General features: G+C 37.1%; 60 protein-coding genes and 1 pseudogene (1 of these 61 running past the window's edge). 2 read left to right on the top strand and 59 right to left on the bottom strand.

The genetic code is table 11. The features are described from left to right. From E7276_RS00305 to E7276_RS00085, 45 genes are all read right to left on the bottom strand, one after another. On the bottom strand, positions 1–120 hold the start of the coding sequence (locus tag E7276_RS00305) for a ParB N-terminal domain-containing protein (protein WP_294212316.1). The gene continues 768 nt to the left of window position 1, outside the view; the window shows 120 of its 888 coding nt (coding positions 1–120); its start codon is at positions 118–120; its stop codon lies beyond the left edge, outside the window. A 31-nt stretch (positions 121–151) separates the two neighbouring features. After that, positions 152–562 carry an ATP-binding protein gene (locus E7276_RS00300; protein WP_294212315.1) on the bottom strand — a complete coding sequence of 137 codons (411 nt, stop codon included), beginning with the start codon at positions 560–562 and terminating at the stop codon, positions 152–154. Positions 563–632: 70 nt separating this feature from the next. Next, positions 633–932: an STAS domain-containing protein gene (locus tag E7276_RS00295; protein ID WP_294212314.1), complete on the bottom strand. Its 300-nt coding sequence runs from the start codon at positions 930–932 to the stop codon at positions 633–635. Positions 933–953: 21 nt separating this feature from the next. Next, the gene (locus E7276_RS00290; RefSeq protein ID WP_294212312.1) at positions 954–1,484 is read right to left on the bottom strand and encodes a hypothetical protein; all 531 of its coding nucleotides are present in this window, start codon (positions 1,482–1,484) and stop codon (positions 954–956) included. Between the two features lie 108 nt (positions 1,485–1,592). Continuing rightward, entirely contained in the window at positions 1,593–2,240 is a 648-nt protein-coding gene (locus E7276_RS00285) for a hypothetical protein (protein ID WP_294212311.1), read from the bottom strand. A 62-nt stretch (positions 2,241–2,302) separates the two neighbouring features. Then, positions 2,303–3,577, bottom strand: a complete 1,275-nt coding sequence (locus E7276_RS00280) for an adenylosuccinate synthase (RefSeq protein ID WP_294212309.1) — start codon at positions 3,575–3,577, stop codon at positions 2,303–2,305. Positions 3,578–3,618: 41 nt separating this feature from the next. Further along, entirely contained in the window at positions 3,619–4,491 is an 873-nt protein-coding gene (locus tag E7276_RS00275) for a DegV family protein (RefSeq protein WP_294212307.1), read from the bottom strand. 93 nt (positions 4,492–4,584) lie between these two features. After that, a complete protein-coding gene (gene groL, locus E7276_RS00270; protein ID WP_294212305.1) occupies positions 4,585–6,219 on the bottom strand; it encodes a chaperonin GroEL in 1,635 nt (544 codons plus the stop codon). Between the two features lie 47 nt (positions 6,220–6,266). After that, the gene (gene groES / locus E7276_RS00265) at positions 6,267–6,551 is read right to left on the bottom strand and encodes a co-chaperone GroES (RefSeq protein WP_028243785.1); all 285 of its coding nucleotides are present in this window, start codon (positions 6,549–6,551) and stop codon (positions 6,267–6,269) included. A gap of 158 nt (positions 6,552–6,709) precedes the next feature. Continuing rightward, a complete protein-coding gene (locus E7276_RS00260; protein WP_294212302.1) occupies positions 6,710–7,861 on the bottom strand; it encodes an Mbeg1-like protein in 1,152 nt (383 codons plus the stop codon). 6 nt (positions 7,862–7,867) lie between these two features. Further along, positions 7,868–8,605 carry a DUF308 domain-containing protein gene (locus tag E7276_RS00255; protein ID WP_294212301.1) on the bottom strand — a complete coding sequence of 246 codons (738 nt, stop codon included), beginning with the start codon at positions 8,603–8,605 and terminating at the stop codon, positions 7,868–7,870. 15 nt (positions 8,606–8,620) lie between these two features. Next, positions 8,621–9,088 carry a methylglyoxal synthase gene (locus E7276_RS00250; RefSeq protein ID WP_294212299.1) on the bottom strand — a complete coding sequence of 156 codons (468 nt, stop codon included), beginning with the start codon at positions 9,086–9,088 and terminating at the stop codon, positions 8,621–8,623. Positions 9,089–9,102: 14 nt separating this feature from the next. Beyond that, positions 9,103–9,678 (bottom strand): CPBP family intramembrane glutamic endopeptidase, encoded by a 576-nt coding sequence (locus E7276_RS00245; protein ID WP_294212297.1) that lies wholly within the window; start codon positions 9,676–9,678, stop codon positions 9,103–9,105. Positions 9,679–9,752: 74 nt separating this feature from the next. Beyond that, positions 9,753–11,993: a DNA gyrase/topoisomerase IV subunit A gene (locus tag E7276_RS00240; RefSeq protein ID WP_294212295.1), complete on the bottom strand. Its 2,241-nt coding sequence runs from the start codon at positions 11,991–11,993 to the stop codon at positions 9,753–9,755. Positions 11,994–12,082: 89 nt separating this feature from the next. Next, a complete protein-coding gene (locus E7276_RS00235) occupies positions 12,083–14,008 on the bottom strand; it encodes a DNA gyrase/topoisomerase IV subunit B (protein ID WP_294212293.1) in 1,926 nt (641 codons plus the stop codon). 77 nt (positions 14,009–14,085) lie between these two features. Beyond that, on the bottom strand, positions 14,086–14,523 hold the full coding sequence (gene dut / locus E7276_RS00230) for a dUTP diphosphatase (RefSeq protein ID WP_294212291.1): 438 nt from the start codon (positions 14,521–14,523) through the stop codon (positions 14,086–14,088). A 19-nt stretch (positions 14,524–14,542) separates the two neighbouring features. Continuing rightward, positions 14,543–15,034 (bottom strand): anaerobic ribonucleoside-triphosphate reductase activating protein, encoded by a 492-nt coding sequence (nrdG, locus tag E7276_RS00225; protein WP_294212290.1) that lies wholly within the window; start codon positions 15,032–15,034, stop codon positions 14,543–14,545. Beyond that, entirely contained in the window at positions 15,035–17,158 is a 2,124-nt protein-coding gene (gene nrdD / locus E7276_RS00220) for an anaerobic ribonucleoside-triphosphate reductase (protein WP_294212288.1), read from the bottom strand. A gap of 191 nt (positions 17,159–17,349) precedes the next feature. Next, complete coding sequence (locus E7276_RS00215) at positions 17,350–18,357, bottom strand: NAD(P)H-dependent glycerol-3-phosphate dehydrogenase (RefSeq protein ID WP_294212287.1); 1,008 nt, start codon at positions 18,355–18,357, stop codon at positions 17,350–17,352. A gap of 129 nt (positions 18,358–18,486) precedes the next feature. Beyond that, positions 18,487–19,146, bottom strand: a complete 660-nt coding sequence (gene plsY, locus E7276_RS00210) for a glycerol-3-phosphate 1-O-acyltransferase PlsY (RefSeq protein ID WP_294212285.1) — start codon at positions 19,144–19,146, stop codon at positions 18,487–18,489. Continuing rightward, the gene (der, locus tag E7276_RS00205) at positions 19,146–20,471 is read right to left on the bottom strand and encodes a ribosome biogenesis GTPase Der (protein ID WP_294212283.1); all 1,326 of its coding nucleotides are present in this window, start codon (positions 20,469–20,471) and stop codon (positions 19,146–19,148) included. The genes plsY and der overlap by 1 nt, the downstream gene beginning before the upstream one ends. Positions 20,472–20,627: 156 nt before the next feature. Further along, positions 20,628–21,947 carry a DUF512 domain-containing protein gene (locus E7276_RS00200; RefSeq protein ID WP_294212282.1) on the bottom strand — a complete coding sequence of 440 codons (1,320 nt, stop codon included), beginning with the start codon at positions 21,945–21,947 and terminating at the stop codon, positions 20,628–20,630. Next, positions 21,941–22,300: a YraN family protein gene (locus tag E7276_RS00195; RefSeq protein ID WP_294212281.1), complete on the bottom strand. Its 360-nt coding sequence runs from the start codon at positions 22,298–22,300 to the stop codon at positions 21,941–21,943. Before E7276_RS00195 ends, E7276_RS00200 begins: the two co-directional genes overlap by 7 nt. Before the next feature lie 9 nt (positions 22,301–22,309). Beyond that, positions 22,310–22,597: an EscU/YscU/HrcU family type III secretion system export apparatus switch protein gene (locus tag E7276_RS00190; RefSeq protein ID WP_294212280.1), complete on the bottom strand. Its 288-nt coding sequence runs from the start codon at positions 22,595–22,597 to the stop codon at positions 22,310–22,312. Between the two features lie 2 nt (positions 22,598–22,599). Continuing rightward, positions 22,600–24,480 (bottom strand): flagellar hook-length control protein FliK, encoded by a 1,881-nt coding sequence (fliK, locus tag E7276_RS00185; RefSeq protein ID WP_294212279.1) that lies wholly within the window; start codon positions 24,478–24,480, stop codon positions 22,600–22,602. A gap of 16 nt (positions 24,481–24,496) precedes the next feature. Then, a complete protein-coding gene (locus E7276_RS00180; RefSeq protein WP_294212278.1) occupies positions 24,497–25,261 on the bottom strand; it encodes a ribonuclease HII in 765 nt (254 codons plus the stop codon). Positions 25,262–25,264: 3 nt separating this feature from the next. Continuing rightward, on the bottom strand, positions 25,265–25,792 hold the full coding sequence (gene lepB / locus E7276_RS00175; protein ID WP_294212836.1) for a signal peptidase I: 528 nt from the start codon (positions 25,790–25,792) through the stop codon (positions 25,265–25,267). Between the two features lie 154 nt (positions 25,793–25,946). Next, entirely contained in the window at positions 25,947–26,789 is an 843-nt protein-coding gene (gene ylqF, locus E7276_RS00170; protein ID WP_294212277.1) for a ribosome biogenesis GTPase YlqF, read from the bottom strand. Between the two features lie 9 nt (positions 26,790–26,798). Continuing rightward, complete coding sequence (lepB, locus tag E7276_RS00165; protein ID WP_294212276.1) at positions 26,799–27,395, bottom strand: signal peptidase I; 597 nt, start codon at positions 27,393–27,395, stop codon at positions 26,799–26,801. A 103-nt stretch (positions 27,396–27,498) separates the two neighbouring features. Then, positions 27,499–27,849, bottom strand: a complete 351-nt coding sequence (rplS, locus tag E7276_RS00160) for a 50S ribosomal protein L19 (RefSeq protein ID WP_294212275.1) — start codon at positions 27,847–27,849, stop codon at positions 27,499–27,501. 125 nt (positions 27,850–27,974) lie between these two features. Further along, positions 27,975–28,685: a tRNA (guanosine(37)-N1)-methyltransferase TrmD gene (trmD, locus tag E7276_RS00155; protein WP_294212273.1), complete on the bottom strand. Its 711-nt coding sequence runs from the start codon at positions 28,683–28,685 to the stop codon at positions 27,975–27,977. Positions 28,686–28,687: 2 nt separating this feature from the next. Further along, positions 28,688–29,206 carry a ribosome maturation factor RimM gene (gene rimM / locus E7276_RS00150; protein WP_294212271.1) on the bottom strand — a complete coding sequence of 173 codons (519 nt, stop codon included), beginning with the start codon at positions 29,204–29,206 and terminating at the stop codon, positions 28,688–28,690. 52 nt (positions 29,207–29,258) lie between these two features. After that, a complete protein-coding gene (locus E7276_RS00145) occupies positions 29,259–29,495 on the bottom strand; it encodes a KH domain-containing protein (RefSeq protein WP_294212269.1) in 237 nt (78 codons plus the stop codon). Positions 29,496–29,528: 33 nt separating this feature from the next. After that, positions 29,529–29,771, bottom strand: a complete 243-nt coding sequence (rpsP, locus tag E7276_RS00140) for a 30S ribosomal protein S16 (protein WP_015549838.1) — start codon at positions 29,769–29,771, stop codon at positions 29,529–29,531. 55 nt (positions 29,772–29,826) lie between these two features. Next, on the bottom strand, positions 29,827–31,167 hold the full coding sequence (gene ffh / locus E7276_RS00135; protein ID WP_294212268.1) for a signal recognition particle protein: 1,341 nt from the start codon (positions 31,165–31,167) through the stop codon (positions 29,827–29,829). Between the two features lie 3 nt (positions 31,168–31,170). Next, positions 31,171–31,506 (bottom strand): YlxM family DNA-binding protein, encoded by a 336-nt coding sequence (gene ylxM / locus E7276_RS00130; RefSeq protein ID WP_294212266.1) that lies wholly within the window; start codon positions 31,504–31,506, stop codon positions 31,171–31,173. A gap of 78 nt (positions 31,507–31,584) precedes the next feature. After that, on the bottom strand, positions 31,585–32,796 hold the full coding sequence (gene ilvA, locus E7276_RS00125) for a threonine ammonia-lyase (protein WP_294212264.1): 1,212 nt from the start codon (positions 32,794–32,796) through the stop codon (positions 31,585–31,587). A gap of 18 nt (positions 32,797–32,814) precedes the next feature. Continuing rightward, positions 32,815–33,741 carry a signal recognition particle-docking protein FtsY gene (ftsY, locus tag E7276_RS00120; RefSeq protein ID WP_294212263.1) on the bottom strand — a complete coding sequence of 309 codons (927 nt, stop codon included), beginning with the start codon at positions 33,739–33,741 and terminating at the stop codon, positions 32,815–32,817. Positions 33,742–33,754: 13 nt separating this feature from the next. Beyond that, a complete protein-coding gene (smc, locus tag E7276_RS00115) occupies positions 33,755–37,315 on the bottom strand; it encodes a chromosome segregation protein SMC (RefSeq protein ID WP_294212261.1) in 3,561 nt (1,186 codons plus the stop codon). A 127-nt stretch (positions 37,316–37,442) separates the two neighbouring features. After that, complete coding sequence (rnc, locus tag E7276_RS00110; protein WP_294212260.1) at positions 37,443–38,144, bottom strand: ribonuclease III; 702 nt, start codon at positions 38,142–38,144, stop codon at positions 37,443–37,445. A 93-nt stretch (positions 38,145–38,237) separates the two neighbouring features. Further along, entirely contained in the window at positions 38,238–38,474 is a 237-nt protein-coding gene (gene acpP / locus E7276_RS00105; RefSeq protein ID WP_294212259.1) for an acyl carrier protein, read from the bottom strand. A 3-nt stretch (positions 38,475–38,477) separates the two neighbouring features. Beyond that, positions 38,478–39,500, bottom strand: coding sequence for a phosphate acyltransferase PlsX (plsX, locus tag E7276_RS00100; protein ID WP_294212258.1), 1,023 nt, complete (start codon positions 39,498–39,500; stop codon positions 38,478–38,480). A gap of 97 nt (positions 39,501–39,597) precedes the next feature. Continuing rightward, positions 39,598–39,777, bottom strand: coding sequence for a 50S ribosomal protein L32 (gene rpmF, locus E7276_RS00095; protein WP_028246978.1), 180 nt, complete (start codon positions 39,775–39,777; stop codon positions 39,598–39,600). A gap of 1 nt (position 39,778) precedes the next feature. Then, the gene (locus E7276_RS00090) at positions 39,779–40,309 is read right to left on the bottom strand and encodes a YceD family protein (protein ID WP_294212256.1); all 531 of its coding nucleotides are present in this window, start codon (positions 40,307–40,309) and stop codon (positions 39,779–39,781) included. Between the two features lie 90 nt (positions 40,310–40,399). Then, the gene (locus E7276_RS00085) at positions 40,400–41,596 is read right to left on the bottom strand and encodes an acetate/propionate family kinase (protein WP_294212254.1); all 1,197 of its coding nucleotides are present in this window, start codon (positions 41,594–41,596) and stop codon (positions 40,400–40,402) included. A gap of 142 nt (positions 41,597–41,738) precedes the next feature. Here E7276_RS00085 and E7276_RS00080 point away from each other — a divergent pair, with 142 nt between their 5' ends. Both E7276_RS00080 and E7276_RS00075 read left to right on the top strand, forming a co-directional pair. Next, positions 41,739–42,932 (top strand): tRNA(Met) cytidine acetate ligase, encoded by a 1,194-nt coding sequence (locus tag E7276_RS00080; RefSeq protein ID WP_294212253.1) that lies wholly within the window; start codon positions 41,739–41,741, stop codon positions 42,930–42,932. A 129-nt stretch (positions 42,933–43,061) separates the two neighbouring features. Then, positions 43,062–43,391, top strand: coding sequence for a PepSY domain-containing protein (locus E7276_RS00075; protein ID WP_294212251.1), 330 nt, complete (start codon positions 43,062–43,064; stop codon positions 43,389–43,391). Between the two features lie 69 nt (positions 43,392–43,460). On the opposite strand, the gene E7276_RS00070 is transcribed toward E7276_RS00075, so the two are convergent. The 14 genes and pseudogenes from E7276_RS00070 to E7276_RS00005 all read right to left on the bottom strand — a co-directional run. Continuing rightward, positions 43,461–44,639, bottom strand: a complete 1,179-nt coding sequence (locus E7276_RS00070; RefSeq protein ID WP_294212249.1) for a phosphoribosylaminoimidazolecarboxamide formyltransferase — start codon at positions 44,637–44,639, stop codon at positions 43,461–43,463. Between the two features lie 180 nt (positions 44,640–44,819). After that, positions 44,820–45,533 (bottom strand): IMP cyclohydrolase, encoded by a 714-nt coding sequence (locus tag E7276_RS00065; protein WP_294212247.1) that lies wholly within the window; start codon positions 45,531–45,533, stop codon positions 44,820–44,822. A gap of 217 nt (positions 45,534–45,750) precedes the next feature. Next, entirely contained in the window at positions 45,751–46,527 is a 777-nt protein-coding gene (locus E7276_RS00060; protein WP_294212246.1) for a hypothetical protein, read from the bottom strand. Between the two features lie 140 nt (positions 46,528–46,667). After that, positions 46,668–48,062: a tetratricopeptide repeat protein gene (locus E7276_RS00055; RefSeq protein ID WP_294212244.1), complete on the bottom strand. Its 1,395-nt coding sequence runs from the start codon at positions 48,060–48,062 to the stop codon at positions 46,668–46,670. A gap of 141 nt (positions 48,063–48,203) precedes the next feature. Further along, complete coding sequence (locus E7276_RS00050) at positions 48,204–49,295, bottom strand: tetratricopeptide repeat protein (RefSeq protein ID WP_294212243.1); 1,092 nt, start codon at positions 49,293–49,295, stop codon at positions 48,204–48,206. Positions 49,296–49,344: 49 nt separating this feature from the next. Then, positions 49,345–49,875: a hypothetical protein gene (locus tag E7276_RS00045; protein WP_294212242.1), complete on the bottom strand. Its 531-nt coding sequence runs from the start codon at positions 49,873–49,875 to the stop codon at positions 49,345–49,347. A 157-nt stretch (positions 49,876–50,032) separates the two neighbouring features. Next, positions 50,033–50,794 (bottom strand): imidazole glycerol phosphate synthase subunit HisF, encoded by a 762-nt coding sequence (gene hisF / locus E7276_RS00040; RefSeq protein WP_294212241.1) that lies wholly within the window; start codon positions 50,792–50,794, stop codon positions 50,033–50,035. A gap of 44 nt (positions 50,795–50,838) precedes the next feature. Next, positions 50,839–51,444, bottom strand: coding sequence for an imidazole glycerol phosphate synthase subunit HisH (gene hisH / locus E7276_RS00035; protein ID WP_294212240.1), 606 nt, complete (start codon positions 51,442–51,444; stop codon positions 50,839–50,841). Beyond that, positions 51,441–53,306, bottom strand: coding sequence for a hypothetical protein (locus E7276_RS00030; protein WP_294212239.1), 1,866 nt, complete (start codon positions 53,304–53,306; stop codon positions 51,441–51,443). Before E7276_RS00030 ends, hisH begins: the two co-directional genes overlap by 4 nt. Positions 53,307–53,379: 73 nt before the next feature. Then, complete coding sequence (locus tag E7276_RS00025; RefSeq protein WP_294212237.1) at positions 53,380–54,303, bottom strand: chemotaxis protein; 924 nt, start codon at positions 54,301–54,303, stop codon at positions 53,380–53,382. Positions 54,304–54,337: 34 nt separating this feature from the next. Next, complete coding sequence (locus tag E7276_RS00020) at positions 54,338–55,093, bottom strand: hypothetical protein (protein WP_294212235.1); 756 nt, start codon at positions 55,091–55,093, stop codon at positions 54,338–54,340. 83 nt (positions 55,094–55,176) lie between these two features. Continuing rightward, positions 55,177–56,544 (bottom strand): sensor histidine kinase, encoded by a 1,368-nt coding sequence (locus tag E7276_RS00015; RefSeq protein WP_294212234.1) that lies wholly within the window; start codon positions 56,542–56,544, stop codon positions 55,177–55,179. Positions 56,545–56,665: 121 nt separating this feature from the next. Further along, positions 56,666–57,355, bottom strand: a complete 690-nt coding sequence (locus E7276_RS00010; RefSeq protein ID WP_294212232.1) for a response regulator transcription factor — start codon at positions 57,353–57,355, stop codon at positions 56,666–56,668. 44 nt (positions 57,356–57,399) lie between these two features. Continuing rightward, positions 57,400–57,671, bottom strand: a pseudogene (locus E7276_RS00005) (hypothetical protein); the annotation flags it as partial.

Raw genomic sequence — 57,671 nt, 5'->3', positions numbered from 1 at the left:
TTCCTTTCTTATCAGCATCCGATTTAAAAGGCCTGCCTTTAACGGCATCGCTATACCAGAATATTTTTCAATTTCCTCAGCTATATAATTATCAAACTGCCTGTTAGTGAAATTAGCCATATAGAAACACTCCCACTATTAACTCCCACTATTAACTCCAACAATAAGAAATAGTTAAAATATTTTTGCCCTCTTGGTTTTTATATTCTACGGAATCCATACTTTTCTTTACGATAAAAATTCCCAACCCACCAATTTGTCTTTCATCTGCAGAAAGGGTTGTATCAGGATCATCTTTTTCTAAAGGATTATATGGAATTCCTTCATCAACAAAGGTAATAGTAGCCTTAGTATTAGAATCATTGATATCTAAAATAATTTCAGCATTTCCAACTTCATTTCCATATGCATAGCTTGCAATGTTAATGAAAATTTCTTCTACAGCCACATCAATTTTCATTTGAGCTTTCATAGGGCATTGAATAGCTTCTAATTTGGCGTCAATAAATGAAAGCACTTTGTTGAGATTATCTTTCGTACTCTCTACTATCAATTTATCCAAAGAATATTCCTCTCTTCCTTAAATAAAGAACAAGGGAGCGGTAACATTCCGCCCCCTTTATATTTTACTTTTATTGAATAGTAAAAATGTCAGAGAAACCAGTAACCTCAAAAATTTCCTGAACCTCTTCAGAAACATTCTTTACAATCATTTCGCCCTGCTTATTCATAGTTTTTTGAGATGATAATAGAACTCTAAGTCCTGCACTTGAAATGTACTCCAGCTTAGCCAAATCAAATGTAAGCTGTGTAACACCTCCTAATTGCTCACTCATATTTTCTTCTAATTGAGGAGATGTGGTAGTATCAAGTCTTCCTTCCAATTCTACAATCAATTTGTCCCCATCCTTAGCATTTGTAATGTTTAGCATAATTGCATCCTCCTCCTAAAATTAATCAAGTTTTTTAGTTATATCCATAACTACAATTCCATCTTTTACTTGAACTACAATATCATTTGCCAAATTAGCAATAACGGAACGTTCTAAGTTATCCCATGAATCCTGGGCATATTTGTCCTGCTGCTTCTTCTCATTGAGTTCCCTTGTATATTCCGCCAATGACCATGTAGCCTTTTGTGGCTTAACAAAGAATCGCTTCAACTCATCAAAAAATGTTTTATCAGAACTATTAGTTCCTGATGATGAAATGGATACAAATTCTTCTTCTTTATTAGCATCGAATGTACCTTTTATTCTCAAATAAATATGAGAAACCTTGTCATCACCTTCAAACCAAATTTCTATTCCGCTGTCATCCTCCACAATGGAGCGTGCGAGTCTAAGTGCCTCTTCCGATAAAAGCGTAAATCTAAGATCGTTTTTTCCAGTGATGCCGATTCTGAAAAGATAATTATCTAGAATATCTTCTACTCTATCGAAGTTATCTTTGATGTTACCAATCAAAACATGCTCAGATTCCATCTGTTTACCCCCTATTTAATTGTTTGAAATCTTATTAATTATTATACTCTATCTGTTTTTTCGGTACAATGAATTGAAAATGTTTCACAATTTTTTCATAAATGTCCATTACTCAATCAATTCTTCAATATAATATTTGCAAACATTTGATAGCTTGCCGCTGTTTTTAAACACTTGTGTATAGTCATAGTTTAGCGCAAAATATATACCGCCATCGCTTTCATCTACATCCCCTAAACAAACATATACATCATTGCCACCAGAGTCCTCAACCACAAAAATATCAGAATCAGCTGTTAGACCATATTCGCTTCCATCTTCAGAAATATATGATTCTACAAACCTAACATCACATATGTAATTTAAAATCTTATCTACTCTTTCCTCATTTAAATCCAAGGATTCTTCATCAGTGCAAATCCATTGATCACCATCTCGTTGAAACTCAAGAAGTATTCCATTTGCATCGGTCAAAGAAAATTTTTGAACATCAGATTTCTCAATAAAAAAGATTTGTTGTCCTTCATCTTCGGTTTCGCTAGCTGCATCTAATGTTTCTGCATGACTAGGCTCACCAGAATCCTCCTCTTCGTCTGCTTGTGGCAAATCAGCCGTAGCATTTGATTGTTTTTTTGCATTTTGAATGTTGCTTGGATTATTCGTTTTGATAAAGCTAAATACAATTACAAGAATTAGAATTAAAACCACTAGAAATGATGCGATTAAATAAAGCTTATTTTTAAATAAATTTTTCATATTCACCCCACTAATGTAAAAAAAATGCTTTACAATAAATATTGTAAAGCATTTTAATTTCTTTATCTATAGATAATATCATCTCGTCCAGGTCCATTAGAAACCATTGTGATAGGGAATCCAATTTCCTTTTCGATAAATTCAATATAATTTCTGCAATTTTCAGGAAGATCCTCGTATTTCTTAATACCGCGAATATCGCATTTCCATCCTGGAAGAGTCTTGAGCACTGGTTTTGCCTTCTCCAATTTGCTTGTAACAGGGAAATCTGTTGTAACTTCTCCGTCGATTTCATAGCCAACACAAACTGGAATTTCATCAAGATATCCAAGTACATCAACTACTGTAAAGGCAACATCAGTTGTACCCTGCATTCTACAGCCATACTTAGATGCAACGCAATCGAACCAACCCATACGGCGAGGACGACCTGTAGTAGCACCGAACTCACCACCATCACCGCCGCGACGTCTAAGCTCATCTGCCTCATCTCCAAAAATCTCAGAGACAAAAGCACCAGCTCCAACAGCTGAAGAATAAGCCTTGCATACTGTAACAACCTGCTTCAATTCCTGAGCAGGAATACCAGCACCAACGCAACCGTAAGCTGCAAGTGTAGATGATGAAGTTACCATTGGGTAAATTCCGTGATCAGGATCCTTTAATGTACCTAACTGACCTTCAAGAAGGATAGTTTTATTTTCCTTGAGTGCATTCCAAAGGTATGCAGATGTATCACAAACATAAGGAGCAATCATATCTCTATATTCATGAAGTGTATTAAGTAACTCATCAGGATTAATAAGTGGCTTGTGATATAAATGTTCAAGTAAAACATTCTTTTGGTCACATGTACGCTGAACCTTTTCCTTGAGTAACTCATCGTCAAAGAGTTCCTGTACCTGATAACCAACCTTTGCATATTTATCTGAATAGAAAGGAGCAATTCCGCTCTTTGTAGATCCGAAGGAAGCTTTTCCTAATCTCTCCTCTTCGTACTGATCAAAAAGAATATGGTAAGGCATTACAATCTGAGCTCTATCTGAAACCAAGATGTGTGGTGCAGGAACGCCTTTTTCCTCAATTGACTTAATCTCCTTCATAAGTACAGGGATATTAAGAGCAACACCATTTCCAATAATGCTTGTGGTGTGATTATAGAATACACCTGAAGGTAAAGTATGAAGTGCAAATTTTCCGTAATTGTTTACAATGGTATGTCCTGCATTTGCTCCTCCTTGGAATCTCACAATAATGTCTGCATCAGCAGCCATCATGTCTGTGATTTTACCTTTTCCTTCATCGCCCCAATTGGCTCCAACAACCGCTTTTACCATAATTATCCTCCTAGAAAGCATCTGATTTATTTAATAAATCATTAATCTATATCAATCAATTTCTTTGTCACAGTGCAAGCTAATGCGCCTGGACCGATATGACATGAAACTGAAAGCGATAACGGATCAATCCATATTTCTTTAACCGGGAATTCCTTAAGAAGCTCAGTTCTGAATGCCTCTGCTGCCTCCTGATTCTGGGTATGAGCAACCGAAATAATGACATCATCAAAGTTGTCTGTATGTAATCTTTCTTTCATATCCTTTTTCAAGGCTTCTATCATTGTTTGCTTTGCAGCCTTCATGGTACGAGCCATACTATATTTATCAAGCTTTTCACCATAGATTGAAAGAACTGGTTTAATCTTAAGTAATGAACCTATAGCAGCAACAGCTGGAGTTAAACGTCCACCCTTTTTAAGATATTCCAATGTGTCCACTGTAATATAAATAGTAGACTCTGATTTATTGCTCATAAGTGCATCGCAAATTTCCTGTGCACTCTTTCCTAAATCAGCTAATTTCTTTGCCTCTAATGCAGAAAGCTTCTGTGTAACAGAAATACGCTGATTATCTACAACAACAACACGACCTTCATAATCTTCTGCAAGCATTTTAGCTGTAGCACATGAAGAAGAAAGCCCTGATGACATAGGAATGTATACAACTTCATCATAATCCTTGAGAAGGCCTTCCCAAGAATCCATAAGATTGCCAGTAATTGGCATCGAAGTAGTAATCTCTCCACCCTCAGTAAGCTTCTTGTAAAACTCCTCCTGAGTAAGATCTATATCCTCATAATAAAGTTGTCCATCAATATAGAATGGCATTGGTTCAACAAAAATACCAAGTTTCTTTGACTCTGCCTGTGTAATGCCACTATTACTATCTGTAAGTATCGCAACTTTGCTCATAAATCACCTCAAAATAATAGGTTTAAAATAAAAAAAACACCGCTGATTATATTACCATAACCAGCGGTGAATGTGAACCGATTTATGGAAAAATTAGTACATTCCACCCATTCCACCTGCGGCAGCAGCTGCAGCAGCGGCGTCAGCAGCAGGTTCCTTAATATCAGCAACTACAGACTCTGTTGTAAGGAGTGTAGAAGCAACTGAAGCGGCATTCTGAAGAGCTGTTCTTGTAACCTTAACTGGATCAAGGATACCAGCCTTAACCATATTTACATACTCCTCATTGTAAGCATCAAATCCGATTGCATCCTCAGAATCACGAACCTTGTTAATGATTACAGATCCTTCAAGACCTGCATTTGCAGCAATGTAGAAAAGTGGTGCCTCAAGAGCCTTAACGATTACGTTAGCACCTGTTTTCTCATCACCTGTAAGTGTCTCAGCAAGCTCTGCAACCTTCTTCTGAACATGAATGTAAGCAGAACCACCACCTGAGATGATACCTTCCTCAACAGCTGCACGTGTAGCATTAAGAGCATCTTCCATACGAAGCTTAGCTTCCTTCATCTCTGTTTCTGTAGCAGCACCTACGCGGATAACTGCAACACCACCAGCGAGCTTAGCAAGTCTTTCCTGAAGCTTCTCTTTATCAAATTCAGATGTTGTTTCCTCAATCTGACCTCTAATCTGAGCAACTCTAGCTTCGATAGCATCCTTGTCACCCAAACCATCAACGATTGTTGTGTTCTCTTTGTTAACCTTAACAGACTTAGCACGACCAAGCTGCTCAAGAGTTGTATCCTTAAGCTCAAGACCAACTTCCTCAGAAATAACCTGTCCACCTGTAAGAATAGCGATATCCTGAAGCATCTCTTTTCTTCTATCACCATAGCCTGGTGCCTTAACAGCAACTACATTGAATGTACCACGAAGCTTGTTAAGGATAAGTGTTGTAAGAGCCTCGCCCTCAATATCCTCAGCGATAATAAGAAGTCTAGCACCAGATTGAACAATCTGCTCAAGAACTGGAAGTAGATCCTGAATGTTAGAAATCTTTTTGTCTGTGATAAGGATATATGGATCATCAAGGTTTGCTTCCATCTTGTCCATATCTGTGCACATATATGCTGAGATATATCCTCTATCGAACTGCATACCTTCTACAAGGTCAAGCTCTGTCTGCATTGTCTTAGATTCCTCGATTGTGATAACACCATCGTTAGAAACCTTTTCCATAGCGTCAGCTACCATCTGACCTACTTCATCATCACCAGCAGAAATAGCAGCAACTCTTGCAATCTGCTCCTTGCCATCTACAGCCTTAGACATGCCAACGATTGCTTCTGTAGCGCATTCTACAGCCTTCTTCATACCCTTTCTAAGAACGATTGGGTTAGCACCTGCAGCAAGGTTCTTCATACCTTCCTTAACCATTGCCTGAGCAAGTACTGTAGCTGTTGTAGTACCGTCACCTGCAACATCATTTGTCTTTGTAGCAACTTCCTTCACAAGCTGAGCCCCCATGTTCTCGAATGGATCATCAAGCTCAACATCCTTTGCGATAGTAACACCATCGTTTGTGATAAGTGGAGCACCGTAAGACTTTGCAAGAACTACGTTACGTCCCTTAGGTCCGATTGTTACTCTAACTGTATTTGCTAATTTATCTACACCAGCTTCAAGAGCCTGTCTAGCTTCTGCGCCATATTTGATTTCTTTTGCCATGATTTTTACCTCACTTTCAATTATTAGGATTCAAGATTAATCAAAAATTATTCTACTACTGCAAGAATATCGTTCTGACGAACAATGATATATTCTTCGCCTTCAAGCTTTACTTCTGTACCAGCATATTTAGAATAAATAACCTTCTGGCCTTCTTTTACCTGCATTGTAATTTCTTTACCATCTACAACCCCGCCAGGACCAACTGCGATTACCATAGCCTCCTGTGGTTTCTCCTGTGCAGCTGAAGCTAAAATAATACCAGACTTTGTAGTCTCTTCTGCTTCACACTGTTTTAATACAACTCTGTCAGTTAATGGAACTAATTTCATTTTATATTACCTCCTAAATTATATTATCAATTTTATTTATTAGCACTCATCATCATCGAGTGCTAACCACAAAAAGTATAATAGGATTGTATTGAAATACTTGCAAACAAAGCCCGTTATCGTATTTCTACACAATCCTATTTAATACTCTTTATTTCTCACTTTTTCTCTTCTTTTCTCACTTTTTCATTTTTAGTAAACTTAGAAATGATAGAATTTTTAAAGCTTTCTCCCCCTGCTAATGCAAGCCCTTTTATTACATCCATAATCAAGACCTGATTCTGTTCATCAAGGGATTGAACTTCTTTTGTTAACGATGCAATAGATTTAATTTTTTTGCTGGAAAGCTCGGATAAATTAGATGCACCTGATGAAGTAAGCAACGAAGCAAAAAACACTTCTCCAAATAGCTCTCTAGTCTCATAGTCAAACTGTCCGGCCCACTTTTTTATTGTTTTATCAATTGTTACAGAATTAGTAGAAAGACTATCTTCGTAAATCAAATGATTTCGCTCAACCTTCCAATTCATTATATTATGTTGATATATTCCCTTTTCTTCAGAACTAACAATTTTAGTTTTGGCTTTGGAATGCATTAGCATACCAATTATGGATTCCTTTGGAATAAATTTATGTGTTCTTTTAATAATTGATTTATATTTAGGCTCCTCAAGAATTTCCTCTATAAAGCCTGGCCCGTCAAAATTAAATATCTCTATAAGATTATCCTTGATATGTGGTTTCGAAAAAGCACAGCTGTATACAGCAAAATTACCACCTTTTGAATGGCCTCCTACCCTAATAGGACGCATTGTTCGAGCCAGATAATTGTTCAAATACTCTACCGCTTTTAATTGTCCACCTGTACCACTAGAAAAACATAAGTTAAAGTCTTCTTTCCATCCAACTAAAGTGTCATCAGTGCCTCTAAAAGCTACAAAAACTGTTCCATCCTTTAAATAAAAGCAACAGCAAGAAAATTGACTCTGACGTTCAATATCAATGTCATTTACAAAGCCAGTGAGCTTTGTTCCACCAAATCGATTTGTATTTATCATTTTTCGCATCAAAAAAGGAGCAACTCTCGTAGACGCAGTTGTACTCAAGAGTTCCTCCTCGTTATATTTTTCAAAAAATGACTGGCAAACTTCTTCTATTGATAATTTAACCTTGTGTCCTGGTCCCGGAACGATACCATCAAATGGAGAATAAACAAGCTCACACAAAATTAGTGCATCCACTTCATTAAATGGGTCCACTGAAAATGGAACATCCGCTCTCCAAGTTAAATAATCTTCAATATTTGCCATAAATAACTATTCCTCAAAAAAGGCATCTGAACCTACTGGTGGAACTTCATCATCTGGAAGATCGATAACTTGTACCACAGGCTCATCCTCAAAAATAGAATCATCAAGTGTATCTTCTTTTTCGTTTACAGAGGCTTTCTTTTTATTTGGTTTTTCCTTCAAATCCTTGTTATGGTCTCTTAATCCAATAACCATAAGAAGTAAAGAAAATAGTGAAACTCCTCCAACAGCAATCATATAAACAGTATTTAAAAATACACCGTTGAAGAATTTCGCATTATTCAAAAGCATGTATACACTAGCAGCTATTGTTGCAGCTCCAAACAAAAGAGTGATTATCCAAGTTCCTCTTTGCATGTGAAATAAAGCAAATGTCTGTTGAAGCATAATAGCTCCAAATAAGCCGCCTATAATACAAACTATAACGTCTATAAATCCTGAAATGTAGTTAGCCTTAAAAATAAATGCTGAACCAATAATTACAAGTATTACACCCATGGTAAAACCATAGTTAGATACTCTTGTGTATTCATGATTAAAGAAATATTTGAGCATATAATATGCACCGAAGCATATAAATAAAATGCCACCAGCTAATACTGAACAAGAATATGCAAGCCTTGAAATTAAACTTACATCCAAAGTCAAAAGGCAAACGCCAATAGCAATATAGGCAATTGAACCAATAATATGTGCTACTATGCCAGCTTTTGAATTTTTAATCTCTTCACTTTTTTTAGACATATAAATCCTCCTAGTTTAAAGAGTATTTGCTCTATCCGCTATATTTTTTTGGAAATTTATTACATCATGATCATATGACTCATTCATAAACTCAGACTTAATCATGAAATCTGCAGATGCCTTATTAAGAGCAATTGGAATATCGTATACCTGAGCTATTCTTGTAAGTGCTTTTACATCTGGATCATGTGGCTGAGCTGTAAGTGGATCAGAAAAGAAAATTATCAAATCAATTCTGCCTTCAACAACCTTTGCGCCAATTTGCTGGTCTCCGCCAAGTGGACCTGAATTGTATCCTCTAACAGGAAGACCTGTTTTATCAGAAATCATCCTAGCTGTAGTACCAGTTCCACAAAGAAAATGTTTTTTAAGAATTTCTTTATTATCCTCGCACCACTGAATTAAAGTTGGCTTTTTGCCATCATGAGCAATAAGCGCAATGTTTTTCTGCTTCCCAATAGTAAGTGTAATCTTCTCTTCCATTATATTCCTCCCAATTAAAGATTAGTAATAATAATAACAAAAAAATTGATAAGAGCATGGGCAATAATACAAAGAGATAGTCTTTTAGTATTAATATACATAAATCCAAGTGCAATACCAATAATTAATGCATAAATGAATTGTACTATATTATTGTGTAAAATTCCAAAAAAAATCGAAGAAATAGCTACAGCAAAAAGGGGATTTTGCCATATTGCTAATTGCCCAGCAATAATCCCCCTTACAAGTATTTCCTCTAAAAGTGGAACAGCTACAACATTGCACATAATCTTTATAACAAAAGTACCATCCGTTAGAGTATTTGAAGCTCTTTTAAACCCATTAGACGTATTTACCAGGCCACTATGTGTCAAAACAATGTTCACTAAAAGTCCAAGAATTACAATTCCAACAATCCAGCAAACATATTTGATTATGTCTTTCTTAGTAATCTCTGGATTTGGTATCAAGTGTGGTACAGCACGATAAATAATGGTAATAGGGATCAAGCATATAATTGCTGCAATTAATAAGCAGGCAAGTGAGCCATATTTCCCACCTATTAGCGAAAATATAACACCATATCCCATTTGATACACTACCAGATAAACAATTATCGGATATAGAATTTGAAGTACATGATTGAATTTAATGGGCTTCAATTTTATTTCTTAACTCCTTTAGTGTCACGAGAACCAACGTGAAGTCGATTTAAAGCAACTGCTTTGCCTTTTACTTTAACGTCCTTTGCTTCTCCATCTGTAAGAACATGAATATCTATAAGCTCATCCCCAGATGAAAGCTTCATTCCGCGAACACCAACTGCTGTCTTCTTTTTCTCTGGAATAGAAGCTGCTTCAATTCTTAAGAACATGTCTTTTGAAGACTGCATAACAACAGTATCAGTTTCATTTAGGATTTTAACACAAATAACCTCATCCTTGTCTGCAAGCTTTGTTGCTGCAATAAGCTTTCTAGATACATCAAACTCGCTACCATCTACAACTTTTATCATTGCCTGCTTTGTACCAAATAAAAGCTTTTTAGTAATGATGTTTGACATAGAATCTGCTAGAAGAAGGTTTTCCTTTGTAAGATCGATTTTTGATCCCTTTTCAGCAGTATCAATTGGTTGCCCTTTGTCTCTAAATTTACCAAATGGAAGGCTCAGCACCTTAATGGTATGCATATCTCCCTTTTCAGTGAAAAGACATATTTTATCAATATTTTTACAGAAAATAATCTTTTTAGATTCTTGCTCTGCAGCCTCTTTATTTCTCTCGAATGTAGGCATATCAACTACTCTTGCATATGCAAATCTGTCAATAAGAACAGCTACATCAATAACCTCAATTGGTTTTTCCTCAACAACAGCTTCTTCTACATTATCAATTAATGTGCGACGCTCTCTAGCATATTCCTTTTTAATTGCCTGAAGATCCTTAATGATAACCTTTGCCATTTCACCACGAGAACCAAGTATTTTGGTGTACTGGGCAATCTTTTTCAAAGTCTCATCATAATCTGCACGAAGTGCCTCGATTTCCAAGCCAATCAATCTATGAAGTCTCATATCAAGGATTGCCTGAGCCTGACGATCTGTAAATCTAAGCTGTTCTGCATCTCTCTTAGATTGCTCTGATTTGAATTTGATACCAGCTGTAATACCATCAACCAAACAAGCCTTTGCTTGTTTAACATCCTTTGAACCTCGAAGGATTTCAATAATCAAATCAATAACATCACAGGCCTTTATTAAACCTTCTTGGATTTCTTTTTTGTCGTTTTCTTTATCAAGAAGGTGTGTGTACTTACGAGTGCAAAGCTCATATTGGAAATTAACATGATGTCTGATAATCGGAACTATTCCAAGTGTTTCAGGCTTTCCATCAGCAACAGCTAGCATGTTAACGCCGAAAGTATCCTCGAGTCTTGTTTTCTTATATAACAGATTAAGAACATTTTGAGCATCAGCACCTTTTCTCAGTTCAACAACGATTTTCATCTGCTCGCCCTTAGACTGATTTGAAATATCGGTAATATCGTTAGTCTTTTTAGTCTCAACAAGGTTGTAAATATCATTAAGGAATTTACCAATATTAGCACCAATCATTGGATAAGGAATCTCGCTAATTACAATTTGTTCCTTGCCACCCTTAATCTTTTCAATCTCTGCCTTACCACGAATCTTGATTTTTCCAATACCAGTAGAATATATCTCAAGTAAATCGTCCTTATTAGTAACAATTCCACCTGTTGGAAAATCTGGTCCTGGAATTATCTCAAGCATTTCCTTTGTATTGATATCAGGGTTTTTCATGTAGGCAATAACGCCATCAACAACCTCGCCAAGGTTGTGCTGTGGAATAGATGTAACCATACCTACAGCGATACCATCTGAGCCATTAATAAGAATGTTAGGAACTCTTACAGGAAGAACCTCTGGCTCCTTTTCTGTCTCATCATAGTTTGGTACGAAATCTACTACATTTTTGTCAAGGTCTCCAAGATAAACCTCCTGAGCAACCTTTGCTAAACGCGCCTCGGTGTAACGCATTGCAGCAGCGCCATCTCCTTCGATAGAACCAAAGTTACCATGACCATCTACAAGAGGAAGTGATTTTTTGAAATCCTGACTCATTACAACAAGTGCTTCGTAAATAGAGCTGTCACCATGTGGATGATATTTACCCATGGTATCACCAACTATACGAGCAGATTTCTTATATGGTTTATTATAATCAACCTTCAACTCATACATATCGTACAATGTACGACGCTGTACAGGCTTTAGACCATCTCTAACATCAGGCACTGCACGTGCAAGAATTACTGACATAGAATAGTCTATGAAGGATTTTTGCATTATTTCCGAATATTCTGTTCTAATTATTTCTTGTGCCATAAAATAAATTGCCCTTTCTAGAAACTATATGGGAAAACACGCCATTTGTAATTGGCATTTAAAAGGCGTGTTTTAGAAGACTAAATTGATTAAATATCAATTTCAGCCTCCCTTGCATGCTTATAGATAAATTCCTTACGAGGTGCAACATCAGAACCCATTAAAAGCTCTGTAACCTCAGATGCCATAAGAGCGTCTTCAATTTCAACTAGTTTAAGCTTTCTGCGCTCTGGGTCAAGTGTTGTTTCCCAAAGCTGCTCTGCATCCATCTCTCCTAAACCTTTGTATCTTTGAAGAGTAAATGTTTTGCCATTCATCTTTTTACGATACTTTTCCAGAGCTACATCATCATATAAGTATTCTTCCTCTCCCTTTGAAGGAATTGCCTTGTAGAGAGGTGGCATAGCAATATATACGTGACCTTCTCTAATAAGTTCTGGCATAAATCTATAAAAGAAGGTTAACAAAAGTGTGCTGATATGAGCACCATCCACGTCGGCATCGGCCATAATAACAATTTTGTCATATCGTAGCTTTGAAATATCAAAATCATTTCCATAGCCTTCTGAAAAGCCACATCCAAATGCATTTATTAAGGTTTTGATTTCTGCATTAGCAAGAACCTTGTCCATTGATGCCTTTTCAACATTGAGGATTTTACCTCTGATAGGCATAATAGCCTGATACATACGGTTTCTCGCCTTTTTGGCTGAACCGCCGGCAGAATCTCCCTCTACGATAAATATTTCACATTTCTCTGAATCTCTAGATTCACAGTTCGCCAATTTACCATTTTGATCAAAAGAAAACTTTTGCTTTGTAAGAAGATTTGTTTTTGCCTTTTCTTCTGATTTTCTAATCTTGGCACTCTTTTCAGCGCAAGCAATAATAGCCTTTAATGTATCTAAGTTTCTGTCGAAGAATAAAACGAACTCATCTTGGCAAACCTTTTGAGTTGCCTTTGAAGCATCAGGGTTATCAAGCTTTGTTTTTGTCTGTCCTTCGAATCTAGGATCTGGATGCTTTATTGAAACAATTGCTGTAATACCGTTTCTAACATCAGCGCCTGTAAAGTTTGCATCCTTTTCCTTTAAAATTCCTAATTCTCTAGCGTAATTATTGATTACAGTAGTCAAAACTGTTTTGAATCCAGTAATATGTGTGCCGCCCTCAGAATTGTAAATATTGTTACAGAATCCAAGTATATTTTCTTTGAATTCATTGCAATACTGGAAGGCAATCTCTACTTCAATGCCGTCAGCCTCACCCTTGAAATAAACTACATCATGAAGAGTCTCTGCAGTTTTGTTTATTTCTTTTACAAAGCCCTTAATTCCTTCTGGCTCGTGGAAAGTAAGATACTCAGGCTGCTCTCCTCGTAAGTCAGCATAGTTAATAGTAAGACCTGGGTTGAGGTAAGCTGTCTCATGAAGTCTAGACTTTACCTCATCTTCTTTAAAATATGTTTTCTCAAAGATTTCTGGGTCAGGAAGGAAATTGATTTTAGTACCATGCTTTGTTGTTTTGGAAATCTTTGGTAAAAGTCCATCTACCAATTTCTCTGTAGGCACACCGCGCTCATATCTATCGTGGTGCACATATCCTTCTCTGGAAATATCTACTACCATATATTCAGAAAGTGCGTTAACTACGGAAGAACCGACACCATGTAGACCTCCGGAGGTTTTGTAAACACTATCATCAAATTTACCACCTGCATGAAGTGTAGAAAATACCAAACGTGCAGCAGAAACGCCCTTAGCATGCATTCCTACAGGAATACCTCTTCCGTTATCCTCTACAGTACAGCTGCCATCTTTCTCTAAAGTGACGTGAATAGTGTCACATTCGCCTGCTAAATGTTCATCAACTGAGTTATCTACTATCTCATAAATAAGATGATTTAGTCCCTTTCTTGAGGTTGAACCTATGTACATTCCAGGACGTTTTCTAACTGCCTCAAGCCCCTCTAAAACAGAAATGGAGCTGGCATCATAGTTTACCTTTTTTGCCATAAAATTACTCTCTTTCAAAAATAGTATTAAAACATGCGAAATGGCGTCTGGGAAAACCAGGCGCCAAAAATTCAATTCTAATGTTTTCCTGTGGAACCAAATCCGCCCTCTCCACGGGCTGTATCTGAGAGCTCAGATACTTCAGAAAACTCAACTGAAAGAAATGGAACTACAACAAGCTGTGCAATCTTTTCAGCTGGTGTAACAATTCTTTCGATTTCACAATCATTGTGAAGTGCAACCTTAACTTCTCCCCTGTAATCAGAATCAACAACTCCGACACAATTTGCTGGTCTAAGACCTTCCTTAGCAGATAAACCTGAGCGAGCAAACACTCCTCCAAAATATCCCTCAGGAATCTCCATCGCGAGACCTGTTCCAATCATAATAGTCTCATGTGGTGCAATTCTTACTTCCTCTGATAAATCAGCAAATAAATCATAACCTGCCGCAAAAGCTGAGCCTCTCTCTGGAAGCTTCGCAGAGTCAGTAAGTTTTGTAATATTTATATTCATCTAACTATTCTCTCCTTGATTAATCTACATGCAAAACGATTTGATTAAGCTTTCTTGTCTGAGGAACATCTATTACCCGCTGATTGATGCTGCCTCTCCATTTTGCCTGTAAATCTATCTTATCAATTTCAAATTCTCCGTCAACTAAAACGTCAACATATTCCATAATTTCTAGAGATTTAACCTCTTCATAGGTGAATCCTGTATAGAGCCAGACGGTCTTGCCGGGAAACCTCTCCCTAATTTCCCGGGCAAGCTCCGTCACTTCACCACGATTTCCAGGAAACAATGGGTCACCTCCACTAAAAGTTATTCCTGAAATATAATCTCTAGCTAATATTTCAAATAATTCATCCTTTGCAGCCTGATCAAATTTCAAGCCACCATCAGGATCCCAAGTTATTGGATTCTGACATTCCTTGCAATGATGGTCACAACCTGCCACCCATAACACAACTCGTAAGCCATCGCCGTTAAGCATATCATCCTTTGTTATATTATGATAATTCATTTACATACTCTTCCTATCTGCGATTTCCGCCATTTTAGCCTCGTTAAGTCTGGTATCGCCTTTTACACGAGAATAAGATAAATAACCATTCATGCGGTCAATTTTTGTAAGGTTCTTGCTGCCGCAAACTGGGCAAACATCCATCTCCAGCTCCTCGTGACCACAATCATCACAATATGATAAAGAAAGGTTAACGCCCTCGTAAAATCCCTTGTCCATAGCGCGACGGACAAGTGTCTTTACAGCATCGCGGTTGTAATTAATTGGATAACGTACATACTGGATTTTGCCACCATTAGAAAGTTCCCAGAAACGTCCTTCCTTATCCTGCTTTTCGATTGGTGTAATATCTTCTGTAACATGGCAATGGAATGAATTAGAAACGTACTCACGATCAGATACATTCTCAATAATGCCATACTTATTTCTAAATTGTTTTACCTGTAAGCCGCAAAGGTTCTCAGCTGGAGTACCGTAAATAGCATATAGGTTGCCATCTTCCTCCTTGAACTGATTAACCTTTTCGTTAATATGTCTTAAAACTTCAAGGGCAAACTCGCCATCCTCTACAAGTGATTTACCATTGTAAAGCTCTTGAAGCTCATTAAATGCTGTAATACCAAATGAAGCTGTTGCAGCCTTTAATAATGGCTTAATTTTGTCGTGGAAGCCAAGGTGTCCGCCATAGAAGCCGCCTTCACAATATGCAAGTGGATTTGTAGATGCACGCATTTCTCCAAGATATGCATATGTACGAATGTGAAGCTTTCTAATCATCTCCAAATAGTAATCGAGAACCTCGTAAAAGTCTCTAGATTCCTGACGTGATTTTGCAAGAATCATTGGAAGATGAAGTGAAACAGCACCAATATTGAATCTACCAATAAATACTGGCTCATCCTTATCATCTGCTGGATTCATGCCGCCCCTTTCATACCATGGTGAAAGGAAGGCTCTACATCCCATTGGAGAAATTACCTTGCCGTATTTTTTGTACATGCTTGCAATGTAACCCTCTCCAGTAAGTGACAACCAATCAGGATACATCGTTTTTCTAGAGCAATCAATTCCTGCCTCAAAAACATCCTCAAGTTCTCCGCCCGGTCCGTGAAGATTCTCATCATACAAGAATACAATCTTTGGGAATAAAACAGGCTTTTTAAAGCCAGGTTTTCCCTGTCCAATTGAACGAACCTTTAAGCATGCTTTTGATGCCATCTTTGCAAATACAGATGTTCCAAGTCCGATTGTAACTGTGATAAATGGATAATCTCCTCGAGATGAAGCTACCGTATTGAATTTGTACTCCCAGCCCTGGAAGCCCTGCTCCATTTCACGCTCAACTTCTTTCATTGATACTTCATGAGCTTTCTCTTTATCAATGCCTAAATCAACGTATTTAGAGAAATATTTATCATATGATTTTTGAGCATATTTCTCTAAAATCTGATCTGCCTGAGGGATTGTAAATCCACCATACTGCTGGCTGGCAGCTGAAAGGACAATATCACCAATAACATCAAAGGCTACATCAAGACTCTTTGGCTCGTTATAGAAAATATTTCCCATTTCAAAGCCGCCTTCAAGAACAGATTTAACATCAAAGAGGCAGCAATTCATAGTATCACGACGAGCGTTCATATCATGAATATAAATATATCCATCTCTGATAGCCTGTACTTCTTCTGTTGTAAGGAAGAATTTCTTGTATAATTCGCGGTTAAGCTCATTAAAAATTAACGAACGCTTTGTAGATACCAGCGCTGAATCTGTATTTGAATTCTCCTTGTCACCGATGTACATAATGTTCTGAGACTTCTTATAAACATCATCCAACATCTGTACGAAATCCTGCTTGTAGTTTCGATAATCTCTGTAGCTCTTTGCCACCATTGGATTAACGCGCTCCAAAGCACCCTCAACAATATTATGCATTTGTGCAATCTCAATTTTCTCAAGGCCAAGTTCCTCCACTCTTTCCTCAACAAACTGACATATAAATTTCTCCTGCTCAGAAGTAAATTTAACAAGCACACGTGTAGCTGATTTACCAACGGCCTCTACAACCTTTTGAACATCAAAACGCTCTAGAGCACCATCCTTTTTAATTACAAATCTATCCATCTCAACCTCCGGGTTTTATATATCTGATAAAAATCAAAAACCTATATTGTATATAATATTCAGTCAATATCTAGTTGCTTGAAATAAAAAACTACTAGATATTGTGTTGATAGAATTATACTACCACCACATTATCTAGTAGTCAATAGACATAAGTGCCACAAAATAAAGTTTCACAATTCAGTCATATTTTACCATTCTAAATCAGATGTCTCATCCTTTTTAGAACGTGTCATAAGCTCATAAACCGCATCTTTTGCTGCCATGCCATCAAATAAAACTGCATTTACAACATCTACTATAGGCATCTCAATACCATATTTTTCAGCAAGCTTTTTAGCTGCTTTTGCAGAATATACACCTTCTACAACCATAGCAACCTTTTCCATTGCCTCATCCTTGCTCATGCCTTGCCCAATATAAAATCCAGCCATTCTATTTCTTGAATGCATAGATGAGCAAGTAACAATCAAGTCGCCTACGCCAGTAAGACCAGCAAGTGTCTCAGACTGACCGCCCATAGCAACCGCCAAAGCAGAAATTTCTTTGATTCCTCTAGTAATTAAAGCAGCCTTGGCATTGTCACCAAATCCAAGCCCATCAGACATACCTGCAGCAAGTGCAATAACATTTTTAAGAGCTGCTCCTACTTCAATTCCTTTAACATCTGGGGAAGAATAAACTCTGAAATATTTATTCATGAAAAGATTCTGCACGAAAAGTGAAGTCTGTCTGTCTGTAGATCCAGCTACAACAAGTGTAGGCTTGAAAACAACAACCTCTTCCGCATGACTAGGACCAGATAAAACGCATATGCGCTTATCATCTCCTAATACATCTTCTAGAATTTCAGTCTGAGTAAATAAGGTTTCTTCTTCAATACCTTTTGTAACAGTAATAAAAATCTGATTTTCATTAACAAAAGGTTTGATTTTCTCTGCTGTTTCTCTAGTGGCCTTTGATGGAACAGCCAACATAACAACATCTGCTGATTTAGCCGCATCCTCAATATCCGCTGTAAAGAGCATTGACTCTGGAAGCTTAACTCCCTTTATTTTGTCACTAGTATGGGTATCATTCATCTGGTCTACTTGAGACTGTCGATGTGACCATACCTTTACATCATGACCATTCTTATTAAGCATAACAGCCAGGGCAATGCCCCAGCTGCCTGCTCCTAAAACACTAATTCTCGCCATTAAATACCTCTAGTCTTTATAAAATTTACGCTGGTCACAGCTACAAGCCTTAGAATTTCTCCGCTCATCTAATACGATTCGCTTGAGAAATCTAAGAGCTTGATGCCTACCAGCTTAGTTTACTAGTATTTACGCTCTAGTTTCTGGGTGAAATGAAAACTTGTTTTCTGTTCCAGAAAGAAGACGCTTAATATTTGCATGATGAAGTGCAATTGATAAAGCTGAAACTAAGCAGCAAATAATCACAACTTCTTTGAGCTGACCACCTGGGTATTTTTCTGATAAAAGTCCAAGGGCTGCTGCCACAATTATCTCTATTGCAAAAGATAACTCACCAATAATTGAGCCAAGTGATACATATCTAGTTAATGCTACAAGGGCAATGAAAATTCCTGCAGGAATAGGAAGTCCCATTGGGAACAAGGCAATAATGAATCCAAGAGTAGATGCTACACCCTTTCCACCTTTGAAATGCATGTAGCAAGGGAAGTCGTGACCTAATACAACGCCCAATCCAGCATATACCATATAAATATTAACGTTTTCTACAAAAATACCAAATATTAACCATACAAAGAAGCAAGCAACAACGCACTTTAAGCAGTCCCAAGCCAGTGTAATTAATCCAGCTGTAACGCCAAGATTTCTCATTGTATTTGTAGAACCAACATTACCGCTACCAACCTTTGTTAAGTCGATGTTCTTTGACTTTCCAATTAGGTAGCCCATTAAAACCATTCCAAAACAATAACCGATTAATATAGCCAGTATTCTCCCCACAATGCTCATTATTCGTTTTCCTTTCTCTCTCTAATTATAAATTTCAAAGATGTTCCTTCAAAACCGAAAGCATCTCTGATTCGATTCTCAAGATATCTTACATAAGAAAAGTGCATCAGGTACTTTTCGTTTACGAATATAACGAATGTTGGTGGCTTAACAGCAACCTGTGTAGTGTAAAAGATTTTGAGCCTCTTACCCTTATCTGTAGGTGGCTGCTGAAGAGCAACAGCCTCAGAAACAATTTCGTTAAGTACACCTGTTGCAATACGCATTGAATTGTTTTCAATTACTGCATCAATTGTCTCGTAAATTTTGCCGAGACGCTGTCCGCTTTTAACTGAAATGAAAAGAATTGATGCATAAGGCATAAACGAAAGAATCTGACGTATCTTTGTCTCATGCTCTTTCATAGTCTTGTCATTCTTTTCAATGGCATCCCATTTGTTTACACAAATAATTATACCCTTTCCACGTTCATGAGCAATACCTGCGATTTTAGCATCCTGCTCAGTTACACCTTCTGTTGCATCAATCATGATAATGACAACATCAGCCTTTTCAACAGAAGCAACTGCTCTAACAATTGAATAACGCTCTAAATCTTCTTTGATTTTGCTCTTTCTACGAAGGCCTGCTGTATCAATGAAAATATAGTCCTTGTGATTATAACGAACTCTAGTATCTACAGCATCACGTGTAGTTCCTGCAATATCAGAAACAATAACTCGCTCCTCACCGCAAAGCTTATTAATCAATGATGATTTACCAACGTTTGGTTTACCAATAACTGCAATCCTTGGTGTGTCGTCTTCTTCCTCGTTTTCTGATGGCTCTGGGAAATATTCAGTAACCTTATCAAGCATATCACCAAAACCTAATCTAGATGATGCAGAAACAGGGATTGGGTCACCAATACCTAAATTATAGAATTCGTATACATCAGCCATATCACGCTCAAAGCTGTCAACCTTGTTTACAACAAGAACAACCGGCTTATGGCTTCTACGAAGCATATCAGCAACCTTTGAATCACTATCCTGTAAGCCCTGTTTAACGTCTACAAGAAAAATGATTACATCAGCTGTATCGATAGCAATTTGAGCCTGCTCACGCATCTGAGATAAAATAATATCCTTTGTATCAGGCTCAATACCGCCTGTATCAATCATTGTAAAATCGTAATTTAGCCAACTAACGTCAGCATATATTCTATCTCTTGTAACACCTGGAGTGTCTTTTACAATAGAAATTCGCTCTCCTGCAAGAGCATTAAATAATGTGGACTTACCAACATTAGGACGTCCAACTATAGCCACAACTGGTCTTGCCATAAATTACCTCTTTCCAAAATCGTGAAGACGATTTATTTATCAATTATATATAGTTCAATAAAAATCTAGTTCACAATGTATTAGTGTTCTCAAGCGAGACGTTTCAGTCGAGCGGAGAATATCTAATTATTGTGGACGTAAGATTTTTAACACAACCTAGCGTCCAATTATTGCATAAACTAAATCGCGACCGTCTGATTGTACAATACGGGTGCGAACTTGTAAAGTTTCCTCAAGCTCCTGAAGGGTTATATCATCAAGGAAAACCTCTTCCTGAGCTCTTAACATGGTACAGCTAAGTAATAAGCTATCACCTAGGTTCTTATCTTTTAATTGAGCAATCAAATCCTGACCAGTAATCAAGCCTGATACAGTAATTTGTTCACCAAAAAAGTTGTTAGTAATAGGAATAACTTCTACTGTTACCCTGTTAAATTTTTCTGTAATAAGCTGCCCTAATTCTGCCATAAATGGAGCTGCCAGTTTGCCGGTTGCAATTGTAACCTTGCGCTTTTTCATAAATAGAGGCTTTTTAATATCCTCCAAGGCATCTAGTACTTCTTCTTTTAGAAGACGAAGCATTCCAACGCCATTTTCCAATTGTATAAAACCATCATATCTAGAAGCTTCTGGCAGCGGTCTTCCTGCCAAAATATACCATTCATCACTGGCCTGAACAAAGTGATTGCCTATTTTTTCCATGGAAATATCTTGCCAATGCTCTATCTGGTCAATTACCCTGCCTGCCTCTTCAGCTGTATAAGTTCGAAGCGGAAACAGGCCATCTCTAAATTTGGTAACTCCAACAGGTACTACAGACATCGAGCTCATCACTGGAGCAAATTCTAACAAATCACCGATTGTTCTATCTAACTCTGGACCATCATTAAGTCCTGGGCAAGAAACAACCTGAGCATTCATTGGAATCTCCGCCTCGTAAAGCTTTCGGATTTTGTCTAAAATATCACCAGCAAATCTATTATGTAAAAGCTTCATTCTAAGCTCAGGATTTGTAGCATGAACAGAAATATTAATTGGTCCAAGCTTATATGCAATGATACGATCCAAATCTGCCATCTTCATATTTGTCAATGTTACATAATTGCCTTGTAAAAATGAAAGACGTGTATCATCATCCTTGAAATAAAGGGTTTCTCTCATGCCTGGTGGCATTTGATCAATAAAGCAAAAGGCACATTTATTGGAGCAGGATTTGTAATCATCCATTAAACCATTACAAAAAATAACACCTAAATCTTCTCCTTCTTCTTTTTCTACAAATTTTGAAGAATTTGAGCCATCTTCATGCAGTAACTCCACTGTAATATCCGCATCGTCGGAATAATAATGATAGTCAAATATATCCGCAAGCTCTACATTATTAATTTTTGTAATAATATCTCCAGGTTTTAGCCCTGCCCTTTCAGCCGGGCTGCCTTCCATTACTTCTTTAATTTTATGACTAGAATTTAACATACGGGTATATACTCAAACGCATTTTTATAATGCGTAAGATGTCCTTCCTCTATTGCTATAACATCAAACCTAACACTTGTATTGCCACCATATTTATGGCTATACATATAATAATCTGCCACTCGAGAAATTTTACGCATTTTGGGAAATGTAACCGCCGAAGCAGCATTTCCTTTTGAAGCAGACTTTCTATATTTTACTTCTACAAAGACTAAATAGCTACCATCTTTTGCAATAATATCTACTTCGCCCATTTTACAATAAAAATTCATTTGTATAATCTGCATGCCGTTTTTCTCAAGAAAATCAGCTGCTAGCTTTTCAAAATCATTTCCTTGCTTTCTATTATTCAATAATTACCTCTATCCTAATTTAGCTTTAAGCTTTTCCATATCATTAACAAACACTAAAATCTCTGCAACTACCTCATACAGCTCTGGCGGAATTGCATCACCTATATTCAGCTTGCTTAAGGTTTCTGCCAATTCATTATCCTGATAAAATGGCACATCAGCCTTCTTAGCCTCTTCGATAATCTGCTCAGCCACATAGCCTTTGCCGGATGCAAGAATTTTAGGCGCAGCATCCCCTGCCTCATAAGAAAGGGCTACCGCTGTTTTATTTTTATCAAACTGTTTTTCCTCTGCCATAATTATGCCCTCATATCAAAGCTATACCTGTGCATAATTCCTTCTGTAGAAGAATTATTATTCTCTATTGGAGAAGCTCCTAAGAAATCCTCGACAAAGCTTGCCTTTGGCTCTTTACAGGTCACTTCCGACTTTACAGTAAAGCCTTTACTTTCAAGTCTTTGGGTTAATATATCCAGATTTTGTTCAATTAAATTCATAGCCATTTCATCGGCTAAATTCCATTTACAGCCTACATTTGCTTCCTTTAATGAGACAAATACATCTGTAGGTCCTAGATGCTCCATGTCAAAATGCAAAAATGCAGTTATTTCTTCTCCTGCCTCGTAGCTACTCTTTTTGTTCTGACGAACATATAACATACTGTCAGTATTCTGATTGTACATTTTAAGCGGTATCTGCACAAAGTTATACATCTCGTTGGCAGAATTCATAAAATTAACGTTTTGCTTAATTTCATTGGTCTGAGCTTTTATGGTTTCAGCGGCCTTATTACCAAAGGCTGCCACAAGCTTTTCCAATGCATCTGTTTGTTTTAAAACACGCTCATAAAGCTTGCCAATTTCTCCAGGCTTTGTTACATCCTTAGGCTCCATGGTAAAGCTATCTGAAATAAGATTCTTTAAAAGACCTTTGTATAAAGGTGAACGAATTATATCATTCAATGTAGCTTTTGGAATATCTGGATGCTCATTTAAAAAGTCGCTAATTTCTCTAAATACTTCTTTTATAGGCGCCTCGGCCTTAAGCGTACCATCCTCACTAAATATTTGCATATTATCCTTTGGAAAGTCAGGAAGATTGTTTAACAATGTATTAAAGGAGTTGATTTGCTCTTCCCCTGCAAAATTATTTAGAAGTTGAACTCCTACCTCATTTGAAGCCAGTTGATTCTGAGCCTGAATGCTCTGCCCAGCATTTTGTTCATTAGGAACAATAGTCTCAGCTTGTTTTAAAGCCTCAGGGCCATTATTTACAGTCCCTTGAGGATTAGTAATACTTTCTAGAATACCATCGGCATTTACCAACTGATTAAATGTAACACCTTTATCTAAAACAGTACCATTTGTAATACTTGCATCATTAAGCACATTAGTAGGATTTTCATTGGAGCTAGCCACATTTTCTGGTTGTCCAGTGTTGGTTTGTTGAACTAATGTCTCATTTTGACCTGTTATTTCACCGGCTGCTTGTGGTTCATTTGGCAAGAAAATCTCTCTAATCTGATTATTAATATTTAATGCTTCTTCAACTGTAACATCAGAAGAAGTCATTAATTCTGGTAGCATATCTGATATAACTTTAAAATTATCAATTAATACCGCTTTGTCATTGGCATAGTTTTCAAACATGGAAACATTCTCTGGTGTTATTTCCATTCCATACTTTGCCATAGTTACTAATGTCTGCACATCTACTCCAGGGTTATTTATCATAGCCCTATTCATAGCCGTCAAGCTCTCTGGATTTACAGACATAGAATTTTGCATCATGGAATTGACCATATTGATTGTACGGTCATTGGCGGCAATATTGGCCAAATCTAATGCTTTTAACAAAGTTGGATTCGCCTCTAGTGAACCTAAAGAGACAGGTTTGAGCTGAATCAAGCTACCATCGTTACTCTTAACCTGAAAGAAAACTGATTGACCTGGAGTTAAATTAACCCCTGCATCTAGACGGGCTGTCATTGTTTGGCCATTAGCCAGCCCTATGACAACCTTTCCATTATCAATAGAATTAACTGAGCCCTCGAATACCTCTCCCTCCTTTAAGCTGTCCTTAGGCGCGGCTGTAAGAGACTGACTTTGGCTCATTTTAGTCAAGTCAGCATTATTAACAAAATTGGAGTTGTATGGATTGAACCCAGTATTAATATTCATGACTCACCACTACACATTAAACAAAGTTTCCGATAAAAGTTCTTCTATGGATTGGACATGGTCCATATTCTTTAAGCGCTTCAATGTGTTCTGCTGATCCATATCCTTTATTTGATGCAAAATGATATTCCGGATAAATGCTATCGTATTCTACCATCATTCTATCCCTTGTAACCTTAGCAATAATGCTGGCTGCACCAATAGAAATAGATTTAGCATCCCCCTTTATAATAGGCACCTGAGGTATATCTATGCCAGGAATTGTAACTGCATCGTTAAGCATAACCTGAGGCTGTACCTTTGAATCATTAATAGCCTGTCTCATAGCCTCATATGTAGCTTGAAGAATATTAATCTCATCGATTCTGGCTTCGGAAACCACACCTATTGATACTGAAAGTGCCTTTTCCATTATTTCTTCGTAAAGCTCCTCACGCTTTGAAGCAGATAGCTTTTTAGAATCGTTTATATATAATATATCGCAATCTTTTGGTAAAACTACACAGGCTGTAACAACTGGTCCGGCAAGAGGACCTCTTCCAACCTCATCAATTCCACCAACGTAATCACATTTTTCCCAGTACTTGTATTCGAATTCCTTTAGCTTCTCAATACGCTCCTTCTCAATTCTGAGTTTTTCCATACGCTTTTGAGCCTGACCGATTAGCTTAGAAACTCCTGGGCGTCCATCACTAATGTACTCCTGAATAAAATCTGGCAATACATCAATTGTGGCCTCTTTGTATTCTTTTTGGATATCAGAAATCTTTTTTTCGCTCATAACTTATTCTATATTGTCCACTAAACCAAATGAATTAAATGGATAAACCCTTAACCAAGCTTTTCCAACAATATCATCATGCTTTATACAACCTATCATTCTAGAATCAGTACTGTTATTTCTATTATCGCCTAGAACAAAGTATTCGTCATTCTTAAGGATTATTTCAGTGCTTGCATTTCCAGCATTTAATATGGTTTCTGTACCATAATTTTCCTCTAAGATTTCGCCATTAATATAAATATTTCCTGAACCATCAATATAAACTGTTTCACCTGGCAAGCCAATGATTCGTTTAATGTAATATGTGTCTTCCTCCTCTTTGTAAGGGAACACTATAACATCAAATCTTTCTGGGTCATGAATCCTATAGCTTATTTTGTCTACGATAAGATTATCTCCATTGGACAAGGTGTCTTCCATTGATTTTCCGCTAACAACAGTACGTTGTCCTACAAAGTGGGTAATCAAAAATACTACAGCGAAGCAAATTAAAACATTAATAATAACGCTAATTACTTCCTTTGCTATAGATTTTTTTGTGATTTCTTCTACATCATCTAAATCTTTTGATTTTTTAGATTCAAAATCACTTAAATCTTCTATTTCCTTTGCATTTGCTCGAGCTTTTTCAATATCTCTTTTGATTTGTATTTCTTCTTCGTTAAAGTCGATAACCTTCATGTTATTGTGGCCTTTCAAGTGATATATTTCCTAAGCTGCCATTTCTAAACTCATCAATTAAAACTGCAGCCGCTTTATCAAAATCTAGTTCTGAACCTTTTTTAACAAAATTACGTTTCTCTGCTATCTGAGTAATAATCTCATGATTTACAAGGCTCTCATCTACCTCATAACGTTTATTTAAAACGCCTTTATATTCATTCTTTAGAAAATCTGCCAATTCTAAAGAAAGCTCTCTAGTTTCAATGATTGCATCATTAATAGAACCAATGAAGGCCAAATGTAAGCCAACGGTATTATCCTCGAATTTTGGCCACAAAATACCTGGTGTATCTAAAAGTTCAACAGATTTATTAAGCTTGATCCATTGCTTTCCTTTTGTGACGCCTGGCTTATTTCCTGTTTTGGCAACAGAACGACCTGCAAATGAATTAATAAAAGTAGATTTACCTACATTTGGTATTCCTACAACCATGGCTCTAACTGGTCTATTTTTAATTCCTCTTTTTCTGTCTCTCTCAAATTTTGCAGCACAAACCTCGTCAAGGGTAGCCTGTACACCCTTCATATTTTTGCGGTCTCGCGAATCAAGCTCTACAACGTAAAAGCCTTGACCTTTAAAATATTCAACCCACTGCTTATTAATATTTTTATCGGCTAAATCAGACTTGTTAAGAAGAACTAGTCTAAGTTTACCTGATGCGAGACCATTTATATCAGGATTTCGGCTAGAAACAGGACATCTAGCATCAATCACTTCTATAACCAAATCAATAAGTTTAATATCTTCCTGCATCTGACGCTTTGCTTTGGTCATATGCCCTGGATACCATTGAAATTCCATATAACACCTCTAAAATGGATATTTAATCCATACTTTTCCTAATATATCTTCGCTGGATACAAATCCAATACTTTCGTATCTAGAATCTTCTGAAGAATTGCGATTATCTCCAAGTACAAAATATTGATCATCAAGTAATGTAATTGGTGTAGCAGCAATACCTGGATTTTCAATTCTTTCTACTTCTAGATTCTCTTTATACAGCTCGTCATTAATGTAGATACGACCATTACTAATATAAATTGTATCACCTGGGACGCCTATAACTCTTTTAACACTATAGCTAGCATTAACATTTGATTTTGGTTTAAATGCAATTACTTCACCTCTCTCAGGTGAATCAAATTTGTAAGCTATTGTATTTACTAATAATTTGTCGGAAGTTTGGTAGGTTGGTTCCATAGATGCGTTAGAACATTCCACCTGTTTGCCAAAAGCTAAAACCACTCCGTAAGCAAGTCCTATGACAGCAACAAGCTCCAATGCATAGATAAGAACAAATCTTAGTTTATCGAAATTAATTTTTTTGCGGCGTCGTCTAAAATTTAGACCGTCTTTTCTCCTAGAAAATTTTTTAGCTAATAATCTATTTAATGATAAAAACATACAATTTTCCCTTTTAATCTTTAGTATAAATATACCGCACTTTGGATTTAATTTCCATAAAAATAAAGGAACAGTCACAAATGTGACTGTTCCCCTTTCGAGACTAGATTCTTTCCTTAACCTTTGCCTTCTTACCTGTGAGCTCTCTGAGGTAGTAAAGCTTAGCTCTACGAACTTTACCTTTTCTAACTACTTCGATCTTCTCAACGTTAGGGCTGTGAAGTGGCCAAGTTTTCTCAACGCCAACACCATTTGATGACTTACGAACTGTGAATGTCTCACGGTTGCTGCCGCCCTGTCTCTTAATAACTGTACCCTCAAATACCTGAGTACGTGTACGGTTACCCTCAACGATACGGCCGTAAACCTTAACAGTGTCACCTACCTGAAACTCTGGGATCTCAGACTTGAGCTCAGCAGCTTCGATGTTTCTAATAATCTCGTTTGCGTTCATTTTAAATCCTCCTAAATTCTCGCGACGTTCTTGAAATGCCCTATTGCAAATCAGCGGACCATCTCTTCTTTAGCAACTTTAACATATTAACATGATTACTGGCATAATTCAACCAATTTCTCACATTAATCCTTATTGTCATTTAAAGAAGCCTGGTATTTTTCATACAAATCAGGTCTTCTTTCTTTTGTACGAATTATTGACTGTTCTTTGCGCCATGCATCAACCTTTGCATGGTCTCCAGATAGTAATATAGCTGGTACCTTTCTATCATTCCATGTTTCAGGACGTGAATACTGTGGATATTCCAACAAATTATTCTCCAATGATTCGTCCTCACCTGATTCTGAATTAGTAAGAACTCCTGGTACCATTCTAGAAATAGCATCTATCATAACAAGCGATGGCAATTCGCCGCCAGTAAGCACATAATCTCCAATAGAATAGTACTCATCAACTATCTCCTCTAGAACACGTTCATCAATGCCTTCGTAATGACCACACAATAAACAAATATCCTCTTTAAGTGCAAGCTCCTTAGCGGACTGCTGTTTAAAAAGCTGTCCCTGAGGAGTCAAATAAATACAATGCACCTTATGACCTGCCTTTTCACAAACAGCCTTGTATGCATCATAAATAGGCTGAGCTTGCATAACCATACCAGCCCCACCACCATAAGGATAATCATCTACCTTTTTGTGTTTGTCCAAAGTGTAATCTCTAATATTTATTGCTTCAAATGATATTGCTCCAGCATTTTTGGCTCTACCTAAAATACTTGTGTTTAAAGCATCTTCTATCATTTCCGGAAAGAGGGTTAATATATAATATTTCATAGTTAATCCATAAGCCCCTTTAATAAATGAATATCTACTCTTCTAGAATCCACATCCACATTAAGAATACAATCCTTAATAGCAGGAACTAAAACATGCTCACCCGAAACCCTCTCAATGTCATAAACATCATTGGCTCCAGTTTCTAGCACATCTGAAATTTCGCCAAATTTATTATCTGGATCATCATCTGTATATACTTCGCAACCCATCAAATCAGCAATAAAGTACTCATCTTTTTTTAGTTCAACGCGATTTTCTTTGGTTACGTATAAGCCTTGTCCCTTGTATTTTTCAATGTCATTAATATTATCAATACCTTTAAACTTGAGGATTACAAGGTTTTTCTGCGGTCTAACATTTTCTACCTCAAGCTCCTTATAGCCATCCTTGCCACAATCTAAAAGTAAATGCTTCATATTTTTGAAGCGTGAAATATCATCAGTGAGAGGAAAAACCTTAACCTCTCCCTTGATTCCATGGGTCTGTGTAATTGAACCTACTTGAAATAATTCTTCCAAATTTTTCTCCTAAACAAAAATATAGGCCTGATTAATCATCAGGCCTAAAATACTAGTTAACATCTATAATATCAACTATAACTTTCTTGTCAATCTTTGAGGCTGCAGCCTTAACAACCGCACGTATAGCCTTTGCGATTCTACCCTGTTTTCCAATAACCTTTCCCATATCTGAAGGTGCGACGCGAAGCTCAACAACAATTGATTTTGCGTCTTCTTTCTCGGAAACAACAACCTCTTCAGGATTGTCTACAAGTGACTTAGCAATTACTTCAACTAATTCTTTCATCACTATATTCCTCTACCTTTCAATTATGAATGATTACTGAACACCAGCCTGCTTGAAAAGTCTAGCAACTGTCTCAGTTGGCTTTGCACCGTTTGCAATCCACTTCTTAGCTGCCTCAGCGTCAACTGTAACCTCAGCTGGCTCCTGATTTGGATCGTATGTACCGATTTCATCGATGTTTCTACCATCACGTGGTGCTCTAGCGTCTGCTACTACGATTCTGTAGATAGGTCTCTTCTTCTGACCCATTCTCTTTAATCTAATCTTTACTGCCATTTTAATTTCCTCCTATAAATAAACAATAAATGACCTGCACTAATGTGCTTTTAGGCTAAAATGGGAAACGCATTCCTCCGCGTCTACCTTTGCCCATCATATTTGGCATTTGCTTCATCATTTTCTTTGATTGTTCAAATTGTTTGATGAAACGATTTACCTCTGCTATATCTAAACCAGCTCCAGCAGCAATTCTGTGCTTTCGACTAGGATTTAGTAATTTTGGATTCTCGCGCTCAGCAGGTGTCATTGAAAGAATGATTGCTTCGATATGCGCAAGCTTCTTGTCATCAACAGCCCCTTCGATTTGAGCCATCTGAGAAGCATTAATTCCAGGCATCATGCCAAGAATCGATGTAAGTCCACCAAGCTTTTTCATTTGAGCCATAGATGTTAAATAATCATTAAAATCAAATGAAGCTTTTTTGACCTTTTTAGAAAGCGCTAAAGCAGCATCCTTATCGATTTCCTGCTCTGCCTTTTCAATGAGAGATAAAACATCTCCCATACCAAGGATTCGGCTAGCCATACGATCTGGATGGAACTGTTCCAAATCAGAAAGCTTCTCACCCATACCTGCGTATAAAATAGGCTTACCTGTAACAGCTTTTATAGAAAGAGCTGCACCACCTCGAGTATCACCATCAAGCTTTGTAATAATAACACCGTCAATACCAATCTTTTCATCGAAGGTCTGTGATACGTTGACCGCATCCTGACCAGTCATGGCATCAACAACTAAAATTGTATTAAGGATATCAATATTGTTCTTGATTGACTCAAGCTCATTCATCATATCCTCATCTATATGAAGACGACCAGCTGTATCAAAAATAACTACATCAAAGCCGTTCTTCTTAGCATAATCCATAGCTTCTTTGGCTATTTTAAGAGGCTTTTCCTGTCCTAATGAGAAAACCTCAACCTCTTGTTTTTTACCATTGACCTGCAATTGCTCTATAGCGGCTGGTCTATAAATATCGCAAGCAACAAGAAGCGGTTTCTTACCACGTTGTTTTACCTTGCCAGCAAGCTTTGCTGTCGTGGTTGTTTTACCTGCACCCTGAAGACCAACCATCATGATTGTAGTAATGGCTCCGCCAGTACCGTAGGTAATATCAGTAACATCAGAGCCCATTAAGTTAACAAGCTCTTCGTTAACAATTTTAATAACCATCTGCCCTGGGTTAAGACCATTCATAACGTCAGAACCAATGGCGCGTTCTGTAACTGTATTAGTAAATTGCTTTACTACTTTGAAATTAACGTCAGCTTCGAGAAGAGCCATTTTAACTTCCTTGAGAGCTGCTTTTACATCAGCCTCTGTAAGTCGGCCCTTGCTCCTAAGGTTTTTAAAAACCCCCTGAAGCTTTTCTGAAAGTGAATCAAAAGCCATATATTATAATTCCTCTAATATCGAACCGGATAAACGAGAAATCTCTGACATAGTAGCATCATCAGGGCTCCCCTGTGTCAATTCATTAATACGAATGACATCTGCTCTAATATTCATAAACTTCTCAACCAAGTGAAGTCTCGCTTCATAATCCTCTAGCTGATGATCACATCTTTTTAGCAAATCATGAACACCCTGTCTAGAGATTGATAAAGTATCGGCAATTTCTGATAAAGATAAATCCTCAACGATACTCATCTCATATACACTACGCTGATGCTCAGTAAGAAGCTCTCCGTAGAAATCATATAAATATCCTGATTTAATCTTATCTTCCATGACTCTCCTTTATCACCGGAGACTAATATACTATATAAATAAAAGAGTGTCAAGTGAAAATACTTGACACTCAAAATTTTATAATGAAGTTCTTACAATCTTTGGTTTGTAACCGCCCTCATCTAACGCTTTGATAATCTGCCCCTTATGGTCAGTGCCAAATGCCTCTAGAGTAATACGAAGTTCAACAGCTGCAGAACGATTTGTAGTTACAAACTGATTATGCTCAAGTTTGATTACATTACCCTGATTATCAGCAATAAGCTGAGATACCTTGGCAAGCATACCAGGCTTATCAGGAAGAAGTACAGAAACAGTAAAGATTCTATCTCTGAAAATCAATCCTTGCTGTACAACTGATGACATTGTAATAACATCCATATTACCACCAGAAAGTACTGATACTACCCGTTTATCCTTGAAACCAAGATGATTTAATGCTGCAACAGTAAGAAGTCCAGAGTTCTCAACAATCATCTTGTGATTCTCTACCATATCTAGGAATGCAACAATAAGCTCATCATCATCTACTGTAATAATCTCATCTATATTTTGCTGTAAGTATGGGAAAATCTGAGTTCCAGGAGTCTTAACAGCTGTACCATCTGCGATAGTATTTACTGAAGAAAGTGTGGAAACCTCTCCCTTAGCAAAGGATTCTTTTAAAGAAGCTGCGCCGCTTGGCTCAACACCAATAACCTTAATCTTTGGATTAAGAAGCTTTGCAAGTGTAGAAACACCTGTAGCAAGTCCGCCACCACCGATAGGAACTAAAATATATTCAACAAGTGGAAGCTCTTTGAAGATTTCCATTGCTATAGTACCCTGACCTGTAGCAACTGCTAAATCATCAAATGGATGAATAAATGTATATCCATGCTCATCTGCTAACTGATATGCATACTCGCATGCCTCATCATATACATCTCCATGTAAAACCACTTCTGCTCCATAGCTTTTTGTACGGTTAACTTTAATGAGAGGTGTTGTAGTAGGCATAACAATTGTTGCCTTAACCCCATATTTTGATGCTGCGTAAGCAACACCCTGGGCATGATTACCAGCTGAAGCTGTAATAAGTCCCTTTTTTCTCTCATCCTCAGTGAGTGTGCTGATTTTGTAATAAGCCCCTCTAAGCTTGTATGCACCTGTAAGCTGCATATTTTCAGGCTTAAGGTAAACCATATTGCCAGATTTCTCACTAAAATAGTCGCTGTAAACAAGCTTTGTTTCGTGTGTCACCTCAGTAACGATTTTTGAGGCTTCCTCAAATTTGTCCAATGTAAGCATTATAATCTCCCAACTAGTTTACTCAGAGTAAAATAAAGCGTTAACGAATTCCTCTGGGTTAAACTTCTCTAAGTCATCAATAGTCTCGCCAACACCTATATATTTTACCGGTAATTTTAACTCAGATTGTATAGCAATTGCAATACCACCTTTGGCTGTTCCATCAAGTTTTGTTAAAACAATACCAGAAATATCTGTTACTTCCGAGAATTCCTTAGCCTGAACAAGAGCATTTTGACCTGTGGTACCATCAAGCACAATCAAAGTCTCTCTATATGCCTCAGGGAATTCTTTAGAAATAGTGTTGTTAATTTTAGATAACTCATTCATGAGGTTTTTCTTGTTGTGGAGTCTACCTGCCGTATCCACAAGAAGTACATCTACTCCTCTGGCCTTGGCAGCATGTACTGCATCAAACACAACAGCTGCAGGGTCAGAACCCTCTGGACCACCAACAAAATCAACCTTTGCTCTATCAGCCCATTCTTTTAACTGATCAGAAGCTGCAGCTCTAAAGGTATCTGCACCAGCAACCATAACCTTTTTGCCTGCCGCCTGTAATTTACCAGCTAATTTACCAATTGTTGTAGTCTTTCCTACACCATTAACTCCAATAACAAGCACAACGCTAGTTTTCTTTTCGAAGTCATAAGAAGTCTCATCTAATGCCATTTGCTTTTTGATTTCGTTAATCAAAAATGCCTTGCATTCTGATGGCTCTTTAATATGTTCCTTTTTAACTGCATCCTTTAAATCATCAAGGATTGTTTCTGTTGTACGAACACCTATATCTCCCATGATGAGGACTTCTTCAAGCTCTTCATAGAAGTCCTCATCAATATTTGTAAATCCATTGAAAATATAATCCATGGATTTAATAAAATTGTCTCTAGTCTTAGTTAGGCCTTTAATTAGGCGCTGCCAAAAATTAGTTTTCTCTGCCATATTGCCTCCAGGATTAATCATCCAACTGGGATTCGATTAAGTTTACTGAAACAAGAGTTGATACACCCTTTTCCTGCATAGTGATACCAAAAAGTCTATCTGCAGCATTCATGGTACCTCTACGGTGAGTAATTACAATAAACTGTGTGTTTTTAGTAAGCTTGTGTAAATAATTTGCAAATCTATCTACGTTTGCATCATCAAGAGCAGCCTCAATCTCGTCCAATAGACAGAATGGAGAAGGCTTAAGGTTCTGGATTGCAAATAATAATGCTATAGCTGTAAGCGATTTTTCACCACCGGACATCTGCATCATATTGATAAGCTTCTTTCCTGGTGGCTGTGCATTGATAATAATTCCTGTCTCAAGAAGGTCAGAATCATCAACAAGCTCAAGTGTACCATGGCCACCGCCAAAGAGCTCTTTGAAGGCTTTGTCGAATTGAACCTGAATATCCTTAAATCCTGATTCGAACTGTCTACGCATTCCTTCGTCAAGTTCATCAATAATACGTACAAGCGATGCTTCCGCCTCTACCAAATCGTCATGCTGACCCTTTAAGAAATTATATCTCTCAGAAAGCTCCTTGAACTCTTCGATAGCGTTAACATTAACATTACCCATCGCTCTAATAGCATTTTTGATTTTATTAGCATCTTTCTTCATTTGATCCAAATCATTGTACTCTGGATCCTTGAGTTCTTCTGCAGAATGGTAAGTAAGCTCATACTCATTCCACATGTAGTTATTCTGGCTTGTGATGGAATCATTAATTTTCTCTTTCTGAGAATCAAGACGATAAATTTCCTTATCAAGCTCAGAAATTCTATCTGATATTTCCTGTCTCTGTTCAAAGAAGTTTTTGTGAGAATTATTAAGCTCTTCCCTCTTTGCAACTGTTTCTTTAATCTGCGATTCTAACTGGCCGAAGGACTCATCAGAAGCAGAAATTGTAGCTTTAATTTCCTCAATTCTGTTCTTTTTAGACTCTGTCTCTTCTTTTGTAGATGCTGCATTTTCTTTGATTGAAGCAATATCCGCATCATCCTTTTCGATTTCTGAAAGGACACGATCAATATTCTGCTGAACAAAGTCAACCTTCTGTCTAGCATTAGCCTCTTCAATCTGGACTTCTGACATTGTTCTATTTACAGAAGTCTCCATATATGTCTTTTCATCTACTTCATCAGAAAGCTTTTGAATTTCTGCCTTTAATTCAGCTTCTCTGTCATCGCTTTCCTTCTTTTCGAACTCAATTTCTTTCTTGCCAGCAGCAATTTCGTTTAACTGATTCTCAAGCTCTTCACTTTCCTTAGAAAGGCCCTCATATGCAGTTAAGCTTTCTTTCTTTTGCTCATTAGCTCTATCAAGTCCAAGCTTAGCTGTATTTAAAGCAATTGCAGCCTCATTAAGTTTGGCTGTATTATCTTCTCTATCAGAATCTAAAAGTGATGCAGCAGTTTCAATTTCTGATGCTCTAGCTTTCAAACCATCAATCTCAGTTGAAAGCACATCAAGCTTCTGCTCTAGCTCCTCAATTTCACGATTTCTACCTAAAAGATTAGATTTATTTTTAAAGTGACCACCAGCCATAGATCCACCTGGAGCTAAGTATTCACCCTCAAGTGTAACTATATGTATGCTGTAATTATTCTTTTTCGCTAAGGCAATAGCTGAATCAATGGTATCAGCAACAACAACTCGACCTAATAGATATGCAATAACACCATCGAATTTGCTATCGCAAGAAACAAGCTCTGAAGCAAGGCCTAAAACGCCCTTTTCATTAAGAACTTCAGTCTTTTTAAAGTTTCCTCTTCCATCTACTGATGTAAGTGGAAGGAATGTTGCACGTCCAAGCTTATTTACTTTCAAGAAATTAATAAGCTTTTTAGCGCAAGTCTCATCTGCAGTAACAATATTTTGAATATTACCACCAAGAGCAGTCTCGATAGCCATTTCGTATTTCTTTTCTACATGAATAAGATCAGAAACTACGCCTTCAATACCATCAATTTTACCTTTCTGCTCCATAACCTTGCGAGTAGAATTTCCATATCCCTCGTAACGCTCAGCAATATTTTTAACAGATTCTAATCTAGTTTGAATACGAGTAAATTCATCGTTCTTAGCTCTAAGTTCCTTTGATGTCTCGTAGCTCTTAAACTTCCACTCAGCAGCCTTCTCTGAAAGCTCTTTATCCTTTTCTTGAAGCTCCAAAAGAAGATTCTGCGCATTTTTGAATTCTTCTTCTGCCAATGTAACTGCAACATCAAGGTCTTCTTCGCGAGTCTTTCTCTCTAGGAGTCTCTGAGTAAGCTTTGCCTTACGAATGTTTGTCTGCTCAAGCATTGTCTCAAGACGCTGCTCCTTAGACTTGATCGAAGCTCTATTATTAAGGAGCTCCATAATAGCCTTGTTATCAGCATCAATTTTTTCGTTGTTAGCAATGATTGCCGACTGTAACTGGCCGTAGTTTTCTTTTACAGAAGCAAGACGTTCAACTGCTTCCTCTAAAGTTTTATCAAGCTCTGTTTTTTCATTCTGATAATCATTTAATTGCTTGTTTTTCTCAGCCTTATCTTCCTCTATTTCAGCAAGACGGTTAGCGAAATTTTCGTCAGTAAGATTAGCAGAACGAATCTGTTCCTCTAATAAAGCGATTTCATTCTCAAGTTTGCCCTTTAAAAGAGTCGAATCTGATTGATTCTTTTTTAATTCTTCTATCTGTGAATCAAGCTCTGTGATTTCCTGCTCTAAGGTATCGTATTTAACACGAATCTGCTCCTGGGCAGTTTTGCTTTCTTCTAATTGAGTACGAGCAATATCTGCATTTTTCTCAACTTCATCAAGATTGCCCTGAAGTCTGTCCACTTCAAGCATAAACGAATTAACATCTATACGTTTGAGCTCTTCTTTATATTTTAAATATTGCTTTGCATCCTCGGACTGTTTCTCGAGAGGTCCAATTCTTCTTTCCTGCTCAGAAAGAATATCGTTAACTCTTACAAGGTTTTCTCTTTCGCTCTCAAGCTTTTTAACAGATGCAGCTTTTCTCTTTTTAAATTTAACAATACCTACAGCCTCATCAAAAAGCTCTCTTCTGTCTTCTGGTTTACCTGACAAAATCTTTTCGATTTGACCCTGTCCAATGATAGAATAGCCTTCCTTACCGACACCTGTATCATAGAAAAGCTCAGACACATCCTTTAGACGACATGGAGTACCATTTAAAAGATACTCACTTTCACCAGAACGATAAACACGTCTAGCGATTGTAACTTCCTCGTATTCTACAGGAAGAACATGATCTGAGTTATCCATTGTAAGAGCTACATAAGCGTAAGAAAGAGGCTTTCTAGCTTCTGTACCAGCAAAAATAATATCCTGCATTGAAGCACCACGAAGCTGCTTGGCAGATTGCTCGCCAAGAACCCAACGCACCGCATCAGAAACATTACTCTTACCAGAGCCATTTGGTCCAACAATGCCAGTAATCCCATTGTGGAACTCAAACTTCATTTTATGCGCAAAGGATTTAAATCCATAAAGTTCTATACTCTTTAAATACATTTTACTCTCCCAAGTTTATTTTATACTCCCCGCTGGTTACACTCTCAAGCCTTGGATATTGCATTACTCGACTACATGTCTCGCTATGCAACACCAAGAGCTTGATAGTTACCAGCTAGCTTATAAATTAAATTATCTTTATAGACTCCTCTTTATGGAGTTTCATAAGACCTTCGTATGCAGCCTCTTGCTCAGCTGCCTTTTTTGTATGACCTATTCCATAACCCAAAACTTTGTCGCCAACAACAGCCTCAACCTTGAATTCTTTAGCATGGTCCGGTCCGCTCTCAGAAATCAAATTATATGTAAGTGGCTCCTTAAAGTTTGCCTGGATAACCTCCTGCAAACGAGTCTTGCTATCATAAAACAGCTGTTTATGCTCAATATCATTTAAAACAAAACGATGAATATACTCTGAAGCTGGTTCCATACCGCCATCAAGGAAAATAGCTCCAATAGTAGCTTCAAAGGCATCAGAGAGAATAGACTTTCTATTGCGTCCACCAGTCATATCTTCGCCCTTTGAAAGTAGCACATAATCACCAAGATTAATCTCCTTGCAAATATATGCGAGTGTAGGCTCACAAACAATACTAGCTCTAAGTCTAGAAAGCTTGCCTTCGTTTAGATCAGTATAATTTAGATACAAAAACTCACTAGATACAATCTCAAGTACAGCATCACCTAAAAACTCAAGTCTCTCATTATCTGAAAGCTTTTTCATATGATGCTCGTTGGCATAAGAACTATGGGTTAATGCCTGACGTAATAAGCTTTCGTCTCTAAACTCATATCCGATAGTTTTTTGAAATTCTTTTAAATCCTTCAATTTTTCCTCCTGAGTTTAAAGAAGCATCCAGGAACTCTGGATACTTAAAATTTGCGCATTGGCGATTAGTATTCGTCAATGCGCATTACATTCTTATTTCTCTGCAACTGTCTTTTTGATAAGCTCTACAGCATCACCTACTGTAGAAAGCTTCTCAGCTGCATCTGTGTCTACCTCGATGTTAAGCTTTTCCTCAACACCCATGATAATCTGGAATACATCAAGAGAATCAGCACCAAGATCATCAACAAATGTAGTGCTCTCTTTGATTTCTGCGGCATCTACATTGAGTACCTCAGCAATAATCTCCTTCAATAAATCGAATTCCATTTTCTATTCCTCCTTCTTCTTTTCTATAACAATATTTTCTCTAATATGCTCATTAATTCTCTGCTCCTTGAAGGTAGCACACTGGAAGATTGTGTTTTTAACCTCTCCAGCCTTAGCACTACCGTGAGTCTTGACAACAAGGCCATTTAATCCAAGAAGTGGAGCTCCACCGTACTGTGTGGCATCAAAGGCTTTAAGCTTATTTTTAAGCGAAGGCAACGCAAGTGCTGCGCCAATTTTAGATTTAAGATTAGATGTAAGACCTTCTTTAAATACAGAAAGTAATGTGCTTGCCACACCCTCATAGGTCTTAAGAATAGCATTGCCAACAAAGCCATCACAAACAATAACATCAGCAGCACCAGCCGGAATTTCTCTAGCCTCTAAACCGCCAATAAAGTTGATATCTGAACATTCTTTAAGAAGAGGCATAGTCTCTTTTACAAGAGCGTTTCCCTTTTCTTCTTCGGCCCCGTTATTAACAATGGCAACTCTAGGATTTTTGATTCCAAGAGCTTTTTCCATGTAAATGCTACCCATTTTTGCGAACTGAACAAGATGACTAGAACGACAGTCAACGTTAGATCCAGAGTCCACAAGAAGTGCAACGCCTGTCTTAGTAGGAATCAGTGCTCCAAAAGGAGAACGTTCTATACCTCTAATTCGTCCAACAATGCCAAGTCCTCCTACTAATAAGGCACCTGAATTGCCGGCAGAAACAAATGCATCAGCCTCTCCATCCTTTACCAAATGAAGACCAACTACCATAGATGAATCCTTTTTTCTTTTGATAGCCATAACTGGATGCTCTGCTGTCTCTATAACCTCAGTAGCATTTTTTATTGAAATCTGTTCTTTGTTGTATGTGTAGTTACTAAGTTCTGTATTGATAACATCTTCTTTTCCAACAAGAACAACCTTAACTTCTTTATTAGAATTAATCGCATCAACAGCGCCCTTTACCATCTCAGAAGGTGCGTTGTCGCCTCCCATTGCATCAAGTGCAACAACAATATACTCACTCATAGTATCTCCCTTTCTAACATACTCAAAAATTATACTTTATATAAGGGAATAATTCAAATATAAAAACAACCCCTCGCATATCGCGAGGGGCTATCGATTACTCTACTGTAATGATCTCTTTCTTGTTGTATGATCCACAGTTCTTGCAAACTCTATGTGGTACCATAAGCTCGCCGCACTTGCTGCACTTAACGAGTGTTGGGTTGCTCATTTTCCAGTTTGCTCTTCTTTTATCTCTTCTTCCCTTAGAAGATTTGTTCTTTGGACAAATAGACATGCTATTTCACCTCCTTAAAGCTATTAAAGACATCTAAAAATTGTGCCATTCTAGGATCTAAGACTGTGTCGTCGCAGCCACAATCATTTAAATTACGATTCTTGCCGCAAACTGGGCAAATACCCTTGCAGTCATCCTGGCACAATATCTTTGCCGGGAAATTCACTAAGATCTCGTTTAAAATAAGTTCATCTACGTCTATTTCCTCACCATCAACAAATGAATAAGGACCTAAATCATCATCAGCTACTACCTGTCCCTCAGAAACCTCAACAGTCTCATCAACATTAATAGGAACCTCAAATGTGACCTCTGTAAGACATCTATCACATGCTCCGACAATACTAGTATTAGTATTAAAAACAATGTGAAGCTTACCAGTGCCAATCATAGATAAAACTACCTCAAATGGCTCTACGTGATTGATAGAAAAATCACTGCCAAGATAAGAAAAATCATGTATGTCACAAGTTCCAGCAAACTTCTTATTTTGATCAGGTAATGAAGTAATATCTTTTATAGAAATCTTCATAAATATCTCCTATCCACACTTTGTCAATTATACATAGCTCAAATATAGTTGTCAAACATTTTCTTTAAAAATTAACACTATATTTAAAGATTACTTTCCAGAAACGATAGCTGCTGTATCTCTAGCAATCATAACCTCTTCGTTTGTAGGTACAACATATACCTTAACCTTTGAAGAATCAGAAGAAACAAGTCTCTCCTCGCCTGCTACATCATTTCTAGCATCATCAAGCTCAACGCCCATGAATCCAAGGTGATCACAAACAGCCTTTCTAAGACCTGCATTGTTCTCGCCAAGACCAGCTGTGAAGCAGATGATATCTACACCATTCATAGCTGCTGCGTAAGCGCCTACATACTTAGCGATACGATATGCAATCATATCCATAGCAAGCTTTGCTCTCTCATTGCCCTTTGCAGATGCAGCAATAAGATCACGGAAATCTGATGAAATTCCAGAAATACCAAGAGCGCCAGACTCCTTATTAAGAACATTCATAACGCCTGCAAAATCAAGACCTTCCTTTTTAGCCATGAATTCTACAGCTGAAGGATCGATATCACCAGAACGTGTACCCATAACAAGACCTTCAAGTGGAGAAAGTCCCATAGAAGTATCTACTGACTCACCGTTAAGTACAGCACAGCAAGATGCACCGTTACCGATGTGGCAAACGATAATCTTAGAGTTCTTAAGGTCACATCCATCCATCTCAGCTACACGCTTTGAAACATAGCTGTGTGATGTACCATGGAATCCATAACGACGAACGCCGTACTGCTCATAATATTTGTAAGGTACTGCATACATATATGCTTCCTTAGGCATTGTCTGGTGGAATGCAGTATCAAAAACACCAACCTGTGGCTTACCTGGCATAAGATCACGGCAAGCATTGATACCGATGATATTAGCTGGATTATGAAGAGGTGCAAGATCATTACACTCCTCTACTACCTTGATCATCTCATCTGTGATAAGTGCAGAAGCAGCAAACTTCTCACCACCATGTACTACTCTGTGTCCTACAGCATCGATTTCATCAAGTGAAGCGATAGCGCCTGTCTTTGCATTTGTGATTGCATCGATAACTGCAGCAACTGCCTCCTTATGTGTAGGCATTGCAATGTCAGTAGTCTCCTTGTCAAGACCTGCCTTCTGGTAAACGATACGTCCGTCGATACCAATTCTCTCGCAAAGGCCCTTGCAAAGTACCTGCTCACTTTCAGAATCAATTACCTGATACTTAAGTGATGAACTACCACAGTTGATAACTAAAATCTTCATAATAGTTTGAGTTCCTTTCTTTATTTATAATCTTTCTTTAATTTGTAATTCAAACAACTATATTATTATATCATTAATATTTGTCTTCTCAACCAAATTTTAATGTATAATAGGGAATAAAAGTATTTTCGGAGGAACAAAAATGGTTGTAGGAATTGTTGCAGAATATAATCCCTTCCATAACGGACATAAACTTCAAATTGACTATGCAAAATCTGTTCTAGGAGCCAAACAGGTTTTAGTAGCTATGTCTGGCTCCTTCACTCAACGTGGTGAAATAGCCTGCTTTGATAAATACACAAGAGCAAAAGCTGCATTAGTAAATGGCGTTGATATTGTTTTTGAGATTCCTACTATTTTTGCCACCTCATCAGCCAGAGAATTTTCTTCTGCTGGTGTACAGCTCCTTGCTTGTACAGGGGTCGTGGACACTCTTCTATTTTCAGCCGAATGCGATGATAAGGATTTATTCATTGAAAGCGCGCAAAAGCTAGTAGATTTAGAAAAGTCAGGTCAATTAGACAGTGAAATCAATTATTACATTTCAAATGGTTTAAGCTATGCCACCGCTAGAGCCAAGGCCCTTAAAGCATTTTTGCCAGAAGAAATAATATCTAGTCCAAATAATATTTTAGGGGTCGAATATTGTAGATATATCATTTCTAATAACCTAAAAATGAATATAGAAATAATGAAGCGACAAGGTAATGGCTACAATGATTTAAGTCTATCCGGAGAATTGAGCTCTGCCTCCTCTATCAGAGAACACTATAAACTATCACATTCTTTTGATGCTGTACCTGAAGCGGCTCTTGATATATATAGCAACGAGACTTTTATGTACGATAACGACGTTTCCCCTATGTTGCATTATAAATTGCTCACAACAGATAGCTTTGCTTCATACTTAGATTGTTCTTCAGATTTGTCCGATAGAATAAAAAACAATATTAAAGACTTTGTTAATTACAAACAATTCTGCGAAAAGCTTAAAACCAAAAACATAGAATATTCTCGTATTTCAAGAGTTCTTTGCCATATTCTCCTTGGAATAACATCTGATGATTTTAAGCAGGCAAAAGAAAATGGATATATTAATTATTTAAGAATGCTTGGTTTTAGTAAAAATGGCAGTTCACTTTTAGCAGCTATTAAAGAAAATAATAATGTTCCACTGCTTACTTCACCAAAAGCAGACCTAGTAAGCGAATTTGATATTATCTCAAGTAATATATATCAAGCTATATTAACGAGTAAGACAGGAACAGGCTTCCCTAATGAATACACAAGAAAATTTACTCTTAACAATATAAATAATTCTAATAAGCAGGCTTAAAAACCTGCTTTTTTTATTTTTCTATGCACCCATTTTTCTGTAGTGTGACACTTGTGTGATAAACCGCGGACTATAATGAACTCAACAAATCAAACAAAACATCTTTTTATAAATCAGGAGGTTTTAATTATGTTTAGAGGTTTATTTACAGCAGCATTAACACTTATTACCGCACTTCTCATTATGTCATTATCAACACCTCAATTTGCATTTGCACATGAAGTCTCAACAAAAACAACTGTAGCTGAGCCAACAGAAGTATCAGAAGACTATGCGCTTTTAGCAGCTTTAGAGCATGCAGGATTTGTAAAAGATGACTTGCTTTATTCTTCAGTTGAAAAGGACACTGAGGATGGCGTAGAAGTTTATGAAGTAGAATTCCAGGTTGGACATCAAGAATACAATTATGAAATTGAAGCTGCCACAGGCAATATCCTTAGCTACGAATTAGATAATTAATCAATTTTTCTTTTCATTAATATTCTCCTATACAAAGAAAGCGGCCCATATGGACCGTTTTCTTGATTTCTAGTGGTGGAAAAGTCTAAGACCTGTAAATGCCATCACCATATTGTATTTATTGCAAGTTTCAATAACATTATCATCTCTTACTGAGCCACCTGGCTGTGCAACATATTTAACACCTGACTTGTGAGCTCTTTCGATATTATCTCCAAATGGGAAGAACGCATCAGAGCCAACTGAAACATCAGTCATCTTGTCAAGCCAAGCGCGCTTTTCTGCTCTTGTAAACTCAGAAGGTCTTGTCTTGAAAGTCTTGGCCCATACATCATCACCAATAACATCCTCAAATTCATCACCAATATAAAGATCAATCGCATTATCTCTATCAGCCCTCTTGATTCCATCTACAAAATCAAGAGCAAGAACCTTTGGAGACTGGCGAAGCCACCAGTTATCTGCTTTCTGACCAGCAAGACGTGTACAATGAATTCTAGACTGCTGACCAGCGCCAATACCAATTGCCTGTCCGTCCTTTACGTAGCAAACAGAATTTGACTGAGTATACTTAAGAGTAATCATTGCGATAGTGAGGTCAATCTTTGCCTGCTCTGTAAGTTCTTTATTTTCTGTAACAATGTTAGAAAAGAAATCATCATCAATAACAAGCTCATTTCTTCCCTGCTCAAATGTAATACCAAATACTTCTTTACGCTCAAGCTGCTTTGGTACGTAAGCAGGATCAATCTTGATAATTGCATAATTTCCATTCTTCTTTGCCTTTAGAATCTCAAGGGCTTCTGGCTCATAACCTGGTGCAATAACACCATCAGATACCTCTCTTTTAATAAGCTTTGCAGTAGCTACGTCGCAAACATCAGAAAGAGAAATGAAATCGCCAAAAGAAGACATTCTGTCTGCGCCACGAGCTCTAGCATATGCATTTGCAAGTGGAGTGAACTCCATATCTAAATCGTCACACCAATAAATCTTTCGTTCTACGTCTGATAGAGGAAGCCCAACAGCTGCTCCCGCTGGGCTTACATGCTTAAATGAAGTTGCAGCAGCAAGACCTGTGGCGCGCTTAAGCTCAGAAACAAGCTGCCAACCATTAAATGCATCTAAAAAGTTGATATAACCTGGTTTGCCTGAAAGCACCTCAATTGGAAGTTCTCCCTCTTCCATGTAGATTCTACTAGGCTTCTGATTTGGGTTACAACCATACTTTAATTCCAATTCCTTCATAAAAAATCCTCCAAATCCACAATTCTGTTACACTCTCAAGCCTTGGATATTGCTCCACTCGCCTGATACGTCTCGTTGCGCAACACCAAGAGCTTGATAGTTACAGAATTATTCAATCTAATAATTTACGTGCAAATGTATGAACTAATAACTATTAAAAGGGTTTCGCTCTTACCTCAGTTATTTATTCTTGTTTACGATACGTGTTTCATATTTTCCTGTTGCTATGTCGATGTAACGAACGAACAATGAAACCTTATTATCTTCGTTAAGGTTAGTCCAAATCATGTTTGTAAACTCATCAATGTCGCCAGATATTTCAATTGGTGTTGGTTCCCCTTCAAAAGAAGGAAGTGGATTTCCATCATTCATATAAGTGTGAATAAAGCGACCTGAACCGGCCTTAGGATTAGAATAATCAAAGGTGTATCTGTTACAAGAATCTGAATCACCCATGTTAGATTTAAGAATAGACATTAAATAAGAGAACTCTCCATTCTCAACATGAAGAAGACCTGAAATACGAGGAGTGAAATTTGGACCATCTGGCTCAAACTCACGTCTGCGAAGTGTCTGTTCGAAGGTCTCTCCTGCCTTCATGTACTCATAAATAGTGTCAGTCTGATCACCGTTTGTGACAATGGTGTCATTGCCAAGCACACGAACCGGTGCATAAATAATAAGACTTGGGTCTGTAAGCTTCGATGGGTCAAAGGCTTCTGTGCGAATGCCCTCACCTTCCTCAACGAATACTCTGTTTCTAGAATTCTCAGAACGCCCCATAATAAAATAAGCAGAGACAGCCTTGGTTCCATCTGATGATCTACCAATGACAATGCCTCTGCCCGGATAACTTGTTTCTGATAATTCTCTTGCTAAAGATTTAACTACCATGGGTTCCTCCTTAATTACATTTTCCGCAACCTATTGTAACTGAACCCACGATATAAGTCTACACAAAATTCTAAAAGCGGCAGCCAATTTTTTCATGCTCCCGTAGGGCACCCCTCATACCTTCGCTAGGCAACTTTCCCCTGCGGGGCTCCCTCCTAGCTCGGCATCATACTTCCCTACTCGCGCTTACCAACTTTTACGATGCCGCCAGTAACCTTTATGTAGTCTGATCAAACTTCTTTACGATATCATCTGCGGAAATATTATAAGAACCCGTGTTAGTATACGCTTTGCTGCCGGTAATTTTTGAAAGGTCTGTGCTTGCGTAGGAATTTGCCATGTTAGCTTTGCCTGCAACCTGGTATGCATAGCTTCCAACTCCATTGAATAAATCCTTAACATAAGTCATGTTGGCTTTATTTTTTAAGAAATCTTCATCTACAACTAAATGAGCATCCTTATCTACAGAAATTCCTGCTTTACCAAGAGTCTGCGCAGCCTTTGCTGAGGTTGTAGCCATACTTGCAACTTGAGTTAGAATGCCGGTAGACTCTGCCTTTTGTCCGCTGTCAATCAAATTGTTATATGCGCTAGCAAAGTTTTTTACTGCACTTACAATGGCATCCTTATCGTATTCCTTTGTTACATTACCATCTGCATCAGTGCTTTCTTTTTGCTCCCAGATAGAATCCTTGCCCTTTGCTAAAAGCTTGTCAGCAGCCTTGCTTAATTTAGAAGTATCATTTCTGATTTCGCCTAAATTTCCTGTGTCAGTCTTAACCTTTTTTGTGCCATCAGTTGATTTAAGGTTGCCATCAGAATCATACTTGTCATAGTAAGACTTTATTAATTTTCCAAATGAACCACTTCTAATCTGGGTATAATTTGAAAGGGAACCCTCAAGGCCGCCAAACATGCCAACACTATTGCCAGAATTCCCGCCAAATAAAGAATAGATAGAATTATTACCAAAAGAATTAATAGTTAAAGACATAAACATCACTCCTTTGAATATAACCTGAACATCCTTGTTCCACTGTTTTTGCCTCTTATGCACACTTATATTTATACTTACTAATATAATAACAGGGATATGTGAAGCATTTGTTAAATCACATATCCCTGTATAATAAATTATTTAAAATAAATATTGTCAGTCAAGCCAATATCCTGTCGTCGATCTTCAATCAATTTCACAACCTCTTCAAAACTATTATATTTGAAATTAGATGGCGAAACCATTTGGTTATGACTATTCTCTAACAAGGCAGACTCTACTAAAAACATTTCAGCATTTTCAATAGAAGAATCTATAGTTACATTATCAGCAAGCTGAATTGGATTATATTCATCGGACTTTATATCTATATAACCTCTAGTTAAATAATAATACTTATTATCTTCATCATCAGCGAAGGTAATTTGATTCTCTGAAAAATCATAGTTATAATCTGTGTATTCCTCTTCAAAATTATACCACTGATTATACTTACCATCAGCATCGATATATCCAACAGAATATCTATAACCCGTTATATCAGAGCCAAACTCAACCCAATTATAAACAAGACCATTGTAATATATATGCATTAAATCTGGCCATACCTCATCTGGATCACCAAATGCAGAAATATAATGCAGCTCACTACTTCCGTCAATATAGCTTAATTCAAGATTGCCTCCATTATTTCTAAATACCATAAAAGCAGTATAATAAACTTTAGAATATTCATCCTCAGTTGTATAATCAAGTTCAAGTAATAATTCGTAATTACCGTCTTTACCGCAATCAATAAAGCTATATCGATAATCACCAACAGTAAACGAATCATTTGACTTGTATGCGTCAATAATATCATTAAGTGTATATGAACTATTATTATTCAAATATTCATCGAGAACATCATAAAATCCATTACCAAATTCGTCAGATTTATAGTTATAAACAAAACTATTTTTACCATCTATAAAATCTTTGTATAATTGCTTTGATTCATCATCTATATCAATCTCGTCTATGGATTTCGGATCTTCAGTATCTATAATCTCGTCAACTATTTCGCCATATTTTTCTTTTAATGATTCAATTTCATCATGTGCATCATTTGTATTTAAATCATATAGAATTTGGAAGTACTGACTGGCAAAAGTAGCTTCAATGGAAGTTCTGAGTTCTTTTGCAGAATCCAAAGTCTCTTCAGTTCCAACAAATTCCGTTTTAGAATCACTAAGCATGTCATCGATTGTTGTATATGCTAAAAGAATTGTATCGAGGCTCTCTGTATAATCTTCCAAAGAATCAGCTTTACCAACATAAGCCTTTGCTAAACCTACATAAGCATCAATACTTGCTGGATCAACATCAATAGCAGCTGTGTATGCAGCTATAGCATTGTCGTAATCCAACTCTTCTAAATACTTTGCACCTAAATCAAGCTGCTTCTCTAGCTTTGAAGCACCGCATGCGCAAAGAACTAACACTAAACACAGCGCAATAACTATATGTGCCCTTTTCTTTACCCTATTCAATTTTCTACCTCCATATATCATATCTCAAAGTAAAAACATTATATTCTCAGAAATTAATTCAGTCAATCTCATTTTTCTAACGTAAAAAGGATATGTGAATCTTATAATAATTCACATATCCAATATATACCTTATGAAAATTTACTCATCATAGTTAGAATCTGACCAATCGAGTTCATCAAACTCATACAAAGTAGAGAATCCTCCATCTGCATCAATAATACCAAAACTATATCCATCCCTAGGCATTTCTGAACCACCGATTTCACCGTTCCAATATACAAGTCCATTGTAGTATATCTTCATATCAGATTCATATTCTTCATCATAAAAATGAGTCTTACCACATTCGCCTATATAAATAACTTCAAGCTGATTGTCGGTAACCTGTAATACCAAATTAATCTGATTAACGTGAAATACACAGCTATCATAATCAAAGCTTAAAACATCAAATTTATTATAATTAATATTTAACAGCAATTCATATTTGCCATCCAGGCCACAATCAATAAACGAAATATCATGAAAATTTGTCTTAATATCGTAATTATCAAAACAACTAAGGATAGCACCAAAAGTATAAGAAGTATTATTCGCCAACACTTCATCTAAATTGTATCCAGATGAAGCATCAACTAAACCTGAATGATAAATAAACGGTGTTTCATTATTCAAAAAACCCTCAAACACCTTTTTAGATTCTTCATCAATATCTATCTCATCTATAGTTTTTGGTTCTTCTTTGAAATTATCAAGATATTCAGCATACTTTTCTTGTAATGCTTCTATCTCATCTTGTGATTTGTTAGAAGATAAATCCTTAATTGTTTCGAAATATTCATTTAAGAATGAAATCTCGATATCATTTCTTAATTCATTAACAGAATCTAATGATTCATTAATTCCAACATATTCAGTCTTTGAATCTGATAATACATCATTAACAGTATTATAAGCCAAAAGCAATGTATCTAGACTTTCATTTGCGTCATCAATAGTAAAAGACTTTTCCTCGTAAGCCTTAGCCAAACCTACATAAGCATCAATACTTGCTGGATCAACATCAATAGCAGCTGTGTATGCAGCTATAGCATTGTCGTAATCCAAATCCTCTAAGTACTTCGCGCCTAAATCAAGCTGCTTCTCTAATTTAGAAGCACCACAAGCAGTTAATACTAGCACAAAACAAAGAGCAAATACCCTTTGAATTAATCTTTTACCCTTACTCAAATTTTTCTTCCTCCAAAACTATTTAATAAAATGATTTAAACATTATGCATTACGCTCTCTTTTTTGAACCCTTGCAAGTTTTGTAAGAAGTTGCACCACAGAATCTGCAGATATACTTATCCTTATAAACCTTTTGATTGTACTCTACAACACGTGACTGTGTAACAGGGACACTTACATCTACATCAGTTTCAACAGCACCAAATACAGTACCAGTGTCCACTTTTTTTCTGACTGTCTGATTTACATATGTTGTAGTCTTCTCATTTTGGAATGACTGCTCACTACCAATAGTCTCTCTTCCATTCCACTTAACAGCAAAATAAGAAAAACAGCTATCGCACCGAGTTGGTCTAACAAGCTTGAAATATGTAAATAAAGCAAATACTAATAATAGAGCTGCAGATATACCAACCATAACCCAACCATTACCAGTTCTAAATTCCTCTGGAGTTGAGCCAATAGCAACAATTGCTAATAGCAAGATTACCAAATCAATGATTACCGAGAAAAACTTTCCAACTATTACGTACCACAAAATATACCAAAAATAACCCAAAATCGACTTAACTACGTCCATGCATAACACCTCATCTTTCTTATACTTCATAAAAAACATAGTAAAAAGCAAAATAATTATATATATATATATAATTAGTCAAGATTGTGTTTGTATAACGTTATTAATATAAAAAAAGCCTGGCGATTGCTCGCCAAGCCTTCAATTCATAGCAAAATTATAATCTTACAGGGATACCTTCATCTCTAAGATATTTCTTTAAATCTATTATCTCTAATTCCTTATAGTGGAACAATGATGCTGCAAGTGCTGCATCAGCTCCGCCAACAGTAAGGGCATCCTTGAAATGTTCCATAGTGCCAGCACCACCAGAGGCAATAACCGGAATATTAACCGCTTCAGAAATTGCTTTTGTAAGCTCTAAATCAAATCCTGCCTTAGTGCCATCCTGGTCCATAGAAGTAAGAAGAATTTCTCCTGCACCAAGCTTTTCGACTTGAAGTGCCCACTCTACTGCATCGATGCCACAATCCAAACGACCGCCATGCTTATAGATATTAAAACCGCCGCCATCAGCTCTCTTTTTTGCATCAATTGCAACCACAACACATTGACTACCAAACTTGTCAGCAGCATCTGAAATAAGTCTAGGATTATCGATTGCAGCAGAATTAACAGAAATCTTGTCTGCACCTTCACGAAGCAACGCCTTAAAATCATCCACTGTACGAATACCGCCACCAACAGTAAATGGAATAAAAACCTGCTCTGCCACACGGCGGACCATATCAACAACAGTATTTCTCTGATCTGAAGAAGCTGTGATATCTAGGAATACCACCTCATCAGCTCCTGCTTTATCATAGGCCGCAGCAATCTCAACTGGATCACCTGCATCTCTTAAATCTACAAAATTAACGCCCTTTACAACTCTACCATCCTTAACATCCAAGCATGGGATTATTCTTTTAGTAAACATAACACTCTCCTACAAAATACGTATATACGAATCCGATAAACCAATTAAAGGTTGGCAAAGTTTTCAAGTATCTTTAATCCAACAGTTGAAGATTTTTCTGGATGGAACTGACAAGCGAAAACATTATCCTTTTCCACTGATGCATGAATATGGCAGCCGTACTCAGTTGTAGCCTTTACAATAGCCTCTTCCTTTGCCTTCAAATAATATGAATGGACAAAGTAAACAAATGCCCCCTCATCTATTCCATCAAAGAGACGTCCCTTGCCAGGAAAATCAAGGGAATTCCATCCAATATGTGGGACCTTTAGCCCTGGTCCATCCGGAATACGAACAACTTTTCCATCAAGAATATGAAGCCCCTCGACCCCTGGTGATTCTTCACTAGAATCAAAAAGAAGCTGTAAGCCTAGGCAAATGCCAAGAAATGGTCGTCCACTAACAACATAATCCTTGATGGCCTTGTCAAGCTCGTACTTTTTTAAATGGTTCATAGCATCAGCAAAAGAGCCGACCCCTGGCAAAATCACATGGTCGGCTTTTTCAATTACACTAAAATCCCTGGTAAGGATAGTTTCCTTACCAAGGATTTTGAATGCTTTTTCTACACTTTTAATATTTCCTGCATCATAATCTAGTATTGCAATCATAAATCTGGTAACCCTAAGCTTCGCAGCACCTTTCTAAGTTCTATAGTATAGTAATGTCTGTTTGGCTGATTATAAATCTCAAGAGCCTGCTCAGGAGTGACACCAAACTCATCCTGTAGTTCTTGGATTAGGGTGTTACCGTAAGAATCATATTGATCTGCAATTCCATATTCTGCAGCATCATCTTTGAATTTTTCGTAACGTCCTATACCTTTTATCAATGAATCTAATGCGTAATTGTATTGCTTATAGAGAATAAAGGTTTCGTACTCAGTCTGACATTGTTGCAAATCAGCAAGAGTTCTAGCCTGATTTCTCATTAAAGTAACTTCCTCATCCTCAAGAGGATATCCATTAAGCTTCTCATATGCTGCAATGTAATCGCCCTCTGCATAGAGTTCTTGAGCCTGAGACATGGCACGCTTTAGACCTGTAAAAGTCATTCCAACCATAACAACAGCAATTATTGATATAGATAATACCAAAAATGTGAGGATAATGGAAATAGGAATTTTAGGAGAATTATCAGGTTCCTTAACTTTTTTAGGCTTTTTAGGCTTAGGCTGCTTTTTAGGCTTCTCTTTCTTTGCTGCCTCTTTCTCTTTCTTAGCTGCTTCCTTTTCTTTCTTAGCTGCTTCTTTAGCGGCCTTCTTTTCCTCTTTTTCTCGCTTCTTTTTCTCTTTAGGATCCTCAGGTGTTATAGGATTTCCTTCTTCATCATAAGTAACAGGAGGATTCTTTTTAGCCTCCATTTCCGCAAGCTCATCCTCATCTGGAGGTCCAAAAATAAGGAGCAATAATTTCTGTACAAAAGGATTTGGCTTCTTTTCACCCTTTTCTTTTTTCTTCTTTTCCTTTTTCTTTTTGCCCTTTTTGCCGCCATCATCAGAGGAATCATCCTCTGTATTTGCTTCTGCAGATTCGTCTATATCAGCACCTTCAGAAGCCCCTTCTTCATCTCCATTTAATAGAGATTGTATATCAAGTAAATCCTCGTCTTCTCCATCGAGAATGTTTTCTAAGTCTAAATCATCCTCACCTGAAAGATTTGGCTCTTCCCCATCACCGAATTCAACTTCGTCTAATGCATCCATTTCATCCGGCATAAATTCCTTTAATGAATCATCAAGGGGTTCTTCTTCTATTTCACTTGTTGCATCATCAAGAGAGAATCCAAAGTCATCATCAGCAGTCTCCTCTTGAGGCTCAGTTTTTTCACCTTCATCATCTTCTTGTAAAAATTCTGATAAATCAATATCATCGTCCTCAGGCAGCGACAATGGCTCATCTGAGGATAAATCCATTTCACCGCCTTCTGAGGCCGTTTCTGGTTCTTCTGTAGTTTCTTCAGTAGCCTCTGGCAATACATCAGCCTCTGGCTCAGCTATCGGCTCTGGTTTAAGTTCTGCTGTAGCCTTTGGTTCTGCTTTAGGAGCCTCATCTAGCTTTTGAGTAGCGTCAACCACTGCATTTTCTATATTATCCAAAAGCGCATCTACCACGTTTTCCGACTGTGGCACCTCACCAGTTTCCTGAAAAATGCGCTCTTCTTCATCAATCTCTTGTTCAAACTCGCTAATAAAAACATCTGGGTCGTCCATATCCAATTCTTCTTCAAAACGACGCAAAAAATCCTCCTCAGAAAGTACCTTCCTGAGGTAAGGATGCGAGCTTTTTCTATTAACAGATTTTGAGTCTATTCCAGTAGCAGCAAAAAAATCATCATCAGGAGAAATTGCTTTTCTAGTATCAATGATTTTCTGTTGGGCAGTCTCAACCTTTTCCTCTACTTGAGTAGCATCTGTCTTAGCTTTATTTATTGAATTAAGTAGTCCATCAAGATAGTCCTCAGAACTAGACATTCCCTGCTTCCCCCTATATCTCTTAATTCAAATAAAGGGGCATGCTTAGCATACCCCTAAAGTTTAAAATTTACTAATTACCGGCACGAGCGGCCTCGTATTTAGCTACAAGTTCATCAACAACGGAAATCAATTTACCAATTTCTGGCTTTGTAAGCTGAGCATCAGCACCTAAGCTCTCGCCCTTTCTTCTAATTTCATCATTAATAAGTGAAGAGAAAATGATGAGCGGAATGTTCTTCATTGTCTCATTCTCTTTTACTAACTTACAAAGTCTATGACCATCCATTAGAGGCATCTCAATATCAGTAATGATAAGGTGAACATCTTGAAGAACAGTGCCCTTCTTATGGAGCTCAACAAGCTTGTCCCAGCCCTCTTGACCATTCATATTTACAATAAGATTTGTATAACCAGCCTTCTTCAAGCACTCCACAATAAGTTTTGAAAGAAGTGGCGAATCCTCGCAAAGTAAAATAGGTGATTTACTTCTATCACGAGACTCATAATCATCCATTTCTGAAACCTTAAGACCAGTCTCAGGGTTAATATCTGTAACGATTTTTTCGAAGTCAAGAATAACAACCAAGCGATCCTCTAATTTAATTACACCAGTAGAAACGCCGGATTCATCTGAACTGATTGTTGCATCTGGTTTAATAATATCTTCCCAGGAAACACGATGGATACCAAGAACCTCATCCACATGAAAGGCTGTATTCAAACTATTAAAGTTTGTAATGATAAATAAGCCATCATTTTCAGGTTCATCTGTAATATTTAAGCATTTGCGAAGAGAAATAACAGAAATCATAATATCTCTAGGCATGAAGATTCCTTCAATACAAGGGTGAGCATTAGGCAATGGAGTCACCTGTTGGTACAACAAAATCTCCCTAATCTTGGCAACGTTAATTCCATAGAAATTCTTGCCAACTTTGAACTCGAGGACTTCAAGTTCATTAGTGCCCGATTCCAATAAAATATTAGTATCCATGCAAATCTCCTCTCAATTTATAAATCAAAATGATTTATATTGTTGTCCCTCTTGTTGTTCCATCACTTGTAACAAAAAGTTCAAGGGATGACATATTTTCTAATGATGACTCACTAAATAAAAATACAAGAACAAATGATTTTTCTGCCCCTGACTTCATGACGCCATCATAAGTATCTAAATTATTTGAAACTGGAACATAAACAACCTCTGCCTTTTCCTCACCAATAGAAAGGCTGTAGGTTCTATCTGAAATAGTTGAAAAATCAACCGATGAACCAGAATTGTTAACTGCATCAATATGTAAAACTACATATTTCTTTCCATTAACTTTGTTTGTTGCATAAGCACTTGTTTGGAAAACATCTGAAACATCAAATGAAGAAAAAGAAAACTCTACACCATCAATGCCCATTGCATTTGTAAATGAATACCCACTTTCTTCTGAATCTACTTCTGTCTCAGAATCAGGGATTTCTTCATCTATAGTGCCAGTCTCCATATCTGGATTTTCTTCATCTAATGGAGTTTCTTCTTCAGGATTTTCTGGAACTTCTTCTTCCGTTTCCTCGTCTGCTTCGTAATCTTCGTCTAATTCTCCAGTTTTAACTCTAGCATTACAAATACCTGTACTCTGGTTTTTATTAAATTTCGAAACAGTTTTTGAGGCATACAAAGTAATTATGGATTCTTCTTCGGCTGTCATAACGAATAACGGATCTCCACAACCGGTCACCATAATCGAAATACAAAACACACAAATCAAAAGCAAATTTCTTTTAATTTTCATGCCAACTCCTGAGATATAAACTAATCATTAATGGTATATTAGCATTAATATGTGTATTGTTCAACGTGAAAAATCAGAAAATTCTATGAATTTTGTTTGAATTTTGTGTCTTTTGCTAAAGATAATTCGAACCAAAATTCAACACCATTTTCAAGATTTTCTACACCAAATTTTTCATGTAACAAATCCATAATAGCCTTAACGACAGAAAGACCTATACCGCTTCCGCCATACTCACGGCTTCTGGCTTTATCAGCTTTATAGAATTTTTCCCAAATATGCTTCAAATCCTTTTTGCCTATATTGTTACCTGAATTGAATACACTAATTCGAACTTTTCCTTTTTTTACAAAATCATATCGAACTGTAATAACATTCTCATTTAAAACATAATGAATAGCGTTGCTTACGAAATTAGTAATTACCTGCTCAACCAGGAATTCATCTGCATGAACAATACACTCTTCCTTATTAATAAATGAATAAGAAATATTCTGAGCTTCGAAATTGATTTTATTTGAATCAATTACACTATCAATCATGTCAGTAACATTGAAATCAACTAAGTCCATGCTCATCTGTCCAGCCTCAAGCTGGTTAAGAATAAGCATTTCTCTAACTAGTCGATTCATTTTGTTAGCCTCATCAATAATGATGTCCAAATAAATCTGCCTACTATTCTCGTCATCCATAATGCCTTCTTGTAGACCTTCGGCGTATCCTTGAATCAACGCTATAGGCGTCTTTAGCTCATGAGAAACGTTTGATACAAATTCCTTACGCATGTTCTCTGTCTCTTCGCGAACTTCAAGGTCATGCTTTAAGCTATCGTTGGCAGTTTTCAACTGCTCAATAGCTCTTTTTAATGTGGTAGACATTTCATTGATATGCTCTCCCAAATCATCCACTTCGTTATATATCTTTTGCGGATAATATTTAGCTTCAAAATCAAAGTTAGAGATTCTCTTTGTCAAATCAATTATTCCAAACAGCGGTTTTGTAAACCTAGAAACAACATAACGGCTTATTAGAATAGAAACTACTACAGCTAACAATGCCAAAGCAAAGAAAAACTTATTTGTTAATCTTGTAAGCTTGACAATAGTTGAATAAGGCACTCTCATGAAAACAATATTGTCATCAGGAAGCACACCAATAAGAATCAAAAATTTTGATTCTAAATGCGGAAACCTAGTACTTAGTATTTCATACTGATCAGTTTGTTTTATTAATTTGGCAGAATCGTCTTTTGAAAGCATAGAATAATTAAGCTGTTCAATAAGCAGATTTGAATCATTATCAGATGTTACAAGACATTCTCCGTTAGATCCTACAATTACAACGGACACAGAATATCTGTCAAATAGAGACTCGCACTCCTTTTCATTTTCCTCTCCATAAAGAGCGCCATTATTACATTTTTCGTAGAGCTGGTTAAAAACCGTGCTCATATCTTTTCTTCTTTGATATAAATAATAATCGCCTAAAAAGCAGGAAGTTAGCAGGCTGATAACTACTACCGCAGTAATAATTATCACTGCTATCAATCCTACAATTTGGCGATTTATTATATTAGACTTTCGCATCGACTTCAAACTTATACCCCATGCCCCAGATAGTCTTGATATAGTTGCCCTTGTCATCAAGCTTGCTACGAAGTTTCTTTACATGAGTATCGATTGTTCTCGCATCTCCAAAATAATCATAATCCCATACATGATTAAGGATTTTCTCTCGAGAAAGAGCAATTCCTTCGTTATTAATGAAATAGTACAGTAATTCAAACTCTTTAACAGAAAGCTCTACAGGTGCTCCATCATTAGTAGCTACATGGGCATCAACATCTAATTGAATGCCACCAGCCTCTACAACCTTCTTTCCTAATGACTCATCAACGCTACGTCTAAGAACTGCATTAACACGAGCCATTAAAATCTTTGGCGAAAATGGTTTATTGATATATTCATCCGCTCCAAGCTCAAAGCCATTAAGGACATCATTCTCTTCGCCCTTAGCAGTAAGCATCAATACAGGAATTGATGATGTTTCTCGAATTTCTTTTAAAACAGCGAAACCATCAACCTTTGGCATCATTACATCCAATATAATAAGCGAAATGTCACTGTCCATATAGAATATATCTAGTGCCTGTTCTCCATTTTCAGCTTCTACGACCTCGTAGTCCTCTCTTACTAAATAGTCTTTGATGAGCTTTCTCATTCGGCTCTCATCATCAGCCACAAGAATTTTGTTTTTCGACATAACACCAACCCCATCCTTGAATATGTTATTAGTTGCAATTTATATCACTGACCTGACTCTCTTTCTTCAAGAGCTCGTTCCCTCTCCTTAAGCTCAGCTTCTTTTTCCTCAAGCTCTTGCTTCCATTGAGAATACTCGTCAGTAATAGTCTCTTTGTAGTTCATAATATTAGGGCTATTAATCGTTGAACTGATATAAAACATTCCTAAAACACAAAGAAGTAATGTTGCAGATATAATAATCAAAATCGTATTGATTATCTTTAGCCTCTTAATCTGCTGCTTGCAAGAATCTGCATCTGCTTTAGATTCTTTTT

Origin of the sequence: Pseudobutyrivibrio sp. (genome assembly GCF_015057185.1) — a bacterium.
Taxonomy (GTDB): Bacteria; Bacillota; Clostridia; order Lachnospirales; family Lachnospiraceae; genus Pseudobutyrivibrio.
This window is presented reverse-complemented; position numbering and strand designations above follow the sequence as displayed.

What these genes read in the sequence shown, in the direction of transcription:
- der (WP_294212283.1), bottom strand. Translation starts at nt 20,471, where the DNA reads ATGGCAAGACCAGTTGTGGCTATAGTTGGACGTCCTAATGTTGGTAAG.
- acpP (WP_294212259.1), bottom strand. Translation starts at nt 38,474, where the DNA reads ATGGAATTCGATTTATTGAAGGAGATTATTGCTGAGGTACTCAATGTA.
- hisH (WP_294212240.1), bottom strand. Translation starts at nt 51,444, where the DNA reads ATGATTGCAATACTAGATTATGATGCAGGAAATATTAAAAGTGTAGAA.
- nrdG (WP_294212290.1), bottom strand. Translation starts at nt 15,034, where the DNA reads ATGAATTATCATAATATAACAAAGGATGATATGCTTAACGGCGATGGC.
- E7276_RS00020 (WP_294212235.1), bottom strand. Translation starts at nt 55,093, where the DNA reads ATGAAAATTAAAAGAAATTTGCTTTTGATTTGTGTGTTTTGTATTTCG.
- dut (WP_294212291.1), bottom strand. Translation starts at nt 14,523, where the DNA reads ATGAATATAAATATTACAAAACTTACTGACTCTGCGAAGCTTCCAGAG.
- plsY (WP_294212285.1), bottom strand. Translation starts at nt 19,146, where the DNA reads ATGAGCATTGTGGGGAGAATACTGGCTATATTAATCGGTTATTGTTTT.
- E7276_RS00295 (WP_294212314.1), bottom strand. Translation starts at nt 932, where the DNA reads ATGCTAAACATTACAAATGCTAAGGATGGGGACAAATTGATTGTAGAA.
- ftsY (WP_294212263.1), bottom strand. Translation starts at nt 33,741, where the DNA reads ATGGCAGAGAAAACTAATTTTTGGCAGCGCCTAATTAAAGGCCTAACT.
- E7276_RS00070 (WP_294212249.1), bottom strand. Translation starts at nt 44,639, where the DNA reads ATGAAGGAATTGGAATTAAAGTATGGTTGTAACCCAAATCAGAAGCCT.
- E7276_RS00060 (WP_294212246.1), bottom strand. Translation starts at nt 46,527, where the DNA reads ATGTCTTTAACTATTAATTCTTTTGGTAATAATTCTATCTATTCTTTA.
- rplS (WP_294212275.1), bottom strand. Translation starts at nt 27,849, where the DNA reads ATGAACGCAAACGAGATTATTAGAAACATCGAAGCTGCTGAGCTCAAG.
- E7276_RS00045 (WP_294212242.1), bottom strand. Translation starts at nt 49,875, where the DNA reads ATGGACGTAGTTAAGTCGATTTTGGGTTATTTTTGGTATATTTTGTGG.
- groL (WP_294212305.1), bottom strand. Translation starts at nt 6,219, where the DNA reads ATGGCAAAAGAAATCAAATATGGCGCAGAAGCTAGACAGGCTCTTGAA.
- plsX (WP_294212258.1), bottom strand. Translation starts at nt 39,500, where the DNA reads ATGAGTGAGTATATTGTTGTTGCACTTGATGCAATGGGAGGCGACAAC.
- E7276_RS00290 (WP_294212312.1), bottom strand. Translation starts at nt 1,484, where the DNA reads ATGGAATCTGAGCATGTTTTGATTGGTAACATCAAAGATAACTTCGAT.
- E7276_RS00025 (WP_294212237.1), bottom strand. Translation starts at nt 54,303, where the DNA reads ATGGATACTAATATTTTATTGGAATCGGGCACTAATGAACTTGAAGTC.
- rpsP (WP_015549838.1), bottom strand. Translation starts at nt 29,771, where the DNA reads ATGGCAGTAAAGATTAGATTAAAGAGAATGGGTCAGAAGAAGAGACCT.
- groES (WP_028243785.1), bottom strand. Translation starts at nt 6,551, where the DNA reads ATGAAATTAGTTCCATTAACTGACAGAGTTGTATTAAAACAGTGTGAA.
- E7276_RS00280 (WP_294212309.1), bottom strand. Translation starts at nt 3,577, where the DNA reads ATGGTAAAAGCGGTTGTTGGAGCCAATTGGGGCGATGAAGGAAAAGGT.
- hisF (WP_294212241.1), bottom strand. Translation starts at nt 50,794, where the DNA reads ATGTTTACTAAAAGAATAATCCCATGCTTGGATGTTAAGGATGGTAGA.
- E7276_RS00200 (WP_294212282.1), bottom strand. Translation starts at nt 21,947, where the DNA reads ATGTTAAATTCTAGTCATAAAATTAAAGAAGTAATGGAAGGCAGCCCG.
- nrdD (WP_294212288.1), bottom strand. Translation starts at nt 17,158, where the DNA reads ATGGATAGATTTGTAATTAAAAAGGATGGTGCTCTAGAGCGTTTTGAT.
- E7276_RS00260 (WP_294212302.1), bottom strand. Translation starts at nt 7,861, where the DNA reads ATGGCAAATATTGAAGATTATTTAACTTGGAGAGCGGATGTTCCATTT.
- E7276_RS00090 (WP_294212256.1), bottom strand. Translation starts at nt 40,309, where the DNA reads ATGAAGATTTCTATAAAAGATATTACTTCATTACCTGATCAAAATAAG.
- ylqF (WP_294212277.1), bottom strand. Translation starts at nt 26,789, where the DNA reads ATGGAATTTCAATGGTATCCAGGGCATATGACCAAAGCAAAGCGTCAG.
- E7276_RS00255 (WP_294212301.1), bottom strand. Translation starts at nt 8,605, where the DNA reads ATGTCTAAAAAAAGTGAAGAGATTAAAAATTCAAAAGCTGGCATAGTA.
- E7276_RS00080 (WP_294212253.1), top strand. Translation starts at nt 41,739, where the DNA reads ATGGTTGTAGGAATTGTTGCAGAATATAATCCCTTCCATAACGGACAT.
- E7276_RS00275 (WP_294212307.1), bottom strand. Translation starts at nt 4,491, where the DNA reads ATGAGCAAAGTTGCGATACTTACAGATAGTAATAGTGGCATTACACAG.
- ffh (WP_294212268.1), bottom strand. Translation starts at nt 31,167, where the DNA reads ATGGCTTTTGATTCACTTTCAGAAAAGCTTCAGGGGGTTTTTAAAAAC.
- E7276_RS00065 (WP_294212247.1), bottom strand. Translation starts at nt 45,533, where the DNA reads ATGGTAGTTAAATCTTTAGCAAGAGAATTATCAGAAACAAGTTATCCG.
- E7276_RS00030 (WP_294212239.1), bottom strand. Translation starts at nt 53,306, where the DNA reads ATGTCTAGTTCTGAGGACTATCTTGATGGACTACTTAATTCAATAAAT.
- fliK (WP_294212279.1), bottom strand. Translation starts at nt 24,480, where the DNA reads ATGAATATTAATACTGGGTTCAATCCATACAACTCCAATTTTGTTAAT.
- rpmF (WP_028246978.1), bottom strand. Translation starts at nt 39,777, where the DNA reads ATGTCTATTTGTCCAAAGAACAAATCTTCTAAGGGAAGAAGAGATAAA.
- smc (WP_294212261.1), bottom strand. Translation starts at nt 37,315, where the DNA reads ATGTATTTAAAGAGTATAGAACTTTATGGATTTAAATCCTTTGCGCAT.
- E7276_RS00235 (WP_294212293.1), bottom strand. Translation starts at nt 14,008, where the DNA reads ATGGCAAAAAAGGTAAACTATGATGCCAGCTCCATTTCTGTTTTAGAG.
- E7276_RS00085 (WP_294212254.1), bottom strand. Translation starts at nt 41,596, where the DNA reads ATGAAGATTTTAGTTATCAACTGTGGTAGTTCATCACTTAAGTATCAG.
- E7276_RS00010 (WP_294212232.1), bottom strand. Translation starts at nt 57,355, where the DNA reads ATGTCGAAAAACAAAATTCTTGTGGCTGATGATGAGAGCCGAATGAGA.
- trmD (WP_294212273.1), bottom strand. Translation starts at nt 28,685, where the DNA reads ATGAAATATTATATATTAACCCTCTTTCCGGAAATGATAGAAGATGCT.
- ylxM (WP_294212266.1), bottom strand. Translation starts at nt 31,506, where the DNA reads ATGGAAGATAAGATTAAATCAGGATATTTATATGATTTCTACGGAGAG.
- E7276_RS00180 (WP_294212278.1), bottom strand. Translation starts at nt 25,261, where the DNA reads ATGAGCGAAAAAAAGATTTCTGATATCCAAAAAGAATACAAAGAGGCC.
- E7276_RS00245 (WP_294212297.1), bottom strand. Translation starts at nt 9,678, where the DNA reads ATGGGATATGGTGTTATATTTTCGCTAATAGGTGGGAAATATGGCTCA.
- E7276_RS00250 (WP_294212299.1), bottom strand. Translation starts at nt 9,088, where the DNA reads ATGGAAGAGAAGATTACACTTACTATTGGGAAGCAGAAAAACATTGCG.
- E7276_RS00145 (WP_294212269.1), bottom strand. Translation starts at nt 29,495, where the DNA reads ATGAAAGAATTAGTTGAAGTAATTGCTAAGTCACTTGTAGACAATCCT.
- E7276_RS00215 (WP_294212287.1), bottom strand. Translation starts at nt 18,357, where the DNA reads ATGGCGAGAATTAGTGTTTTAGGAGCAGGCAGCTGGGGCATTGCCCTG.
- lepB (WP_294212276.1), bottom strand. Translation starts at nt 27,395, where the DNA reads ATGTTTTTATCATTAAATAGATTATTAGCTAAAAAATTTTCTAGGAGA.
- ilvA (WP_294212264.1), bottom strand. Translation starts at nt 32,796, where the DNA reads ATGCTTACATTGGACAAATTTGAGGAAGCCTCAAAAATCGTTACTGAG.
- E7276_RS00240 (WP_294212295.1), bottom strand. Translation starts at nt 11,993, where the DNA reads ATGGCACAAGAAATAATTAGAACAGAATATTCGGAAATAATGCAAAAA.
- E7276_RS00075 (WP_294212251.1), top strand. Translation starts at nt 43,062, where the DNA reads ATGTTTAGAGGTTTATTTACAGCAGCATTAACACTTATTACCGCACTT.
- E7276_RS00285 (WP_294212311.1), bottom strand. Translation starts at nt 2,240, where the DNA reads ATGAAAAATTTATTTAAAAATAAGCTTTATTTAATCGCATCATTTCTA.
- E7276_RS00190 (WP_294212280.1), bottom strand. Translation starts at nt 22,597, where the DNA reads ATGGCAGAGGAAAAACAGTTTGATAAAAATAAAACAGCGGTAGCCCTT.
- E7276_RS00015 (WP_294212234.1), bottom strand. Translation starts at nt 56,544, where the DNA reads ATGAGCACGGTTTTTAACCAGCTCTACGAAAAATGTAATAATGGCGCT.